This window comes from Clostridioides sp. ZZV14-6387 (genome assembly GCF_020657835.1).
Taxonomy (GTDB): domain Bacteria; phylum Bacillota; class Clostridia; order Peptostreptococcales; family Peptostreptococcaceae; genus Clostridioides; species Clostridioides difficile_A.
Genome location: NZ_JAGWCW010000017.1, coordinates 1 through 55279, shown reverse-complemented (window position 1 = coordinate 55279; position 55279 = coordinate 1). Strand labels below are relative to the sequence as shown.

Annotated in this window: 83 protein-coding genes, 1 CRISPR repeat array and 1 riboswitch (1 of these 85 cut by a window edge); of the genes, 78 read left to right on the top strand and 5 right to left on the bottom strand. The window is 29.2% G+C overall.

The genetic code is table 11. The features are described from left to right. The 8 genes from KGF38_RS12145 to KGF38_RS12110 all read left to right on the top strand — a co-directional run. Positions 1 to 517, top strand: partial view of a copper homeostasis protein CutC gene (locus KGF38_RS12145; protein WP_054275590.1) — the 3' portion only. It extends 158 nt beyond the left edge of the window; only the last 517 of its 675 coding nucleotides appear in the window; its start codon lies off the left edge, out of view; it ends in the stop codon at positions 515 to 517. Positions 518 to 1067: 550 nt separating this feature from the next. Beyond that, positions 1068 to 1619 (top strand): ribosome hibernation-promoting factor, HPF/YfiA family, encoded by a 552-nt coding sequence (gene hpf, locus KGF38_RS12140; protein ID WP_054268719.1) that lies wholly within the window; start codon positions 1068 to 1070, stop codon positions 1617 to 1619. A 131-nt stretch (positions 1620 to 1750) separates the two neighbouring features. After that, positions 1751 to 4426 carry a preprotein translocase subunit SecA gene (secA, locus tag KGF38_RS12135; protein WP_054268720.1) on the top strand — a complete coding sequence of 892 codons (2676 nt, stop codon included), beginning with the start codon at positions 1751 to 1753 and terminating at the stop codon, positions 4424 to 4426. Between the two features lie 14 nt (positions 4427 to 4440). After that, positions 4441 to 5548 (top strand): peptide chain release factor 2 gene (gene prfB, locus KGF38_RS12130; protein WP_187130378.1). Its coding sequence is split into 2 segments (ribosomal slippage): positions 4441 to 4515 and positions 4517 to 5548, totalling 1107 coding nucleotides; the frame shifts between segments, so codons are not numbered across the junction. A gap of 146 nt (positions 5549 to 5694) precedes the next feature. Continuing rightward, positions 5695 to 7836: a Tex family protein gene (locus KGF38_RS12125; protein ID WP_074179937.1), complete on the top strand. Its 2142-nt coding sequence runs from the start codon at positions 5695 to 5697 to the stop codon at positions 7834 to 7836. 144 nt (positions 7837 to 7980) lie between these two features. Continuing rightward, positions 7981 to 9147, top strand: coding sequence for an amidohydrolase (locus tag KGF38_RS12120; protein WP_054268723.1), 1167 nt, complete (start codon positions 7981 to 7983; stop codon positions 9145 to 9147). Positions 9148 to 9206: 59 nt separating this feature from the next. Beyond that, positions 9207 to 9324: riboswitch (FMN riboswitch) on the top strand. A 123-nt stretch (positions 9325 to 9447) separates the two neighbouring features. Next, entirely contained in the window at positions 9448 to 10053 is a 606-nt protein-coding gene (locus tag KGF38_RS12115; RefSeq protein ID WP_054268724.1) for an ECF transporter S component, read from the top strand. A 336-nt stretch (positions 10054 to 10389) separates the two neighbouring features. Beyond that, a complete protein-coding gene (locus KGF38_RS12110) occupies positions 10390 to 11214 on the top strand; it encodes a DUF4116 domain-containing protein (RefSeq protein ID WP_227832420.1) in 825 nt (274 codons plus the stop codon). A gap of 121 nt (positions 11215 to 11335) precedes the next feature. Here the strand turns inward: KGF38_RS12110 and KGF38_RS12105 are convergent, their stop codons facing one another. Further along, complete coding sequence (locus tag KGF38_RS12105; protein WP_074179938.1) at positions 11336 to 12454, bottom strand: site-specific integrase; 1119 nt, start codon at positions 12452 to 12454, stop codon at positions 11336 to 11338. A gap of 286 nt (positions 12455 to 12740) precedes the next feature. Here KGF38_RS12105 and KGF38_RS20605 point away from each other — a divergent pair, with 286 nt between their 5' ends. Further along, positions 12741 to 13454 (top strand): LytR/AlgR family response regulator transcription factor, encoded by a 714-nt coding sequence (locus tag KGF38_RS20605; RefSeq protein ID WP_074179939.1) that lies wholly within the window; start codon positions 12741 to 12743, stop codon positions 13452 to 13454. A 296-nt stretch (positions 13455 to 13750) separates the two neighbouring features. After that, positions 13751 to 13891 (top strand): hypothetical protein, encoded by a 141-nt coding sequence (locus tag KGF38_RS12095; protein ID WP_176702545.1) that lies wholly within the window; start codon positions 13751 to 13753, stop codon positions 13889 to 13891. Positions 13892 to 13905: 14 nt separating this feature from the next. On the opposite strand, the gene KGF38_RS12090 is transcribed toward KGF38_RS12095, so the two are convergent. Next, positions 13906 to 14271 carry a helix-turn-helix domain-containing protein gene (locus KGF38_RS12090; RefSeq protein ID WP_074179940.1) on the bottom strand — a complete coding sequence of 122 codons (366 nt, stop codon included), beginning with the start codon at positions 14269 to 14271 and terminating at the stop codon, positions 13906 to 13908. A gap of 146 nt (positions 14272 to 14417) precedes the next feature. Here KGF38_RS12090 and KGF38_RS12085 point away from each other — a divergent pair, with 146 nt between their 5' ends. The 3 genes from KGF38_RS12085 (at position 14418) to KGF38_RS12075 (ending at position 15637) form a co-directional block, all read left to right on the top strand. After that, positions 14418 to 14654, top strand: coding sequence for a helix-turn-helix transcriptional regulator (locus KGF38_RS12085; RefSeq protein ID WP_074179941.1), 237 nt, complete (start codon positions 14418 to 14420; stop codon positions 14652 to 14654). Further along, positions 14647 to 15438 (top strand): ORF6N domain-containing protein, encoded by a 792-nt coding sequence (locus KGF38_RS12080; RefSeq protein WP_074179942.1) that lies wholly within the window; start codon positions 14647 to 14649, stop codon positions 15436 to 15438. The genes KGF38_RS12085 and KGF38_RS12080 overlap by 8 nt, the downstream gene beginning before the upstream one ends. 61 nt (positions 15439 to 15499) lie before the next feature. After that, a complete protein-coding gene (locus KGF38_RS12075) occupies positions 15500 to 15637 on the top strand; it encodes a hypothetical protein (protein WP_176702546.1) in 138 nt (45 codons plus the stop codon). Between the two features lie 11 nt (positions 15638 to 15648). On the opposite strand, the gene KGF38_RS12070 is transcribed toward KGF38_RS12075, so the two are convergent. Then, positions 15649 to 15816 carry an Arc family DNA-binding protein gene (locus KGF38_RS12070; protein ID WP_074176849.1) on the bottom strand — a complete coding sequence of 56 codons (168 nt, stop codon included), beginning with the start codon at positions 15814 to 15816 and terminating at the stop codon, positions 15649 to 15651. Positions 15817 to 15892: 76 nt separating this feature from the next. On the opposite strand from KGF38_RS12070, the gene KGF38_RS12065 reads away from it, so the two are divergent. Then, positions 15893 to 16039: a ribbon-helix-helix domain-containing protein gene (locus KGF38_RS12065; RefSeq protein ID WP_079770298.1), complete on the top strand. Its 147-nt coding sequence runs from the start codon at positions 15893 to 15895 to the stop codon at positions 16037 to 16039. Here KGF38_RS12065 and KGF38_RS12060 read toward each other — a convergent pair. Beyond that, positions 16013 to 16330 carry a hypothetical protein gene (locus tag KGF38_RS12060; protein ID WP_074179943.1) on the bottom strand — a complete coding sequence of 106 codons (318 nt, stop codon included), beginning with the start codon at positions 16328 to 16330 and terminating at the stop codon, positions 16013 to 16015. The genes KGF38_RS12065 and KGF38_RS12060 overlap by 27 nt on opposite strands. 125 nt (positions 16331 to 16455) lie before the next feature. On the opposite strand from KGF38_RS12060, the gene KGF38_RS12055 reads away from it, so the two are divergent. The 4 genes from KGF38_RS12055 (at position 16456) to KGF38_RS12040 (ending at position 18093) form a co-directional block, all read left to right on the top strand. Then, a complete protein-coding gene (locus KGF38_RS12055; RefSeq protein WP_176702547.1) occupies positions 16456 to 16626 on the top strand; it encodes a hypothetical protein in 171 nt (56 codons plus the stop codon). 2 nt (positions 16627 to 16628) lie between these two features. Then, on the top strand, positions 16629 to 17384 hold the full coding sequence (locus KGF38_RS12050) for a phage antirepressor (RefSeq protein ID WP_074179944.1): 756 nt from the start codon (positions 16629 to 16631) through the stop codon (positions 17382 to 17384). A gap of 63 nt (positions 17385 to 17447) precedes the next feature. Then, the gene (locus tag KGF38_RS12045; protein WP_074179945.1) at positions 17448 to 17777 is read left to right on the top strand and encodes a helix-turn-helix domain-containing protein; all 330 of its coding nucleotides are present in this window, start codon (positions 17448 to 17450) and stop codon (positions 17775 to 17777) included. Positions 17778 to 17904: 127 nt separating this feature from the next. Then, the gene (locus KGF38_RS12040; RefSeq protein WP_021408370.1) at positions 17905 to 18093 is read left to right on the top strand and encodes a hypothetical protein; all 189 of its coding nucleotides are present in this window, start codon (positions 17905 to 17907) and stop codon (positions 18091 to 18093) included. A gap of 140 nt (positions 18094 to 18233) precedes the next feature. Here the strand turns inward: KGF38_RS12040 and KGF38_RS12035 are convergent, their stop codons facing one another. Continuing rightward, the gene (locus KGF38_RS12035; protein ID WP_021401433.1) at positions 18234 to 18404 is read right to left on the bottom strand and encodes a hypothetical protein; all 171 of its coding nucleotides are present in this window, start codon (positions 18402 to 18404) and stop codon (positions 18234 to 18236) included. Between the two features lie 141 nt (positions 18405 to 18545). On the opposite strand from KGF38_RS12035, the gene KGF38_RS12030 reads away from it, so the two are divergent. From KGF38_RS12030 to KGF38_RS11735, 60 genes are all read left to right on the top strand, one after another. Beyond that, positions 18546 to 18698, top strand: coding sequence for an Arc family DNA-binding protein (locus tag KGF38_RS12030; protein ID WP_074179946.1), 153 nt, complete (start codon positions 18546 to 18548; stop codon positions 18696 to 18698). Between the two features lie 10 nt (positions 18699 to 18708). Then, on the top strand, positions 18709 to 18924 hold the full coding sequence (locus KGF38_RS12025) for a hypothetical protein (protein ID WP_074179947.1): 216 nt from the start codon (positions 18709 to 18711) through the stop codon (positions 18922 to 18924). Between the two features lie 12 nt (positions 18925 to 18936). Next, positions 18937 to 19107 (top strand): hypothetical protein, encoded by a 171-nt coding sequence (locus KGF38_RS12020; RefSeq protein WP_176702548.1) that lies wholly within the window; start codon positions 18937 to 18939, stop codon positions 19105 to 19107. Positions 19108 to 19185: 78 nt separating this feature from the next. Continuing rightward, a complete protein-coding gene (locus tag KGF38_RS12015; RefSeq protein ID WP_074179948.1) occupies positions 19186 to 21138 on the top strand; it encodes an AAA family ATPase in 1953 nt (650 codons plus the stop codon). Between the two features lies 1 nt (position 21139). Further along, positions 21140 to 22009, top strand: coding sequence for a recombinase RecT (locus KGF38_RS12010; RefSeq protein WP_074179949.1), 870 nt, complete (start codon positions 21140 to 21142; stop codon positions 22007 to 22009). Next, on the top strand, positions 22009 to 22719 hold the full coding sequence (locus KGF38_RS12005; RefSeq protein WP_074179950.1) for an MBL fold metallo-hydrolase: 711 nt from the start codon (positions 22009 to 22011) through the stop codon (positions 22717 to 22719). The genes KGF38_RS12010 and KGF38_RS12005 overlap by 1 nt, the downstream gene beginning before the upstream one ends. 30 nt (positions 22720 to 22749) lie before the next feature. Further along, positions 22750 to 23553, top strand: a complete 804-nt coding sequence (locus KGF38_RS12000) for a hypothetical protein (RefSeq protein WP_074179951.1) — start codon at positions 22750 to 22752, stop codon at positions 23551 to 23553. A 44-nt stretch (positions 23554 to 23597) separates the two neighbouring features. Beyond that, positions 23598 to 23855, top strand: coding sequence for a hypothetical protein (locus KGF38_RS11995; RefSeq protein ID WP_074179952.1), 258 nt, complete (start codon positions 23598 to 23600; stop codon positions 23853 to 23855). Positions 23856 to 23869: 14 nt separating this feature from the next. Beyond that, entirely contained in the window at positions 23870 to 24208 is a 339-nt protein-coding gene (locus KGF38_RS11990; protein WP_074179953.1) for an NUMOD1 domain-containing DNA-binding protein, read from the top strand. Between the two features lie 10 nt (positions 24209 to 24218). Continuing rightward, positions 24219 to 24371 (top strand): hypothetical protein, encoded by a 153-nt coding sequence (locus tag KGF38_RS11985; protein ID WP_021401441.1) that lies wholly within the window; start codon positions 24219 to 24221, stop codon positions 24369 to 24371. A gap of 22 nt (positions 24372 to 24393) precedes the next feature. Next, a complete protein-coding gene (locus KGF38_RS11980) occupies positions 24394 to 24588 on the top strand; it encodes a hypothetical protein (RefSeq protein ID WP_021360304.1) in 195 nt (64 codons plus the stop codon). A gap of 31 nt (positions 24589 to 24619) precedes the next feature. Beyond that, positions 24620 to 24778 (top strand): hypothetical protein, encoded by a 159-nt coding sequence (locus KGF38_RS11975; RefSeq protein ID WP_021401454.1) that lies wholly within the window; start codon positions 24620 to 24622, stop codon positions 24776 to 24778. Further along, entirely contained in the window at positions 24775 to 24948 is a 174-nt protein-coding gene (locus KGF38_RS11970; protein ID WP_021401503.1) for a DUF3797 domain-containing protein, read from the top strand. Before KGF38_RS11975 ends, KGF38_RS11970 begins: the two co-directional genes overlap by 4 nt. Then, positions 24948 to 25187 (top strand): hypothetical protein, encoded by a 240-nt coding sequence (locus KGF38_RS11965; protein WP_021401483.1) that lies wholly within the window; start codon positions 24948 to 24950, stop codon positions 25185 to 25187. Before KGF38_RS11970 ends, KGF38_RS11965 begins: the two co-directional genes overlap by 1 nt. 115 nt (positions 25188 to 25302) lie before the next feature. Beyond that, positions 25303 to 25470 (top strand): hypothetical protein, encoded by a 168-nt coding sequence (locus KGF38_RS11960; RefSeq protein WP_167813395.1) that lies wholly within the window; start codon positions 25303 to 25305, stop codon positions 25468 to 25470. Between the two features lie 118 nt (positions 25471 to 25588). Beyond that, positions 25589 to 25798, top strand: coding sequence for a hypothetical protein (locus KGF38_RS11955; protein ID WP_011861010.1), 210 nt, complete (start codon positions 25589 to 25591; stop codon positions 25796 to 25798). 11 nt (positions 25799 to 25809) lie between these two features. Continuing rightward, positions 25810 to 26814 (top strand): nucleoid-associated protein, encoded by a 1005-nt coding sequence (locus KGF38_RS11950; RefSeq protein ID WP_227832418.1) that lies wholly within the window; start codon positions 25810 to 25812, stop codon positions 26812 to 26814. Positions 26815 to 26822: 8 nt separating this feature from the next. Beyond that, positions 26823 to 27713: a radical SAM protein gene (locus KGF38_RS11945; protein ID WP_227832416.1), complete on the top strand. Its 891-nt coding sequence runs from the start codon at positions 26823 to 26825 to the stop codon at positions 27711 to 27713. 4 nt (positions 27714 to 27717) lie between these two features. Further along, entirely contained in the window at positions 27718 to 27885 is a 168-nt protein-coding gene (locus tag KGF38_RS11940; RefSeq protein WP_074179348.1) for a hypothetical protein, read from the top strand. Then, positions 27878 to 28249 carry a hypothetical protein gene (locus tag KGF38_RS11935; RefSeq protein ID WP_074179349.1) on the top strand — a complete coding sequence of 124 codons (372 nt, stop codon included), beginning with the start codon at positions 27878 to 27880 and terminating at the stop codon, positions 28247 to 28249. Before KGF38_RS11940 ends, KGF38_RS11935 begins: the two co-directional genes overlap by 8 nt. Before the next feature lie 2 nt (positions 28250 to 28251). After that, entirely contained in the window at positions 28252 to 28440 is a 189-nt protein-coding gene (locus tag KGF38_RS11930; RefSeq protein WP_074179350.1) for a hypothetical protein, read from the top strand. A gap of 11 nt (positions 28441 to 28451) precedes the next feature. Beyond that, positions 28452 to 28760, top strand: a complete 309-nt coding sequence (locus tag KGF38_RS11925; protein WP_074179351.1) for a hypothetical protein — start codon at positions 28452 to 28454, stop codon at positions 28758 to 28760. 81 nt (positions 28761 to 28841) lie between these two features. Beyond that, positions 28842 to 29039, top strand: coding sequence for a DUF6877 family protein (locus KGF38_RS11920; protein WP_074179352.1), 198 nt, complete (start codon positions 28842 to 28844; stop codon positions 29037 to 29039). 11 nt (positions 29040 to 29050) lie between these two features. Then, positions 29051 to 29236 carry a hypothetical protein gene (locus KGF38_RS11915; RefSeq protein ID WP_074179353.1) on the top strand — a complete coding sequence of 62 codons (186 nt, stop codon included), beginning with the start codon at positions 29051 to 29053 and terminating at the stop codon, positions 29234 to 29236. After that, positions 29226 to 29669 (top strand): RusA family crossover junction endodeoxyribonuclease, encoded by a 444-nt coding sequence (locus tag KGF38_RS11910; protein WP_227832415.1) that lies wholly within the window; start codon positions 29226 to 29228, stop codon positions 29667 to 29669. The genes KGF38_RS11915 and KGF38_RS11910 overlap by 11 nt, the downstream gene beginning before the upstream one ends. A gap of 22 nt (positions 29670 to 29691) precedes the next feature. Next, positions 29692 to 29868: a hypothetical protein gene (locus KGF38_RS11905; protein ID WP_227832413.1), complete on the top strand. Its 177-nt coding sequence runs from the start codon at positions 29692 to 29694 to the stop codon at positions 29866 to 29868. 104 nt (positions 29869 to 29972) lie between these two features. Beyond that, positions 29973 to 30479 carry a hypothetical protein gene (locus KGF38_RS11900; RefSeq protein WP_074178000.1) on the top strand — a complete coding sequence of 169 codons (507 nt, stop codon included), beginning with the start codon at positions 29973 to 29975 and terminating at the stop codon, positions 30477 to 30479. Between the two features lie 513 nt (positions 30480 to 30992). Continuing rightward, positions 30993 to 31670 carry a Bro-N domain-containing protein gene (locus KGF38_RS11895; RefSeq protein WP_074178001.1) on the top strand — a complete coding sequence of 226 codons (678 nt, stop codon included), beginning with the start codon at positions 30993 to 30995 and terminating at the stop codon, positions 31668 to 31670. A 60-nt stretch (positions 31671 to 31730) separates the two neighbouring features. Further along, positions 31731 to 32003, top strand: a complete 273-nt coding sequence (locus tag KGF38_RS11890; protein ID WP_074178002.1) for a DUF2829 domain-containing protein — start codon at positions 31731 to 31733, stop codon at positions 32001 to 32003. 111 nt (positions 32004 to 32114) lie between these two features. Beyond that, positions 32115 to 32408 carry a hypothetical protein gene (locus KGF38_RS11885; RefSeq protein WP_074178003.1) on the top strand — a complete coding sequence of 98 codons (294 nt, stop codon included), beginning with the start codon at positions 32115 to 32117 and terminating at the stop codon, positions 32406 to 32408. A 135-nt stretch (positions 32409 to 32543) separates the two neighbouring features. Next, positions 32544 to 32711: a hypothetical protein gene (locus KGF38_RS11880; protein ID WP_176702432.1), complete on the top strand. Its 168-nt coding sequence runs from the start codon at positions 32544 to 32546 to the stop codon at positions 32709 to 32711. Between the two features lie 66 nt (positions 32712 to 32777). Then, a complete protein-coding gene (gene terS, locus KGF38_RS11875) occupies positions 32778 to 33497 on the top strand; it encodes a phage terminase small subunit (RefSeq protein WP_074178004.1) in 720 nt (239 codons plus the stop codon). Beyond that, positions 33475 to 34728, top strand: a complete 1254-nt coding sequence (locus KGF38_RS11870; RefSeq protein ID WP_176702433.1) for a PBSX family phage terminase large subunit — start codon at positions 33475 to 33477, stop codon at positions 34726 to 34728. Before terS ends, KGF38_RS11870 begins: the two co-directional genes overlap by 23 nt. Positions 34729 to 34733: 5 nt before the next feature. Further along, positions 34734 to 36173 (top strand): phage portal protein, encoded by a 1440-nt coding sequence (locus KGF38_RS11865; RefSeq protein ID WP_074178006.1) that lies wholly within the window; start codon positions 34734 to 34736, stop codon positions 36171 to 36173. Then, positions 36163 to 37524 carry a minor capsid protein gene (locus KGF38_RS11860; RefSeq protein ID WP_074178007.1) on the top strand — a complete coding sequence of 454 codons (1362 nt, stop codon included), beginning with the start codon at positions 36163 to 36165 and terminating at the stop codon, positions 37522 to 37524. The genes KGF38_RS11865 and KGF38_RS11860 overlap by 11 nt, the downstream gene beginning before the upstream one ends. 2 nt (positions 37525 to 37526) lie before the next feature. Further along, a complete protein-coding gene (locus tag KGF38_RS11855; RefSeq protein ID WP_021374938.1) occupies positions 37527 to 37688 on the top strand; it encodes a CPCC family cysteine-rich protein in 162 nt (53 codons plus the stop codon). Positions 37689 to 38011: 323 nt separating this feature from the next. Beyond that, on the top strand, positions 38012 to 38644 hold the full coding sequence (locus tag KGF38_RS11850) for a hypothetical protein (protein WP_074178009.1): 633 nt from the start codon (positions 38012 to 38014) through the stop codon (positions 38642 to 38644). A gap of 55 nt (positions 38645 to 38699) precedes the next feature. Next, positions 38700 to 38930: a hypothetical protein gene (locus KGF38_RS11845; RefSeq protein WP_074178010.1), complete on the top strand. Its 231-nt coding sequence runs from the start codon at positions 38700 to 38702 to the stop codon at positions 38928 to 38930. 45 nt (positions 38931 to 38975) lie between these two features. Then, positions 38976 to 39539 (top strand): phage scaffolding protein, encoded by a 564-nt coding sequence (locus KGF38_RS11840; protein WP_074178011.1) that lies wholly within the window; start codon positions 38976 to 38978, stop codon positions 39537 to 39539. Between the two features lie 11 nt (positions 39540 to 39550). After that, a complete protein-coding gene (locus tag KGF38_RS11835; protein ID WP_074178012.1) occupies positions 39551 to 40441 on the top strand; it encodes a capsid protein in 891 nt (296 codons plus the stop codon). Between the two features lie 18 nt (positions 40442 to 40459). Further along, positions 40460 to 40753, top strand: a complete 294-nt coding sequence (locus KGF38_RS11830; RefSeq protein WP_227832412.1) for a hypothetical protein — start codon at positions 40460 to 40462, stop codon at positions 40751 to 40753. Between the two features lie 9 nt (positions 40754 to 40762). Next, positions 40763 to 41173: a hypothetical protein gene (locus KGF38_RS11825; protein ID WP_074178013.1), complete on the top strand. Its 411-nt coding sequence runs from the start codon at positions 40763 to 40765 to the stop codon at positions 41171 to 41173. Then, the gene (locus KGF38_RS11820) at positions 41167 to 41514 is read left to right on the top strand and encodes a hypothetical protein (RefSeq protein WP_074178014.1); all 348 of its coding nucleotides are present in this window, start codon (positions 41167 to 41169) and stop codon (positions 41512 to 41514) included. The genes KGF38_RS11825 and KGF38_RS11820 overlap by 7 nt, the downstream gene beginning before the upstream one ends. After that, entirely contained in the window at positions 41514 to 41939 is a 426-nt protein-coding gene (locus tag KGF38_RS11815; protein WP_074178015.1) for an HK97 gp10 family phage protein, read from the top strand. Before KGF38_RS11820 ends, KGF38_RS11815 begins: the two co-directional genes overlap by 1 nt. Continuing rightward, positions 41932 to 42369, top strand: a complete 438-nt coding sequence (locus KGF38_RS11810; RefSeq protein WP_074178016.1) for a DUF6838 family protein — start codon at positions 41932 to 41934, stop codon at positions 42367 to 42369. Before KGF38_RS11815 ends, KGF38_RS11810 begins: the two co-directional genes overlap by 8 nt. Further along, positions 42353 to 42538, top strand: a complete 186-nt coding sequence (locus KGF38_RS11805; RefSeq protein ID WP_227832411.1) for a hypothetical protein — start codon at positions 42353 to 42355, stop codon at positions 42536 to 42538. Before KGF38_RS11810 ends, KGF38_RS11805 begins: the two co-directional genes overlap by 17 nt. Further along, positions 42539 to 43849 carry a phage tail sheath family protein gene (locus KGF38_RS11800; protein WP_074178017.1) on the top strand — a complete coding sequence of 437 codons (1311 nt, stop codon included), beginning with the start codon at positions 42539 to 42541 and terminating at the stop codon, positions 43847 to 43849. 17 nt (positions 43850 to 43866) lie between these two features. Beyond that, the gene (locus tag KGF38_RS11795) at positions 43867 to 44343 is read left to right on the top strand and encodes a phage tail tube protein (RefSeq protein WP_022620900.1); all 477 of its coding nucleotides are present in this window, start codon (positions 43867 to 43869) and stop codon (positions 44341 to 44343) included. Between the two features lie 52 nt (positions 44344 to 44395). Beyond that, complete coding sequence (locus KGF38_RS11790; RefSeq protein WP_074178018.1) at positions 44396 to 44653, top strand: hypothetical protein; 258 nt, start codon at positions 44396 to 44398, stop codon at positions 44651 to 44653. Between the two features lie 4 nt (positions 44654 to 44657). Next, positions 44658 to 45098 (top strand): phage tail assembly chaperone, encoded by a 441-nt coding sequence (locus KGF38_RS11785; RefSeq protein ID WP_227832408.1) that lies wholly within the window; start codon positions 44658 to 44660, stop codon positions 45096 to 45098. 322 nt (positions 45099 to 45420) lie between these two features. After that, positions 45421 to 45579, top strand: coding sequence for a type I toxin-antitoxin system toxin (locus KGF38_RS11780; protein WP_021369367.1), 159 nt, complete (start codon positions 45421 to 45423; stop codon positions 45577 to 45579). 279 nt (positions 45580 to 45858) lie between these two features. Beyond that, positions 45859 to 46408: direct repeats of the CRISPR family, unit length 29 nt; unit sequence ATTTTATATTAACTATGTGGTATGTAAAG. Positions 46409 to 46601: 193 nt separating this feature from the next. Next, the gene (locus tag KGF38_RS11775) at positions 46602 to 47117 is read left to right on the top strand and encodes a zinc ribbon domain-containing protein (protein WP_021368244.1); all 516 of its coding nucleotides are present in this window, start codon (positions 46602 to 46604) and stop codon (positions 47115 to 47117) included. 65 nt (positions 47118 to 47182) lie between these two features. Beyond that, positions 47183 to 49576 (top strand): tape measure protein, encoded by a 2394-nt coding sequence (locus KGF38_RS11770; protein WP_227832406.1) that lies wholly within the window; start codon positions 47183 to 47185, stop codon positions 49574 to 49576. Between the two features lie 16 nt (positions 49577 to 49592). Beyond that, on the top strand, positions 49593 to 50282 hold the full coding sequence (locus KGF38_RS11765) for a LysM peptidoglycan-binding domain-containing protein (RefSeq protein ID WP_227832405.1): 690 nt from the start codon (positions 49593 to 49595) through the stop codon (positions 50280 to 50282). Next, positions 50275 to 52245: an NlpC/P60 family protein gene (locus KGF38_RS11760; protein WP_227832404.1), complete on the top strand. Its 1971-nt coding sequence runs from the start codon at positions 50275 to 50277 to the stop codon at positions 52243 to 52245. Before KGF38_RS11765 ends, KGF38_RS11760 begins: the two co-directional genes overlap by 8 nt. A 13-nt stretch (positions 52246 to 52258) precedes the next feature. Then, positions 52259 to 52519 (top strand): DUF2577 domain-containing protein, encoded by a 261-nt coding sequence (locus tag KGF38_RS11755; protein ID WP_227832402.1) that lies wholly within the window; start codon positions 52259 to 52261, stop codon positions 52517 to 52519. A 4-nt stretch (positions 52520 to 52523) separates the two neighbouring features. Beyond that, entirely contained in the window at positions 52524 to 52943 is a 420-nt protein-coding gene (locus KGF38_RS11750) for a DUF2634 domain-containing protein (protein ID WP_227832400.1), read from the top strand. Next, positions 52944 to 53993, top strand: coding sequence for a baseplate J/gp47 family protein (locus tag KGF38_RS11745; RefSeq protein ID WP_227832398.1), 1050 nt, complete (start codon positions 52944 to 52946; stop codon positions 53991 to 53993). Continuing rightward, positions 53986 to 54603 carry a YmfQ family protein gene (locus tag KGF38_RS11740; RefSeq protein ID WP_227832396.1) on the top strand — a complete coding sequence of 206 codons (618 nt, stop codon included), beginning with the start codon at positions 53986 to 53988 and terminating at the stop codon, positions 54601 to 54603. The genes KGF38_RS11745 and KGF38_RS11740 overlap by 8 nt, the downstream gene beginning before the upstream one ends. A 26-nt stretch (positions 54604 to 54629) precedes the next feature. Then, positions 54630 to 55279: phage tail protein (locus KGF38_RS11735; RefSeq protein WP_227832393.1), on the top strand; the 650-nt coding region annotated here is incomplete at its 3' end.

The window sequence follows — 55279 nt, the reverse complement described above, 5'->3', positions numbered from 1 at the left end:
TGTAATGATAAGACATCATGCAAAAAGTTTTACTTATAGTGAAGAAGATATAACAATCATGCAAAAAGATATAAGCATAATTAAAGATATTGGTGCTAATGGAGTTGTATTTGGTATGTTAGATAAAAACAATAACATAGATGAAAAAAATTTAAATGTTTTGTTAGAATGTTGTGATAATCTTGATGTTACATTTCATAGAGCTATAGATGAATCAAGTATAATGGATAGTATTAAAATTTTGAAGGATTATAATAAAATTACAAATATATTAACATCAGGTGGAAAGGGCAATATAGTTGATAACATACAAACAATAAATAATATGATACTTAATTCTAATCATATAAAAATTCTTTTAGGTGGAGGACTTAATTTCAGCAATATAGAGAAGATAAAGGAATTAACTAAAGCAAGCAATTTTCATTTTGGTACAGCTATTAGAATAAATAACAGTCCTTTTGAAGATATAGATAAACAAAAACTTAAACAGCTTGTAAATATAATTTCAAAATAATACAAACATTAAATATTTAATCTAAATAATGAGTGTGAGTTAATTATAATTTGGGTATATGCATGATAATAGGTATTAAGTATGAAATTATTGTTGGAGGTGCTTTACTACTTTTATATAGTCTTGAATACTAATAATGAAAGAAAAAATAAAATATGGAGGTTTTAGAGGGTTTATATTTATAAAAGATTTATAAAAGTCGAACGGCATATAATACATATAATTTCCTAAAATTACCAACTTATGACATGAATTCACATATTAATAAACAATTAATGGAGATATTTGTGGATATAAACAGTAGCAAAAATAGCTTTAAATAAACAAATACAAGAGTTATTAACAATTTTATCCACATTATCCACAGGTAGTTGTAATAATATTAATCCACATAAGTTTTTAAATAACTAAAAATGATAAATAATTCTATCAATTGAATATAAAAAATCATAAAAGTTAATAATAAAAAGAGGATTATGAAAGTTCGTGTAGAATATATTATTAAAGTATAAATTTTCTTATACTGGCATAATTGAAGGGAGATGTACTTATGAACATAATTATATCTGGAAAACAAATCGAATTAACTGATGCAATAAAAAGTAAAATCGAAAACAAACTAAGTAAGTTAGATAATTACATTCATCCAGACACTGATGTAAAAGTTACAGTAAGTGCTAAAAAAGCAAGACAAAAAATAGAGGTAACAATAGCTACTGTAAATGGTCCTATAATTAGAGCAGAAGATATGCAGGAAAATTTATACACAGCTATAGATGTTGTATATGATAAATTAAGTAAACAATTAAAAAAATATAAAAAGAGATTACAAGATAAACATAAAGACAACAAGAGCATAAGATTCCAAGATGCAGAAATAAATCTAGCTGATGAGCAAGAAGATTATGGGGATGAAAATCAAGAATTAGTAATTCAAAGACGTAAAAAATTTAGTGTTAAACCAATGAGCGAAGAAGAAGCTGTATTACAAATGGAGTTAATAGGACATGACTTTTATATGTTCAAGAATATAGATTCAGATGAAATAGCAGTAGTTTATAAGCGTCATAATGGTGGATATGGTATAATAGAACATGAATAAAGCAATTTAGATTTAATCATATTAGCTATCGATAAATAAATTATCGATAGCTTTTTAAATTAATATTAAAAGTATAGTTTTTATGGTAAAATGAATAATAGTACAATAAAGAACGAGGAGAGATGTAAAATATGAGCTTTATGGATAATTTATTCAACATGGCAGATAAAAAAGAATTAAAAAAGTTCAATAAAACTGTTGATATAATAGATTCATTAGAACCTAAATTTGAATCTATGGCAGACTCGGAACTTAAAAATATGACAAATATATTTAAAGAAAGATTAGCAAATAATGAAAGTATAGATGATATACTTCCAGAAGCTTTTGCAGTAGTTAGAGAAGTTTCTAAGAGAGTGTTAGGACTTAGACACTATAGAGTCCAAATGGTTGGAGGTATAGTGTTACATCAAGGAAGAATAGCCGAAATGAAAACAGGTGAAGGTAAAACTTTGGTTGCAACTGCTCCTGTTTATTTGAATGCCCTTACAGGAAAAGGTGTACATGTTGTAACAGTAAATGATTACCTTGCAAAACGTGATAGAGACCAAATGGCAAAAATATATGAATTTTTAGGAATGAGTGTAGGTGTTATTATACATGGTCAAAATCCAAAAGTTAGAAAAGAGCAATATGATTGTGATATAACTTATGGTACAAATAATGAGTACGGATTTGACTACTTAAAGGACAATATGGTAATACACAAAGAGCAAAGAGTTCAAAGAGGATTAAATTATGCTATAGTGGATGAGGTTGACTCTATACTAATAGATGAAGCTAGAACACCACTTATCATATCTGGGCCTGGCGACAAATCAACTCACTTATATTCAGATGCAAATACATTTGTGTTAACTCTAAAACCAGATGATTACGAATTAGAAGAAAAAGACAAGGCGGTATCTCTAACAGCATCAGGTATACAAAAGGCAGAAGTATATTTTAATGTTGATAATATAACTGATATATCTCATACAGAGTTATACCATCATATAAATCAGGCTTTAAGAGCACATGTAATAATGAAGAAAGATGTTGACTATGTTGCTAAAGATGGAGAAATAGTAATAGTTGATGAGTTTACTGGTAGACTTATGTTTGGTAGAAGATATTCAGAAGGTTTACACCAAGCAATAGAAGCTAAAGAAGGTCTTAAAATACAAAGAGAATCTAAAACACTAGCTACTGTAACATTCCAAAACTACTTTAGAATGTATAAAAAACTTTCTGGTATGACTGGTACAGCAAAAACAGAAGAAGAAGAGTTTAAAGCAATTTATAAAATGGACGTTTTCCAAGTACCTACCAATAAGCTTATGGTAAGAGAAGATTTACCAGATTCTGTATACAAAAGTGAAATAGGTAAATTTAATGCTGTAGCACAAGAAATAATTGAAAGACATAAAGTTAATCAGCCAATACTTGTAGGTACAGTATCGATAGAAAAATCAGAATTATTATCACAAATATTAAAGAAAAAAGGCATTAAACATGAAGTATTAAATGCTAAGCATCATGATAAAGAGGCAGAGATAATAGCACAGGCTGGTAGATTAGGCGCTGTTACAATAGCTACAAATATGGCTGGTCGTGGTACAGATATAGTTTTAGGTGGAAACCCAGATTTCTTAACTAAGAGAGAAATGAGAAGAAATGGATTTAAAGAGGAAATAGTAAATAGGGTAGATACTCCAATAGAAGGTATACCTGTAAAAGGTAATGAGACTCTATTTGAAGCTAGAGCGGAGTATGAAAGACTATTTGAAAAGTTTAAACAACAAACACAAGAAGAACAAAAACAAGTTGTAGAAGCAGGTGGACTTGCTATAATTGGTACAGAGAGACATGAATCTCGAAGAATAGATAACCAGTTGAGAGGTCGTGCTGGTCGTCAAGGTGATCCAGGTAGTTCAAGATTTTATATAGGTCTTGATGATGACCTTATGAGATTGTTTGGAAGTGATAGGATATCTGGAATTGTAGATAAAATAGGTCTTGAAGAAGATATGCCAATAGAACATAGAATATTATCTAAATCTATTGAAGGAGCACAAAAGAAAGTTGAAGGTAAAAACTTTGGAATAAGAAAGCATGTACTTCAATACGATGATGTTATGAATAAACAAAGAGAAATAATATATGCAGAAAGAAAGCGTGTATTAGAAGGCGAAGATTTACAAGAGCAAATACAGTCAATGACTCATTCTATAATAGAGGAAGCTGTGACTCTTTATACACAAGATAAAGGGTTTGATGAAGATGGATTTAAAGAGCATATGTATAATCTGTTCTTACCAAAAGGTAGCATAGAGATACCAGAAATAGAAAAACTTAATCCAGTTGAAATAACAGAAAAAGTTTATGAAATAGCTATGAAGATATACACTTCAAAAGAAGAACAAGTAGGCTATGAAAGAATGAGAGAGGTTGAGAGAGTAATCTTACTTCAAGCTGTTGATAACCATTGGATAGACCATATAGATGCTATGGACCAATTACGTCAAGGTATCGGTCTTCGTGCTGTAGGTCAACAGGACCCAGTTATTGCTTATAAAATGGAAGGTTTTGACATGTTTGATGAAATGAATAAACATATCAAAGAAGATACTGTAAGATATTTATTTAATATAACAATAGAAACTCCAGTGGAAAGAAAAGCAGTTGTAGATGTTGAAAATCTATCTTCACCATCAGATGGGACACTTCCAACAAGTAAAACAGTTAAAAAAGATGAAAAAGTTGGAAGAAATGACTTATGCCCTTGTGGAAGTGGTAAAAAATATAAAAACTGTTGTGGTAGATAATCTTGGAGGATTAAATGTTAAAGATACAAGAGTATAGACATAGCGTGGAGCAAATAGCTTCAAATTTAGAAGAATTGAGGGTTTCTCTTTGACATAGCTTCATTGATGGAAAAGATGCAGATTAATGAAGAAAAGATGAACAAACAGGATTTTTGGAATGATAATGAGTTTGCTCAAAGAGTACTTCAAGAAAATAAATCTTTAAAAGAGACACTAGAAGAATATGAAAGTTTAAAAAATTTATTAGAAGATATAGAAGTATTAATTGAAATAGGTCTAGAAGAAGAGGATGATTCTGTAGAAAAGGATATAGAAAAGTCCATAGAATCAATAGAAGAAAAATTATCTGAAATTAAAATAAAAACTCTTCTAAGTGGAGAGTACGACAAAAATAATGCCATATTATCTATAAACGCTGGAACAGGTGGATTAGATGCCCAAGATTGGGCTCAGATGCTTTTGAGAATGTATATAAGATGGTCAGAAGGCAAGGGCTATAAAGTTAAGCTTTTAGATATAATATCAGACCCTGAAGCGGGAATAAAGACAGCTACAATTCTTGTAGAGGGAACAAATGCTTATGGATACTTAAAGAGTGAAAAAGGTGTTCATAGGTTGGTAAGAATATCTCCTTTTGACCCATCAGGAAAAAGACATACTTCATTTGCATCTATAGATGTAACACCAGAGCTAGATGAGAACATAGAAGTAGAAATTAATCCATCAGATTTAAAGATAGACACATATAGAGCATCTGGAGCTGGAGGGCAACATGTAAATACAACTGATTCAGCAGTTAGAATAACACATATCCCTACAGGTGTAGTAGTTCAGTGTCAAAATGAGAGGTCTCAACATCTAAATAAAGATAGAGCTATGAGATTTTTGATGGCAAAATTGATAGAATTAAAAGAATTGGAACAAAAAGAAAAAATAGAAGACATACAAGGGAAATATTCACAAATAACATGGGGTAGTCAAATTAGGTCATATGTTTTTCAACCATATAAATTGGTTAAAGACCATAGAACCAATGCTGAGTTTGGAAATGTAGATAGTGTAATGAATGGAAATATAGACCTATTTATTAATGAATACTTAAAAATGAATAAAACAGTTTAATAAATATGCACTGTAATTAAGAGATATGTATAAGAAGGTTAGTGCTTACTATGCACTTACAGCACTTAGGCTGAGGACGACAACCCTCAGCCTTCGTTCTGTTTATTATTATACTTATGAAAAAAATAACATTAGGAGTGAAAAAATTGGATATAAATCAAATCTTAAAAAAAGAATTTAATCTTAGAGATGAGCAAATAAACAATACATTAAAACTTATTGATGAGGGTAATACAATACCATTTATAGCTAGGTACAGAAAAGAAATGACTGGTGAGATGAGTGATGTCACACTAAGAGAATTTCATGAAAAATTGATGTATTTAAGAAACCTTCAAAGTAGAAAAGATGATGTAGTTAGACTAATAGATGAGCAAGGAAAGCTAACAGATGAAATAACAAAAAATATAGAAAAAGCAAAGACATTACAAGAAGTAGAAGATATCTATGCTCCATATAAACAAAAGAAAAGAACTAGAGCAATAATAGCTAAGGAAAAGGGATTAGAAAACTTAGCATTGTCAATACTAGAGAATAGTCTAGATAGTATAGAAATAGAAGCAAAGAATTATATTGATGAGGAGAAAGAAGTTCTCTCTGTTGAAGATGCATTAAAAGGTGCGAGAGATATAATTGCAGAATTAGTTTCAGATGATGCTAAGATTAGAAAATATATAAGAGAATTAGCTTTAAGAGAAGGCATGATAGTTAGCAAAAGTTCTACTGATGAGAAATCAGTTTATGATATGTATTATGATTATAATGAAGCAGTAAAGAGTATGGCTCCACATAGAGTTTTGGCGATAAATCGAGGAGAAAAAGAGAACTTTCTAAAAGTTAAGTTAGAAATAAATAATGATAAAGTTTTAAATTACATAATAAATGAATATGTAAATGATAAAAATTTCAAAAATAAAGAAGAAATCGTAAGCTCAATAGAAGATTCTTATAAAAGATTAATTTTTCCATCAATAGAAAGAGAAATAAGAAATCATTTAACAGAAATAGCTCAAGAAAGAGCTATAAGTGTATTTGGAAAAAATGTTAAAAGTTTATTGCTTCAACCACCAGTTAAAGACAAGGTAGTTATGGGATTTGACCCCGCATTTAGAACTGGATGTAAAATAGCTATAGTAGATAAAAATGGTAAACTATTAGATTATACAACAGTATACCCAACAGACCCTCAAAATGATGTGGAAGGGGCAAAGAAAGTTTTAAAAGGATTGATTGAAAAATATGATATAGATATAATTTCAATCGGTAATGGTACTGCATCTAGAGAATCAGAAACTTTTGTATCAGAAATGATAAAAGAGATAGATAGGGAAGTGCAATATGTTATAGTTAGTGAAGCCGGAGCCTCTGTTTATTCGGCATCTGAACTTGCGAACGAAGAACATCCAGATATAAATGTATCAATAAGGGGAGCTATATCTATAGCTAGAAGATTACAAGACCCATTAGCAGAGCTTGTAAAAATAGACCCTAAAAGTATAGGTGTAGGTCAATATCAGCATGATTTAAATAAAAAGAGACTAGAAGAAGTACTAGATGGTGTTGTTGAAGATTCTGTAAACAGTGTTGGAGTAGATTTAAATACAGCATCATACTCTCTACTAGAGCATATTGCAGGAATAAGTAAGGCCATTGCAAAAAACATAATAGCATATAGAGAAGAAAATGGAGACTTCACATCAAGAGTACAACTTAAAAAAGTAAAAAGACTTGGACCTCAAGCATTTACTCAATGTGCTGGATTTATGAGAATCTTAGATGGTAAAAACCCACTAGATAATACAGGTGTGCATCCTGAAAGTTATGATATATGCAAAAAAATGATTGAGATAATAGGATACTCTTTAAATGATATAAAAAATAAAAATATAGAAGAAATAGATGAGAAAATAAAAGAGATTGGATTGAGAGAATTAAGTGAAAAACTGGAAGTAGGTCAAGTCACTTTAAGAGATATTATATCTGAAATTAAAAAGCCAGGAAGAGACCCAAGAGAAGAAGGAATAAAACCTATTCTTAGAACTGATGTCTTAAAAATTGAAGACATACAAGAAGGAATGTCTTTAAAAGGTACAATAAGAAATGTTGTAGATTTTGGTGCATTTGTAGATATCGGAATAAAAAATGATGGATTAGTCCATAAATCAGAAATGAGTAATAGCTTTGTAAAAGACCCTATGAGTATTGTTACAGTAGGAGATATAGTCGATGTAAAAGTTATTGGAATTGACTTAAATAAAAAGAGAGTAGCTCTATCAATGAAAAAATAAATAAGCTTATGTATGTTTGTTTTTGATACTATATTTGTAAGTATGATTTATAGAATATATAAGTATTAAAAAAGTGTAAAATTATATTGTAAAAAACAATGTTAGAAAGAAGTACGAGAGTCTTGAAAATCAGGAGGAAAATGAATGATTTTTATAAAAAATGGTAAAATAAATACCGTAACAAATGGAATAATTCAAGGAGATATCCTTATAGATGAAGGAAAAATAATAGAAATAGGGGAAAATCTAATAGCACCTTTAGATGTTGATATAATAGATGCAAGTAATAAACTTGTGTTCCCTGGATTTATAGATGCTCATACTCATTTGGGGCTATGGGAAGATGGCATAGGTTTTGAAGGGGCAGATGGAAATGAAGAAACTGACCCAATAACACCACAACTAAATCCTATAGATGGTATTAATCCAATGGATAGAACATTTAAAGAAGCTTTTGAAGGTGGTATAACTTCTGTATGTACAACACCTGGAAGTGCAAATGTTATGGGTGGTCAATGTATAGCCATAAAAACATATGGAAGAAGAATTGACAAAATGGTAATAAAAAATCCAGTTGCATCTAAAATAGCATTTGGAGAAAATCCAAAAAGTTGTTATGGTCAAGATGATAAATCTCCACAGACTAGAATGGCTATAGCGGCTTTGCTTAGAGAGAACTTAAAAAAAGCAGAAGAATATCTAGAGGATATTGATGTATATGAGAGCCATGATGATGAAGACTGTGAAAAGCCTGAATATGATATAAAAATGGAAAGCTTAATACCTGTATTGAGGAGAGAAATTCCATTTAAGGCACATGCTCATAGAGCTGATGATATGTTTACAGCAATAAGAATTGCAAAAGAATTTAACTTAAAACTTACATTAGACCATTGTACAGAAGGTCATCTTGTTGTAGAAGAATTAGTAGAAGAAGGATTTCCTGTAATAGTAGGCCCATCTTTATCAGAAAGGTCTAAGTTTGAACTTAGAAACTTGACATTTAATACAGCTGGAATACTTTCAAATGCAGGTCTTGATGTATGTATAATGACAGACCATCCAGTGATACCAGTTCAATATCTTCCAATATGTGCAGGCATAGCTGTTAAACATGGTATGAAAGAAGAAAAGGCAATAGAATCAATTACAATAAATCCAGCTAAGACTTTAGGAATAGAAGATAAAGTAGGTTCTATAGAAGTTGGTAAAGATGCAGACATAGTAATATGGGATAATTCCCCACTAGAGATTCAAAGTAATGTGCTTTACACTATAATAAATGGAAAAATAGTATATGAGAAAAAATAACTTGACAATTATTAAAAAATTAACTAATATAAGAGTGTAAGGAAAATTAAAAAATCAAAGAAGATCTTCGGGGCAGGGCGAAATTCCCTACCGGCGGTATAGCCCGCGAACTACTTAGGTGGTTGATTTGGTGAGATTCCAAAGCCGACAGTAAAGTCTGGATGAGAGAAGATATTTATGGAATATAAATAAGTTTATTTTAGTTTGTTTAAACTATGTCCATAAAAACTCGAAGATAGGATCTTCGAGTTTTTTGTTTTTCCTAAAAAATATAAACTATTGATTAGGAGGAAAGTAGTTATGCAAAATACAGTAAAAAGAGGAAATATGATTTCAACAAGAACTTTGGTGGTTATGTCAATTTTATCTGCAATATCTTATTTATTGATGTTTATTCAAGCACCAATACCAGGTATTTTTCCAGATTTCTTAAAAATTGACTTATCAGATATCCCAGCAATATTTGGCGGAATGTCTTTAGGACCATTAGTTGGATTTGGTGTAGTTGTAGTAAAAAATATACTACAAATGATAACAGCGACAACAACTGGAGGAGTAGGAGAATTTGCAAATATATTAATTGGTGGCTCTTATGTACTTATACTTTGTTATTCATATAAGAGAAGTAAAGATTTAAAAGGTGTAGTAATTGGATTTGTATTAGGAACAATAACTATGACTATAATTGGTTCATTGGTGAATTATTTTGTAATGTTACCACTTTATGGGCAATTAATGGGACTAGATGCTATAATAGGTCTAGGTTCAGCTATAAACCCTCAAGTTCATGATTTATTTACTTTTGTAATTTGGATGATAGCTCCATTTAATGTATTAAAGGCTGTTGTAATATCCTTAGTAACGTTACCACTTTACAAAAAAATGGGTAATGTAATAAAAAAATAATTAGACAAGAAAATATAAAATTTAAAAATTAAACGCATTGAATAGCCATAATTTATTTGTAACTTCAGTCCTACACTGTGATTGATATATTAAATATATTATGGCTTTATTAATTTATCAAAAATTGTATATAAAATAAGAAATATTTAGACAAGTTTAATTTTTGAAATAAAGGAAGAATTAAAACGATTAACTATTAAAATACTAAAAAGGTATCTATAATACACAAAGCGAATTTATAATAAACAAAAAATAAAGATATTATTAAAAATAAATAAAGATTTATGCTTTATTTATTAATAATATCTAATTTAATAATGATAGGGGTGTATATAGATGAACATATCTAAAAAATTGAAAAATTTATTTTTAGATGATAAAGGGTATTATTTTAATAGTAATTGGGAAAATATTCATATAGGTATTGATAACTCAAAATTGGAAAAGTCTTTAAAGTATATTACAAATGAATATATTGAAAATATGGAAAGTGTAAAGTATGATTATCGTGAATTAAAAAATATAAAAAATCAAACTGATGGGATGTGTATACTAGCAATAAGGCAGAATTATAAAGCACTAGAGTATATAAAAGAACAAACAGAAGAATTATGTTTAGAGGCGATAAGATATAACTATAAAGCACTAGAATATGTAAAAGAACAGACAGAGTATATATGTCTTGAAGCCATAAAAAAGGACTGTAATGCACTTAAATATGTAAGAAATAAAACTGATGAGCTTATTATAAAAGTAATAAGGTGTTCTTCTAATATAGATGTTGTAAGTATTTTAAAAGCTTTAGAAGTTCAAACAAGGAGTATATGTTTAGAAGCAATTAAAAAAGATGGTAGATGTCTTGCATATGTTAGAGAGCAGAGCGAAGAATTATGTATGGAAGCGATTAGGCAAAATTATAAAGCACTACAATATGTAAAAAATCAAACAGATAAAATGTGTATAGAAGCTGTAAATCAAAATGGTATGGCATTGCAATATGTAAATAAGCAAACAGATAATATATGTATGGAAGCTGTCAAACAAGATGGAAGAAGTCTACAGTTCGTTAATAATAAGACAGAAGCAATATGTATAAAAGCCATAAGATATCTAGATAAAAGATATAATATTAAAGATATGTTATGTTTAGCTATTATATAATACTATGTGACACTAGATAGCAGTTAAATACTAGCTTTTACTACTATCTAGTAATAAATATTTGACTGACATTTAACTGACAAATAAAAAAATATGTGATTAACTGACATCTCACTGACCATTATTTAAATAGTATTTTACTCAAGTTTTCAGATGCTTCTCTGTCCATCTCTTCTAAAACATGAGAGTATCTATTCATAGTTATTTTTATATCTGTATGTCCTAATCTTTCTGATATAGTTTTTATATTAGTTCCCGACAATAGCATCAAAGTTGCATTTGTATGTCTAAGCTCATGCAATTTTATATATCTAAGATTGTTATTTTCTAATAATTTTTTAAAAGGTTTAAAGAATGTTTGTTGTTTCCAAAGACGAAAATTTTTATTTAAGCATATTAAATCTAATTCATTTTTTAGTATACCTTGTAATTTTAATTTATTTTGTCTTATTTTTTCTTCTTTTAATAAGTTTATTAATTCAATTGGTGCTGTTAATCTTCTTTTAGATTTCTCTGTTTTAGGTGATTTAAAAGTTACTTCTCCACGAACATAAATCATTGTTTGTTTTATATTTATAATTCCTTCATCAAGTTCAACATCACACCATCTAACCGCTACAGCTTCTCCAAAACGTAATCCAAGTGTTAACATTAAATAAATAGGGATAGCTAAGTTAGTACCAAGACATTTTTCCAATAGAAGTTGGGCTTCTTCTTTAGTATAAAAATTAGTTACAGATGTATTTTTTTTGCTTGGAGTTATTACAAACTTAGAAATATCCTCTTGTATTTCTCTAAGTCTGTAAGCTTCATGCAATAAAGCATTTAAGAAACCAATTGAATTTTTCGCAGAATTTAAAGAATATTTTTTATAGATTTTATTAACATATGTTTGTAGAAGGTTTGGAGTAATATCAATTAATTTTGTATCTTCAAAAAAAGGCTTAATTTGATTTCTAATTATACTTTGTCTATTTCTTAAAGTATATGGAGAAAAATTATCTTTTTTTTCATCTATATACTTATAGCATCTTTCTACAAGTGTTATATCTCTTGGAGCAACAAACTTATTATTGTTTATAGTCGATTTTATTTCAATTAAATGTTTTTCAGCATCTTTTTTCTTTTCATAACTTCCATAACTTTTTTGTTTCTTTTTCCCAGTTTCTTCTTCCACATACTCCACATATACATGAAATTTTTCATTTCTTTTTCTTATAAAAGCTGATTTGATGTTCATATGTACACTCCCTTTAAAATATAAGTATATTTACTTATATTTTATATTAATAATACAAGATGTAAAGTATATTTGTTATGTAAATATTTGGAATAAAATATTTTGTATTTTAAAAATATATAAAATATTTTATGTTATTTTCAAAATAGTATGAAACTGTATAAAACAACATGTTATTACAATTTTTTCCATTTGTATTATGTTGAAAAAGTGTTAAAATTGTTATAACAAATGATAATTTCCGGAAATATTTGTTTGTAAGAAAGAAATATTAGGGGGCGTTATTGTGTTTAAAATAGCAGTTTGTGAAGATGAAGAAGTTCAAAGAGATATAATATTTGAGTATATAGAAATGTTTTTGAAAGAAGACAAATATAAGATTTTTCATTTTAAGAATGGAGAGGAACTATTAAAAGATTATATTAAAGTAGATGTAATTTTCATGGATATAGAGTTTGAAAATTCAGAAGGAAGAAATGGATTAGATACAGCAAAAGAAATAAGAAAAATAGATGAAGATGTTTCTATAATATTTACAACAGCATTTGTAGACTATGCTCTGCAAGGTTATAAAGTTAGAGCTTTTGACTATTTAGTAAAACCAATTTCGTATGACAAATTTGAAAGCATGATGACAAAATATTTTCTTGAAAAAGCTAAAGAAAAAAAGTTAATTGAATTTAAAATAAGAGATGAAATAAAAGTCATAAAAGTAGAGTCAATAGTATGTATTGAAACATCAAGCAAATATATAAAAGTACATACTAAAACTGAAAGTTTTTTCACTACTACAAAAATCAAAGATATCGAAGAAGACCTTCCAAACGAAATTTTTTTCAGATGTCACAAAAGTTTTTTAATAAATTTATTAGAAGTTAGAGACTATAATAACAGAGAAGTGATACTAGGAGAAAGAAAAGATATAAAAGCAACGATTTCTTACAGAAGATATAATTCATTTAAAGAAGGTCTTACTTCTATTCTATGTGGTAAATTTTAAATGAAAATGAATAAAAAAAATCATTTCTAGTCGAAAAATGAATAAATATATGCTTGAAATTGCGTTCAATCCCTTTTTTGCTACGTTCAATCCTAATCGCTTGATTTTTTACTAAAAAGAATTTATTATGTACTTAAAAGATACACATCTTAATTTTAAATAAAAAAATATAAATAAATAAAAAAAGAAAATACTAAAGGGGGTATAATAAAATGAGGGTGATTTTTAACTAAAAATACGAACATATATTCGCGATGTGATAAAGTTTTGAACATATTAATAGGGGATGATGTAAAGTGAAAAAATCAAAAAAAATACTAATTGATACAGGAGATACACTGAATGAATTAAAAAAAAATAATGATGAAAAATTGAAAGAGTACATAAAGTTATTAAAAAAATATTATAAACAAGAAAATAAAAAAGAAAGAGAGTAGTTTTCTCTTCTTTCTTATTTTTTCTCATTAAGTTCTTCTTCAAGAAAAACTTTTGCTATTTTAAGCATTTTTTCTTGACTTGAAGGACTTAATTCGCTAATCATTTTTAAAGCTTCTTTTATGTCATCAGAGAAGTTTAGATTTTCAATTAGTTCTAATTCGCTAATATTGTCTACATTTTTTACATTTACTTTTCCAAGCAAATAATCTGTAGATACATCAAAAAAATCTGATAGTTTTAAAATTATGTCATGAGGAGGGAATCTTTCTTCTTTCTCATAAAAAGAAATCATTTTAGGAGTAAGTCCTAAAAAAGTTGCAAGTTCTTTTTGAGTAATATCCTTTTCTTTTCTTAGTTCTTTTATTCTATATCCAATCATTGTTATTTAGCCACCTTTTATAATTTATATTGAACTATTAGTTCTTAATTAACAATTATAGCTCATTTTTTAAAAAAAAGCTATTGACAATGTACTAATAGTACTGTACTATTAGTACATAAGATAAAATAAAAGAAGGTGAAAAAATGAATAAACTAAAAGATTTCAGAATACAAAAAGGATTGAGCAGAAACCAGCTAGGTGCTGAGTTAGGTCTTACAAGTAGGTATATAGCTTTCTTAGAGAATGGCGAGAGAGTACCATCTTTAAATACAGCTATAAAAATAGCAAATTATTTCAATACTTCAATAGAATATATTTTTTTGAAAAATAAATGTACTAAAAGTACATTAGAGAAAAAGGGAGTTGAAAGATATGAATAACTTACAAGTAATAGAAAGAAACAACGAAAGAGTTTTAACTACACAACAACTAGCAGATGTATATGAAACAGATGTAAGAAATATAAGTAACAACTTTAATAATAATAAAGAGAGATTTATTGAAGGTAAACATTATTTTTTATTACAGGGTGATGATTTAAAAACTTTTAAAGGTATTCATACAAAATATGAAAGCCTAAAATTTACTTCTAAAATGTATCTTTGGACTGAAAGAGGAGCAAATAGACATTGTAAAATCCTAGATACAGATAAGGCTTGGGAGCAATTTGATAATTTAGAAGAAACACATTTCAAGGTTAAGCAACAGAAGTTAACTTGTATAGAAGATGTATTAATAGAAAGTTTAAAAGAAATGAAAGATTTAAGACTACAAGTTAATCAAGCTAACAATATAGCATTAGAAGCAAAAACAGAAGTTAAAACAATAAAAGAAGTTGTTTCATTAAATGCTACAGACTGGAGAAAGGATACACAACAACTAATTGCAAGAATAGCAAAACAACAAGGTAGTTTTGAACATATAAACATGCTTAGAAGAGAAAGTTATGATTTACTAAACAATAGGTTTGGAGTTGATTTAAATCGAAGATTAATCAATAAAAAAAGAAAGATGGCAGAAGAAGGTGTATCTGAATCTAAAAGAGAGAAAATCAACAATTTAGATGTAATACAAGATGATAAAAAGCTTATAGAGGGTTATGTGGCTATTGTAAAAGATATGGCTTTAAAATACGGAATATCAAGCGATTTAAATAAGAATTAGTTTAAATCGAACTAGCACTTTGAAAATTAAATACAGAATATTCAAAAAGAGGTGAGATAGATTGAGCAGTAAAAAGAAATATACTCTAAGTATTACAGAAGAATTATATGTTAAATGCAAAGAAAAAGCTAATCAAAGAGGTATGTCAGTAAATGAGTACATACTATCAGTGATTAGCAAAAACTTAAAAAATATTTAATTTTTATTAACTTAAACATTAATTTTACCATTTACTTTTTCATAACTTTCAACATGTTTTTTAATTAATTGTTCTATTTCTTTATTGGCAGAACGACCTTCACTTTCAGCTATATACTTGATTTTTTCAAGTAGATTGTTATCTATTCTAAGTGTGTATCTAGGCAATTTTGATGGCATAAATATAGCATCCTCCTTGAGTCTAAATGATGTCACTATTATATCATAAAAATAATTAAAGAAAGAGGGAGATAAAATGAAACATGAGCAAACAACGCTTCGTATACCAGAGGACTTGTACAAAGCGTTGATAGATTTAAGTAGCGAAACTGGAATACCTGTTACATATATTATAATTTATGCGATATGGCAATATTTATCGAATGTAAGAAGACCAATGTAAAACATAAAAAAGATATATACAATGATTAACTAGAGTATTAACAGAAATCTTATTGTCTTTTGCAATTTTTTCTAATAATGATTTTAAGTGTTCAGGCATTCTCAATGTAAAGCGTATATTTTCTTCAGTTTTATCTGAAACACATTCAAGTCCCTCAACTGTTTCATCTTTTCTTAATATGTCATTGAGAGCATATAGAATAAGCGAAGATTTTGGGATACCAGTTTGAAAGGAGATTTTATCCAAACTTTCATTTAATGGTATGAATATTCTTGCGGTAATAGTAGTCATTTTGACACCTCCTTAATGACATTATACAAAAAAAGTTTGAAAAAGTCTTGACACCTAATAGGTGCGAGAATATAATGGACATATAGACACCTAATAGGTGTCAAAAAGATAGGAGGTAAAACACAATGGAAAAAATAAGAATGACAATAAGACTAGTGCCAAAATTAAATCAAGATGTACAAAATATAGCTAAACTATGTGGGAAAAGTAAAAATTCTATTATTATAGATGCTTGTTGGGATTTTGTTGAGAAAATTAAAAAAGAAAATAAATTTAATATAGGAAGCGAGGAATAAAAATGAATAATTTACAAATATTTGAAAAAATGGAATTTGGACAAATAAGAATGGTTGAAGTTGATAAGAAACCATATTTTGTTGCAACAGACATAGCTAAATGTTTAGGATATGCAAACACAAGTAAAGCAATAAATGACCATTGTAGGTGGGTAACAAAAAGTTACATACCCCATCCGCAAAATGAAAATAAGGTACTAGAAGTAAATGCAATACCCGAAAGTGATATGTATAGATTGATTGTGAATAGTAAACTACCAAATGCAGAAAAATTTGAAAGCTGGGTATTTGATGAAGTTTTACCAACAATACGTGAAACTGGAGGATATATACAAACAACAAATGATATGTCAGATGATGAAATCATGGCAAGAGCATTACAAGTAGCTCAAAGGAAAATAGAAAGTAAAAATAGAGAATTGGAAGAAAAGAATAGATTTATCAATCAGATAGCATCTTCAAAAAATAGTTTACTTGTGAGGGAGGTAGCAAAAGTAATCTCTAAAAGTAACGGAATAATAATTGGTGAGAAAAGGCTATATGAAAAATTGAGACTATGGGGTTTGGTATTTAAAAATTCAACTGAGCCAAAGCAACTTGCAGTAGATAAAGGATATTTAGAAACTGTAGAAGGTACTAGAGAGACATCGACTGGTGTATTTACTTATAGAACAACAAGAGTTACAGGAAAAGGTCAAGAGTACATTCTAAAAAGATTATTAAAGGAAGATGAAGAACAAATATCAATGTTAAGTTAAATCATAACAACACCTTGAAAATTAAATACAGAATATTCAATTAATATAAAGGGAGGTTTGAGAATGAATGTAGCATTACAATTTATAGATACAAAAGACTTAGTTCAAGAATTAATGAATAGAGACGATACAACAGACATCATTAAGATGTTTTTAGATAGACAAGGAATTAAGCAAATGAAGTTAGTCACATTAAAAGAGTTTAAAGAGTATTTGAAAGTGTCAGATGTAACAGCGAGAAATATGGTAAAGGAAGCAGAAACACAAAATCTATATACAGTTATCAAAATCGCAGGATGTTATAGAATAGATTTGATTTCTTTTGAAGAATATGTAATGAAAAATGCAATAAAGGATAAAGATGTAATGAAAAAGAGAAAGGGGGTGATTTAGTTGGAACTAGTGACATACAGAAATGTGCTTTTTTTACTCAAAAATGGAGAAAAGATTGCAACTATAGAGTTAAAAAAGAAGTTTTTAAGAAATAGATTTAAATTAAAAATAAGATAGGAGAGATAATTTGAAAACAATCTATAAAAACAAAGTTTACAAGGTAGAGAGAAACAAAGAGTTATATAAGATTACATACTATGACGAGCAGAGAAGTAACAAGAAGTTTAATAAAGATAAGAAAGTTAAAAGAAGTGCATTAACAAGAGATATAAATGTAGTTAACACATATTTACCAGCTAATTTAAAAATAAAATGAGTTTAATCTATAAATAATTAAAGAAAAGGGTGATTGGATGCAAATGGAGCAAACAACAATACGCCTGTCTAGAGAACTTAAAGACAAGCTTCTAAAACAGGCAAAAGTTAAAGGATATACATTAAAAGATATGGTAGTTTTTATTCTAAAGGATTATCTTCAAAATATTTCTCAAGAATAAATTCAATTTCTCTACCCACAGAACGCTTATCTTTTTGAGCAAGTTGTTCGATTTTCTCAAAAAGAAGTTTATTAATTCTTAGTGTAAATCTCTTATCTTCTTCACGAGTATAAATATCTTTATTGGACATATTTTATCATTCCTTAATACAAAAATTTGACGTCTTTATGACACTTTAATAATAAAATAATTAATAAAGAAAGTCAATAAAAATGCTTGACGTCAAATGTATGACATGGTATTATTGAAACAAGGAAGGAGTTGACGTCAAATGTATGACAAAGACGAGAGAGTAAGGTTTACTTTTAGATTACCAGCAACACTACTTGAAAAAATGAAAATCATAGCATCGACAGAAGGCAGTTCAATGAACTCGCTAATATTGCACATACTTTGGGATTACATAAAAGAAATAGAAAAATAAGGAGGTAATTATGAATAAATTCGATTTAAAGAAAGTTGAAGTAGGAAATGCAGTAAAGGTAAATTGCAAAAGACTTGGTTTTGAAATTGATTGTATCGTAGTAGTGGCAACAGAAAATGAGCTAAATTTAGCTTACTACGACAAAGAAAGAGGATGTATGGAGTATCAAGCTTTAATAACAGAGGATACTCAAGATGGTGATTACGAGATTAAAGTTTTATCTTAGGGGGTGTATTTAATGGAATTAGCTATATCAGTTGCAACAAGTCAAATTAAACAAGCAAAGAAAAGCATAAAAGAATTAAAAGCAAAAGAGGATTATGACAAAGACACTCTAAGCTGGTGGGAAGGTGTTAAACAAGCTAGTGAGAATATACTAGAGTTTTTAGAAATAGAAAATAGGGCATAAGAAAAGAGCCTAATGCGAGGCTCGATTCAAGAACATAATATAAAATATAAGCTAATTATAGCACAAGGGGGAACTAAAATGAAAGCAATTTTATTAAAAAGTTTAGATATAGAGAATTTTAAAGGAGTAAAAGAACTTCATATAGATTTTGAAAATAGAACTAATGTGTCTGGAGAAAATGCAACTGGGAAAACAAGCATATTTGATGCCTTCACGTGGGTAATGTTTGATAAAGATAGCAAGAATAGAAGTGTGTTTGAGATAAAACCTTTAGACCAACAAAATAAGGTCATTAGAGGACTTGTAACAACCGTTACAGCAGTATTAGAAGTTAATAATAAAGAGATAAAGTTAACTAAAAAATATGAAGAAAAGTGGACTAGAAAAAGAGGAGAATCAGAAGCAACTTTTACTAAAAATGAAACAACTTACATGATAAATGATACTCCAATAAAAAAGAGTGAATATGTAAAAGAGATAGCAGAAATAGCAGACGAGGACCAGTTTAAATTACTTACTAATCCATACTTTTTTTCAAATGAACTTAACTGGAAAAAAGCTAGGGAAGTGATTTTAGAGATATGTGGAGACATAACAACAGAACAGATTATAGAAGCTAAACAGGAGTTAACTCCACTAGTTGTAGAGTTTGAAAAGGAAAATAACATAGACAAGATTATTAAAAATAGAAAAGCTAGTAAAAACAATCTATCTAAAGAAAAAGAAGAAATACCAGTAAGAATAAATGAATGTGACAGAGGAATGTATGATGTAGATTTTAAAGAAATTGAAGCTCAACTTAACGCTAAAAAAGCTGATTTAGAAGCTATTGAGGATGAGTTACTAAGTGGCACAAAGGCAAATGAACAGATTTTAAAAGATAAAGAAAAAGTATTTGAACTAAAACAAGAGATACAAAGTATTAAACAATCAGCGAGTGAAAAAGGAAACAAGAAAAGAAATGAGTTAATAAGTGAAAAGGATGAGTTGCAATATAATATTAAAAATTTAAGAAATAATCTTGTTTACTTAGAAAGGGATAACGAGTTAAAAGAAACTTTGAAAAAAAGAGCGATTGAAGAAACAACAAATTTAAGGGACAAATGGACTAAAAAGAGTCAGGAAACATTAGACTTAAGTACTATTCAGACTGAGTGTCCAACTTGCAAAAGAGCTTTAGAAACTAGTGATATAGAAGAAAAGAAAAAGGAAATGTTAGATAATTTTAATCTAAATAAATCTAAAGAATTAAAAGAAATAGCAGCACTAGGCAAGTCTAAAAATGATGATATGGAATTATTTAATACAGAAATTGAAAGATTGAGACTGGATGTAAATAAGACTTTAGAAGAGATACAAGAAAAAGCAGTATTAATAGATAAAATAAAAAAAGAATTAGAAAATACAAAATCTACAGAGATATATCTAGTAGAAGAAGAAAATAGATTAACAGAAATTAGTGTAGAAATAAAAGAGCTAGAAGAAAAAATAAACAATAAAGATGATGAAAAAAACATTGATGAACTAAAAGAAAATAAGAAAAAATTGGCGATTGAAATTGAGTCACTTAATAAAGAACTAGCTAAAAGAGATATTAACAAAGAGCTATTAGATAGAAAAGAGCAGTTGTTAGAAAAAGAAAAAGAATTAGGTATAGAACTAGCTCATCAAGAAAAAATACTCAACTTATGTGAGTTATTTATAAAAACTAAAGTTAGTTTATTAGAAAGTAATATAAGTAGTAAATTTAAGAATGTAACATTTAAGTTATTCAAAGAACAAATAAATGGAGTCATTGAAGAAACTTGTGAAGCTTTAATAAATGGTGTGCCTTTCAGCAATGTCAATACGGCAGGACAGATAAATGGAGGGCTAGATATAATAAACACTCTATCTAATCATTTTGGAGTTAAAATGCCAATATTCATTGATAACAGGGAAAGCGTGAATACTTTGATTGATATTGATAGCCAAGTGATAAATTTAGTTGTAAGTAATGATAATCCATTAAAAATAGAAGGGGTGAGTTAATATGACAAATGAAATACAAGTTCAAAGTACAGTTAAAAATTTACTTTCAAGGGAGAATTATCAGAAACGTTTTAAAGATGTGCTAGGTAAAAAAGCACAGACCTTTATGGCTTCGGTTGTAAATGTATCGAATTTAGCATCTTTAAAGGATGCAGAACCTAATTCAATTTTAAAATCCGCTATGGTTGCGGCAACATTAGACCTACCAATAGACCCGAACCTAGGTTTTTCTTACTTAGTACCTTTTACAAATAAAGGAGTTAAAGAAGCGCAATTTCAAATTGGATATAAAGGGTTTATACAACTAGCTATGAGGACTGGACAGTATAAAACAATCAATGCAATAGAAATCTATGAGAATGAGATTAAAAGCGTTAACAGATTGACTGGAGAAATAGAATTTAATGAAAATAAAGACGAGATAGACAATGAGATAGTTGTTGGATATATAGCATATTTTAAACTGTTAAATGGATTTGAAAAAACTCTATACATGAGTAAAGAGGACATGGAGAAGTATGCTAAAAGATATAGTCAAACATACAAAAGTAATAAGGATTATGTTGTAAAATCAAGTCTTTGGACAACGGATTTTGACGCTATGGCAGTTAAAACAGTACTTAAAAGATTACTTTCTAAATACGGAATATTAAGTATAGAAATGCAGAAAGCTTTAGAAACTGACCAAGCAGTCATAAAAGATGATGACTCAGTTGAATACGTAGATAGACAAGTAGAAGAAGAAATAGAAGAAAATGCTAATAAAAAGACTATAGATATGACAATAGAAGAAAAGGAAAAAGCTATTGAAATTAAAGAATCTAAGCCCGAAGAAGTAAAGCAACAGGAATTTGAAGCACCACCATTTTAATGAAAATTAAAGTATTAGGGAGCGGTAGCAAGGGCAATTGTTACTTGCTCCAACTAGAAAAAGAAACTTTGATACTTGAATGTGGGATTAACTACAAAAAGATATTAAAAGGCTTAGATTTCAATTTAGAAAGTGTTATTGGGTGTTTGGTCACACATGAACATAAAGACCATTCTAAGGCTATCACAGAGCTTACAAATAATGGAATAGATGTATATTCTAGCAAGGGTACATTGGAAGCTTTAAAAATAGAAAATCATAGAACTAAGATTATAGGAAGTGAGAAATTATTCAAGATAGGTAACTTTAAGATAATGCCTTTCTCAACTAAACATGATGCAGTAGAGCCACTTGGATTTTTAATAAATCATAAAGAAATTGGAAATTTATTATTTATAACTGATACTTACTATTGTGAATACAACTTTAATAATCTAAATCACATCATGATTGAATGTAACTATAGTAAAGATTTATTAGATAGTAATAAAAATAAGATTTATCTTAGAAATAGAATTGTTAAAAGTCATTTTGAATTGAGTAATGTAATTAATTTTTTAAGAGCTAATGATTTAAGTGATATAAAAACAATTACATTGCTTCATCTAAGTGAAGATAATAGTGATAAGAATTTATTTATAAAAGAGATAGAAAAGAATGTAGGAATACCAGTAATGGTAGCTGAAAAAGGAATAGAAATTTATTTATAGAGGATAGAAGTTGATTAAGTAGGTGAAACCTTGAAATATACAATATTAGGATTCAGTCAGAAAAAGGCAGTAGAGCTAGGATTAAATACAAAAGATTTACTTATATTAAGATGGTTTGTAGATTTTCTAGGTAGTGGTAGGATGGCAAGGAAACTTGTTAATGGAATTGAATACTATTGGGTTGATTATTCAGGAGTCATTAAAGAACTACCAATTCTTTATACAGAGAAACACGACACTATTTATAGAGTACTCAAGAAACTAGATAAAATAGGGATATTAGAACATGCTACCTTAAAACAAGGTGGTACATGGAGTTATTACAAATTAGGATATAGATACATAGAATTGATTAGTGATAGTTATCAACAGGCCGGAAATAAATCCGACTGCTCGGAAATAAATCCGTACCCTTCGGATATAAATCCGACCCAAACGGATATAAATCCGGAACGAAAAACTAATCTACTATATCCTTCTACTATACCCTGTAACTATACTACGCAGTCGAGTGCTGTAGTGAATAAAAATAAAGAAATTATCGAAGAAAAAACACATTTAAAGTTAAGTAATAATATGCAAAAAAAAGTATCTGCTTGGGATGAAAATAGACTATTAAAAGCAGTAGACATATTCATAGAGAAAAAGGGTGAAGCATTCAGTTTCCTAGAGAAAATTTATAGAGACAATAGAAATTTTATAGAGAAGGATATCGAGCAAGTTAATAAGACCAAGTTTCATAACTTTGATGAAACATTCACTCAGTATACTACTGATGAACTAGACGAGATTATTAAAAAGAGTCAAAAAGAGAAGTTTGGAGTAGGGGGTTAATATAACTATTAACTTCCTAGAAGTTAAAAATTGGAGGGATTGAAATGATAATAATTAGAAGTCAAGATAGATTAGAACTAGTAAAAACTGAATGGGTAAGTGTTGATAGAGAATATGTCTATGTAAGGTTTAGAGACAAAGAAAAATTTCAAGAAATAGGAATATATAAATCAGAAGAAAGAGCTCTTGAAGTATTAAATGAGATACAGGATGCTATCATCGCAGGAACTAAGCTTGATGTTATAAATAGGGATAGAGTTAAGTATTACAAAGAGAAAGTGTTTGAAATGCCAGTTGAATAAAGGGGGCTAAGGATATGGCTAAAGTTTGGATGGATGCAGGAGAGTATTTAAGTAAAGTTATAGATTTGGAAGACCTATTTGAGCTTAATTTAAGAAAAATAAGAGAATCAAATGAAAGTAAGAAAATAAAGCTGAAAATTAATGAATCGCAATTCAAAAAAATAAGAAAAAAACCAACTAATGATACAAAAAGTAAACCTATAAAAGTTTTTAATATAGAAACTGGAGAAATTATGATATTCAAAAATGCAAAGGCTGCAAGTAAATACTTAAAGATTAGTGGAGATTATGCTAGTTGTTTAGCTAGAGAAAATAGAGTAACTAGAGAAGGTTGGAAAGCTGAATATATTTAAGAGGTGACAGATGGTACTAGCAAATGTGGAGCAAGTAATTAAGTTAGCTGAAAAGATATTAAATAAGAAAAAGTGTTCTGTTAATAAAGCTATTGATATAGCTATAAAAATATTGAGTAGGAATGAATATGAGGGGATATTGAAGATTAAATTAGGAAAATAATTTTAATTAAGGAGGCTTGATTATGTTGTATTTAGCAAGAATACAGTTTAAAAGAGAAGAAAATTCAAAGGTTGAAAGTGGATATATGATTGGGGATGGTTTTACTAATTCATGCTTCTTAGATGAAGATTTTAATCCATTATCAAAAGATAAAGATGGTTTTTCACTTTATGACTATAGATTAGATTTTAAGAATCCGTTAGAACTTAAATTATAAAATTTTTTAGAGTATAAGGAGAAAATTGAAAATGAAAATACAAATGCAGTTAACTAAAGATAAAGAGAGTTTCGAATTTTGTGTAAATTCAGAAGAAGAAGAGATGGAGAAATTGTTTGATGAATTTGTATCACAAATGTTAGCTTGTAGAAGAAAAAATAAGAAAGTTCAAGGAGATATTGAGAAATGAAATTAAAAGACATTATAAAACTTGGAGAAAAGTATTGTTATTGTCCTCGTTGTGGTAATGACAAGATTGGAAATAACGAAGGCAAATTAATAGTTGAAGAACACACATACTATAGGGAATGTTCTTGTGGTTTTAATATATTAATTGATGATAGAAAGGATGAGATATAATGCATATTTCAACGATTATTTTGCTATTAATAGGAAGTTTTATAGCTGGTAGAGTTTATGAGAACCATTTGAGAACTGAAAACTGTGAAGAATGTGAAAGTATTAGAGAATTTATACAATCTAATGAGCTGTGTGAGTATTGTTCAAAAGAAATTGATACATGTGATAAAAAATGTTACAAAAACATTTTGAAGAGAAGAAGAAAGTATTATATAGATGGAGAGGATATTGAAAAATGAATATCTTAGGAGGGTTAATGTTGTTAGGAATAGGCATTGTAGTTGGTAGGGTTTATGAGTATAGATTGAATCTAAAAGAGTGTGAAAATTGTGATAATAAAAGAGGTGTATAAGAATGGATGATAGATTAGAAATGATAAATGCTTCTGTAAATTATATACAGATGATATGTGAAAGTTCAAATATAGCCATTATAGCAGAGCAAGGAAGAGTTAGAATATTAGATTTAGAAACTAAAGAAAAATATGATTTATTAAAAAATAAACTCGAGGAAATGTTATAAGAAATATAAGTGAAAATATCTAATTAAAACAGTTTAGAGAGTTGCAAAATGTCTTTTAGTATAAATTATTGTTGAAGTGTTTTGTGACTCTCAAAAATGAAAATAAGGGGTGGGATAAATGTATGAATATATATTAAGATGGCAAATAGGATTATCGTTAGAAAATAGAAAAATACATTATACATATGGAAGTAAAGAAGCTTTAAGAAAGAAAGCAAAGGCATTGGCTAAAGATGAAAATATAGTACTAATAACTATAGATAAGGTAGATGAAGTTATAAAAAATACTATAAGCGAGAAGATTATAGAACGCTTTAAAAATTTATAAGGGGTGAAATTATGATAATACACAAATTTATAATACATGTTTTAGATAAGAATAGCGATACACCAATACTAAATGACTTTGAGGGTAGAGTCAGTCAAGATATTGAAGCTTTCTTTCAAAAGAAGATAAGCAAAGTATCAAGAGATAATGACATCAGAACAGCTATATTTAATGACTATAGTAACAATCTAATTAAGAAGTGTTGTGAACAAATTATTTATGATGAAAGTTCATTTTTAAATAACTCTAAAGAGATTGCAGCTTATTTATTTGATGTTATGAAGCTTAATGCTACATTAGAATCTTGTGATTTGGCAATTTGCTTATACTCTCAAAAAGATGAAAAGAAAGTTGCTATATTAAAGCTTGATTACAATAATTCGTATACTCATTCAATAGAGTTTAAAGATGATAAATTTAATATACAGATGTCTAAAAATGAAATTAATATACAAGAAACTAAGACAGTCAAAATTGCTGCTTTGGTTGGATTGAGTGGAATGAATGATGAATACCATTTAAGAGTTTTAGACAAGGATGCAGAGAAGGAAGAAGGTAATTCTAAGTTTGTTACAGAGTTTCTAAATGCTACTAAAGTTAAAGATGATAAATATAAAACTAAGAAGTTCAAAAATATAGCTGAGAATTGGATAACTAATGCTCTTAGTAATGATATAAAACAAGCAGAGGATATAAGAAGTATATTAAATTATACTTTGAAAGAAAAACATGAAATTGATATAAAAGATTTTGCTGATAAATCAATTAAAGATGATGGATTAAAAAATAGCTTCAAAGAACATATGGAGGAAAAAGGCCTTGACGAAGGCTTTAGTATAGATAAGAAATGGGTTGAGAAAAAGCTTAAAAAAAGAAGTATAAAAACAGATAATGGGTTTGATATAAAAGGAAATTTAACTGATTTTGAGGACCCAATGAAATATACAGTAAGACAAAATCAAAATGGGTCTATAGATATAATTATTAAGAATGTAACATTTTATGAAGAAAAGTAGGTGCTCATATGAGAATAGGATTAATTGATGTTGATAGTCATAACTTTCCTAATTTGCCATTGATGAAAATCTCAGCATGGCATAAACAACAAGGAGATAGTGTTGAGTGGTATGAGCCTTTACTATCAAGCTATATGGATAAAGTTTATATGAGTAAAGTATTTACAGACTCTAAAGACTACCAATGGAATATAAACGCTAATGAAATTGAAAAAGGAGGAACAGGGTACTTTTATCCGAATGGAGGGAATGTGTTAAGTTATGAAATAGAACATCAATATCCTGATTATGATTTGTATAATATTAAAAATGTGGCGTATGGTTTTTTAACTAGGGGTTGTCCACGTTCCTGTTCATTTTGTATAGTTTCTGAAAAAGAAGGTATTAAATCTAAGAAGGTTGCGGATATAGAAGAATTTTGGAAAGGTCAAAAAGAAATTAAGTTATTAGACCCTAACCTGCTTGCATCAAAAGAACATTTAGAATTACTTGGACAACTAATAAAAACTAAATCGTATGTAGATTTTACACAGGGGCTTGATGCAAGGCTTTTGACTAAAGAAAATATAGAATTGTTGAAACAAATTAAAATAAAAACTATTCACTTCGCTTGGGATTTTATGAGCGAAACAGACAAAATAATTCCAAAACTTGAAGAATTTAAAAAAGAAATGAATTTAGGCTATCAAAAGTTGAAAGTATATGTCTTAACCAACTATGACACGACAATGGAAGAAAACTTGTATAGAATTTATAAATTGAAAGAGCTAGGATATGACCCTTATGTGATGATATACAATAAATCAAATGCAAGTAAAACAATTAGAAGATTGCAAAGATGGGTTAATAATAAAATTATTTTCAGAAGTGTAGATAAATTTGAAGATTATAAGGGGTGAGCATATGACTAATAAAGAAATGTGCAAGTCAAATAATCTTGATGAAAGAGAAGTGTATAAGAGTTTTGGGAAAGAGATTTGTGCTAGTTGTATAAATGATAGAGTAGATTGTGAAAGTAAAGATTGTGATGTAGCATTTAAAAATTGGCTGGAGGAAATTTACTATGTATAGTATTTATAAAGTAAAACTTAAAACTAAAAGAACATTGGAACAGGTAAGAAATCAAAGTGCAGACTTTGAGTATTCAGAACAAGGATTAAAAGATGCACTTAGATACTATAACTTAATTGATGGTTTAGAAATAATTGTAGTTACATTTGGAGATGAATATTGTCTAATTAATTTTAATGAAGAAGATAAAAAGACGATAATGGAAGCATATTATCTTTTAGAACAAGATGAATATACTGGATGTTATATAAATGAATATGAACGATTTAAAAAAGATTGGGAAAATAGTAATTATGATGGGGAAGCTGGTATGGTATTTTCAGATGATGAATTTGAGATAATCGAGAAATTAAGGGAGGGTTAAATATGAATAAAAGAGTCAAAATGAAAAAAGGATTAATTCATGAAGAATGTAATGAAAGATGTGATAATTATAGATTTGTAATTAGAAATAATCTTATAACTTGTAATGTGTGTGCAGGATGCAAATATAAAGAAAACATGGATAAAGTATGTGAAGAGAACTATAAGAAATTAAGATGTAACAAGGGCTAAGGAGTTTGATAATGAGTGACGAAATAAAATTTATAGATAAAGTAACTTTTGACAATGTCATAAAAGATAACACCAGAGGATTATTTCTATATAAAAATGAAGGAGCACAGGTTTTTATAGGTATTGATAATTCAATTGGAGAATGTTGGATTGAAACTAAAGGTACAAGAGAAGAATGTATTGCATGGCTGATGGATGAAGAAGAAGGAAAATACGATAAATTGAATGTAGGGATTATGTCAATTAGAAGGGCTAGTGATAAACCTCCGCCATCTAAAATGATAAAAGTAATGATGAAATGTTTTGATGAAATGTTCTAAAAAATACATGAGTCAAGGTAAGTTTGTGAATGAAACCAAAAGTTTATAGACTTACTTTGACTTATAAAGGATGATTTGAAGATGAAAAATAAAGTTCAGATAACTAATATACAAGAACTAAATTATGCCCTAAATAAATACAATATTCCATTTAACATATTAAGTGATGTTGATAGAAGGATATGTGACTGGATGGCTAATGGTGGGAATGAAGAAGATACTTATATCAAACAACAATATAGATATGTAGAGAATTTTATAAATAGGTTTTGTGACTAGGAAGTGAGTTTATGAAACGAAGAAGATGCAGTTGGTGTGGCAAGTTATTTTACATTAAGGAAGACTCTAAGGCAGTTTGTTGTTGCAAGAAATGTGAGAGAAAAGCGAGCAAAACAAGAGAAAATATTCGCGGTACGAATAAAAATGATGGAAAAGGTTGCAATGACTTGATAAAAGGAGATAAATTTGAAAGTTAATTTTACGATAGATGGAGAGCCAAAAGCAAAAGCACGTCCTAGAATGAGTACAGCAACTGGTAAAGCATACACAGCCGAACAAACTGTACTTTATGAAAATTGGATTAGACTTATGTACAATTCTACAGTAAAACATTTCTTTGAAGGCAATGTGAAAATGACAGTTATTTGTTACTTTGACATTACTAAAAAAGATAGAGAAGCACTACAGAAAAATAAGGTAAATACTAAAGCGTATAAGAATGCTATAGACAAGGTAGAAGGGTTAATAAGACCAAACAAAAAACCCGACTTAGACAATATAATTAAGTCTGTAGCTGACAGTTTAAATGGTATCGCATACAAAGATGATTCTCAAATAGTAGAAGTAGTGAGTAAGAAATATTATAGTGATAGACCAAGAGTTGAGGTTGAACTGGAAGATGTTAGTTGAGGAGAATATTAAGGTTAATAATATGAAAAAATTTATTTATATAAATGAATATAGAGTATATATAAGAGATTTATTTAAAATATCAGCTATATACAAAGAAAATCATTATATTAGAGAGTTTAAAAGTGAATGTTTATCTAATAATACTTTAAATGCAGTAATAGAATCTTCTGTAAGAATAGGATTTGGTAGTAAGTAAAAAGAAAAAAAGGAGCATTACTTCACGCTCCTACTTGTCAAAAATATAAAACTTTTATATACAAATATTATTATAACATAAATAATTGATAGGAGTGTGTGAGTATGTCTAAAACTAAAAAAGAGTTTTTTAATGCAACTAAGAAACAACTTTCTAATTATAAACAATTAAGTACAAATATAATAAAACTAAAAAATGAAATACAAATGTTGAAAGATAATTCGGTTGGGGATTTAATAAAAGGTATAAGTTATGATAGTGTCAAAACAGGTAAAACAAACAAAACTAGTAATATGATTGAGGATGCTATTGTTAATATATCAGACTTAATAACAGAAAAAGAAATAGAGCTATATGAAGCAGAAATAATTAAATCCACAATAGATTTAGCTATAAGGAATTTAAAACCTATACACAGACAAATTATTGAACTTAAATATATAGATGGTTTAATGTGGCAGGAAATAGTTGATATAGTACATTTAGAAGAAAGACAATTAAGTATAAGAGCTGGTCAAGCAATAAGTTCAATATCAATAGCATTATTTGGAAAGAAAGCATTAATAGAGCAGGAACCACTTTTTGAATTGTTAGATTACAAACTAAATTAAAACTATAGCTACTTTTGAGTGCTGGAAATGTGCAGGTTTTTTTGTTTTAGACATGAGATAATAGTATTGTGGAAATGAAAGATTTCCCTCTCAAAACTTAATAACTGGCTAGGGTTAAGGGATTGCCCTAGTCACTACGAACAGACTAGGCAGGGCATGAGGATGCCGTTAGTTCAATTCTAACTATGTTCAAAATCTATTGATACACTATATTAAGTATTTGAATTGAGATTAAAATCTCATACAATTTTGTATCTTAATTCAGAGGTCTAAAAATTGGGTGGGGCTTGGTAACCTCACTCACCATGCAAGGACTGGTGTTTAATCTAGGTTCGATTCCTAGAACTTGCTCCCTTATAATATATATCCCCAACTAAAAAGGCTTAGATTAACTTCTAGGTCTTTTTTATGCAAAAATTTAATAAGTTTTAGATATCAGTAATTCTGATAACAGAAAATAAGGGTGTTCAATTTGAGCACCCTTTATTAATAACTAATTTAGGAGGTAGTAGTATGTTGAAAATTTTACAAGAGAAAAATGTAAAGATGATATGGTCAAAAGATGGAGAAGAAGTTTGGTTTCATGCTGGAGATGTAGGAGAGGAATTAGGCATAGTAAATATTCATGATACATTAAGAAATATAGATAGGGAATATAAAAAGAAATTTAAGGATTCAGATGTCGGAGTTTCCTATAACCGAAATTTTAAAATTAAGTTGAATAATCGTGGAGAAGTATTTGTTACAGAAGAAGCTGTGTACAATATGTCATTTAGAAGTAATAAAGCAGAAGCAAAATTATTTACAAAATGGGTTACAAAAACGCTTAAACAAATTAGAATACATGGTTATTATATTGCTACAGAAAAAGACCAAGAATGGCTAGATATAAGAACAGAAGGTAAAAAGGTAAGAAAAGATTTTACAGATGAAATACAAGAGTTTGTATATTATGCTACTGGTCAAGGAAGTAATAAACCTCAGATGTATTATAAACATTTTACTGAACTTGTGAGAAAGAAATTAGGTATGCCAAAAGGTGTGAAAAGAGATGAGTTAAATCAAAGCGAATTGTTTGATATACAAGCACTTGAAAGAATTATATCTATGAAGTTACCTAAGTTAATAGACAAAGATATGAATTATAAAGAGGTATATAAAAAGATTAAGGAATTAATAGAAATGATTTAAATGACTATCTTGATGGATGGTCTTTTTTTAATACAAAAAAATAAAAAGGAGAATAAAATTATGAAATTTGAAGAAGTATTACCATTATTAAAAAACGGAGAAAAAGCGTTTAGATTAGGTTGGAATGGAAAAGGAATGTTTGTAGTTAGACAAAAAGGGTACCCACAAGGTATTCCATGCAATCTACAAACAGCTGAAGTATGGAATTTAAAAGAAGGGGATTTATTTAAATGCAATCCATATTTACAGATAAAAAATGCTGATAATTCGCATTCTATGTGGGTTCCTAGTACTGGAGATATATTTGCAGAGGATTGGGAAGTAATAAGATAAAAGCATTATTTAGAATTATTTTGTAGTTGTCGAACGATTATTGAAGGAATAAGAAGGATAATGTTAAAAATTATAGAAATATATCTTTAAACTCAAAAAAGGAGAAAACATATGGGATTAAAAATAATTAATAATCGTGAGGCGACTATGCACACAGAGGAAGCAGTATATAGATACCTAGAAAGCTTTGGGAAAGTTACATCAGCTAAAATGACTAGTAATCCTTATAAATTAGTTCTAAAAAACAATAAAGGTGATGAAATGGAAATAACAGAATCATTTTCTGCTGGTTATATGGGTGAAGGTTCTAAGGCTACATGTAAATTATTAAAGAAATGTGGTTTTGATTTTGGAGATGAACTTGTTTTTACTAAGGAAAGTTTCGAATTAAGAAATAGAAGATAATTAAGATAAAGGACACTAACAAGTGTTCTTTTTATTTTAAGTAAATATATTGAATTATTTTGTAGTTGTCGAATACTTTTTGAAGGATATTGACCTTTGAAGTTGAATTTTATACTTTATAAGGAGGTGACTATTATGTCTGATGGAAAAATATGTGTTTCTTGTCAAAGAACAATTGCAGATGTAGCTACAGAACTTACAATAGCATACATGGAAAATGCTTCTTTAACTCCAGAAAAAATTGCTGAAATATATAAGTTATTTTATAAAAATGCAGTTGAGGCATTTAATGGAGAATTCTAAAGGATTAAGGACTCTAACCAGAGTTCTTTTTTTATTCCCAAAACGACAAACAAACGAGGTGGTGATGTGCAAGATGTCAAAGAAAAGGTAAAACAAGATTACCTAAAAGGTATGAAACAAAAGGAAATATCAGCAAAGTATGACATTAGTTTAAACACTTTAAAGTCATGGATTAAAAGATACAATTGGTCTAGTGAAAAAAAGAAAGGTGCACCTAAAAATAAAAGGGGTGCACCCATAGGTAATAAGAATGCTACTGGACCTCCCGGAAATAAGAATGCTGAAAAGTTTGGTTTCTTCTCAAAATATCTACCCGAAGAAACTCAAGAGCTAATTAATGAGATAAAGAATAAAGATAAATTTGATATTCTTTGGGAACAGATAACAATACAATATGCAGCAATAATAAGAGCACAGAAGATAATGTATGTTAAAGATAAGGAAGAAATGATTAAGGAAGTTAAAAAGTCTAAGATTAAAACTAGTGATAGAAAAACAGAAAAGACATCTACTAATTCACGGGAAGAAGAGTATGAATGGGAATTTCAATTTGCATGGGATAGGCAAGCATCTTTTCTTAATGCACAGAGTAGAGCTATGAGTGAACTTAGGAGTTTAATTAAACAGTATGATGAAATGATTCATAAGGATTGGAATTTAGCTACAGAAGAGCAGAAAAATAGAGTTGAAAAGTTAAAATGTGAAGTAAGAGAACTCAATAGAACTGATGATGAAGATGATGAATTAAAAATAGTAATAGATTATGGTGATTCTAATGATAACTAGAGTACAATTTAATCCATCTTTTAGAGAAGCTAACTTTACTAAAAAAAGATACAGAGCAATGAAAGGTTCAGCAGGTAGCGGAAAGTCTGTTAATGTAGCACAAGACTATATACTGAAGCTAGGTGATAAAAAGTACCAAGGAGCTAACTTATTAGTAGTTAGAAAATCAGAAGCTACACATAAATATTCAACATATGCAGAGCTTACAGGAGCTATAAATCGTATTTATGGTAAACAAGCTGATAAGTATTGGAAAACTACTTTAAATCCTTTGGAAATTAAAAGTAAGGTTACTGGTAATTCTATAATTTTCAGAGGGGTTAATGATGCAAAACAAAGAGAAAAATTAAAATCAATTAACTTCTCAAAAGGTAAATTAACATGGGTATGGTGTGAAGAAGCTACAGAACTTATGGAAAGTGACATAGACATACTAGACGACCGTTTAAGAGGTATTTTAACTAATCCTAACTTGTATTATCAAATGACCTTTACATTTAACCCAGTATCAGCTACTCATTGGATAAAAAGAAAATATTTTGACTATAAAAATGATGATATATTTACTCATCATAGTACTTATCTACAAAATAGATTTATAGATGAAGCTTACTATAGAAGAATGCAAATGAGAAAAGAGCAAGACCCCGAAGGATACAAAGTCTATGGGCTTGGAGAATGGGGAGAAACTGGTGGAGCAATACTTAAAAATTATGTCATACATGAATTTCCTACAGAATTTGAATACTTTGATAATATGAGACTGTCACAAGACTTTGGCTTTAATCATGCAAATGCAATACTTAGAATTGGTTTTAAGGATGGTGAACTATATATATGCAATGAAATATATGTACATGAAATGGATACATCAGAAATAATAAGAATTGCAAATAGTAAAGGGTTAGAAAAGAATTTATTTATGTATTGTGATAGTGCTGAACCTGACAGAATTAAAATGTGGAAAAGTGCAGGATATAAAGCTAAAGGAGTCAAAAAAGGACCTGGAAGTGTTAAAGCTCAAATAGATTATTTAAAACAGTTAAGAATACATGTACATCCTAGTTGCACTAATACAATAAAAGAAATACAACAATGGAAATGGAAACAAGACGAAAGAACTGGATTATATCTTGATGAACCAGTTGAGTTTATGGATGATGCAATGGCTGCTCTTAGATATTCTATAGATAATAAGCTTAAAAATAATGGAATAAGCTTCTTAAAGTAAAGGAGGTGTTAAATATTTATATAAGTGAAACAGATTTAATAAAAGCTCAGTTAAAAAAAGAGAGTACCTTTAACCTAATAAAAGTCATAGAACACTACATCTTAAAGCATAGACCAGAGAAATACAAACAAGGAGAAGAATACTATTATGGTAATACTGATGTAAACAATAAGAGAAGATATTATCTCTTAGATGGAGCTAAGGTTGATGATTTTACTAAGGTTAATAATAAAGCAATTAACAACTACCATAAGCTTTTAGTTGACCAAAAGGTGGGCTATAGTGTTGGAAATCCTATTGTATTTAATGCAGATGATAACAGCTTTACTAAGCTTTTAAATGATTTACTAGGAGAAGAATTTGACGATACAATAACAGAACTCTATCTCAATGCTAGTAATAAAGGGATTGAATGGTTACATCCATATATTAATAGAAAAGGAGAGTTTAAATATGTAATAATACCAGCTGAAGAAGCTATTCCTGTTTGGGATAATAAGAGGCAGAATGAATTAGTTGCCTTTATTAGATTTTACTTTATTGAAGATGTGGATGGAAATAAGATAAAAAGAGTTGAATACTATACAGAAAATGACGTAACTTACTTTATTGAAAGAGGAAATAGTTTTGTCCAAGAACTTTTGTATAATGAATATGGAAAATTAACAGAGATACAAGAAGGTCATTTTAGAGTAAATAATAAAGAGCAAGGATGGGGTAAAGTTCCATTTATACCTTTTAAAAATAATGAAAAATGCGTATCAGATTTAACTTTCTATAAATCATTGATAGATATATATGACAATAATATTTCTACACTAGCAGATAATTTAGATGAGATACAAGAGTTTATTTATGTATTAAAAGAATATCCAGGTACAAGTCTACAAGAGTTTATAGATAATATAAGATACTATAAATCGGTTAAAGTAGATGATGGAGGTGGAGTTGATAAATTAGAAATAAGCATACCGATTGAAGCTAAAAAGGAGCTTCTTGATAGATTAGAAAAGAATATAATTATCTTTGGTCAAGGAGTTAATCCAGAATCTCAAAACACAGGTGACAAATCAGGTGTAGCACTTAAATTTTTATATTCACTACTTGATTTAAAATGTTCTAAGACTGAAAAGAAGTTTAAAAAAGCAATTAGAGAGCTTTTATGGTTTGTGTGTGAGTATTTAAAGATAAGTGGTAGTAAGAGCTATGATTATAAAACAGTTCAAATTACTTTTAATCACTCTATGATAATAAATGAAGCTGAAAAGATAGATATGGCAGCTAAATCAACTGGAATTATATCAGATGAAACTATTGTTTCTAACCATCCTTGGGTCGAGGATGTTAATGACGAACTTGAGAGACTTAAAAAACAGGAAGATACTCAAAAAGAGTATGATGATTTAATTCCTAATAATCAAGATGGTGTTATAGATGAAACATAAAGATTATTGGAGGAAGAGATTTGAACAATTAGAAGAAGCTCAAAATAACAAAAGTGTAAAATATTATCTTGAATTAGAAAAGCAATATAAACTAGCTATGAATAGTATAGAAAAAGATATATTAGCATGGTACAACAGATTTGCCAAAAATGAAAGAATATCTTTATTAGAAGCTAAGAAACTACTAAATACAAGAGAACTAGAAGAGTTTAAATGGAGTGTAGAAGAATATATTAAATATGGTAAAAAAAATGCTATAAATCAAAAGTGGATGAAAGAGTTAGAAAATGCTAGTGCAAGAGTTCATATAACAAGGCTTGAAGCTTTAAAGTTACAAATACAGCAACAAGTAGAAGTTTTATATGGGAATGAACTTGATGGTATTGATAAGTTGATGAGGGATATTTATACAAGTGGATATTATCATACAGCCTTTAATATTCAACAAGGAGTAAATATTGGTTGGAGCTTAATGAGTCTTGATACTAATAGAATAAATAAAATTATTTCAAAACCTTGGACTAGTGATGGGTTAAATTTTAGTGAAAGAATTTGGGGTAAGCATAGACCTGCTTTAATCAATGAGTTATATACTAAACTGACACAATCAATTATTAGAGGTGAGAATCCAAAAAATCTAGTAAATGACTTTGCTAAGATGTTTAATGTATCTAAATCACAAGCTAAGAACCTAATAATGACTGAATCAGCTTTCTTTGCATCAGCAAGTAGAAAAGATTGTTTTAACGATTTAGATGTAGAGAAATATGAGATAGTTGCTACACTAGATTTAAAAACATCAAATATATGTAGAGAATTAGATGGAAAAGTATTTGATATGAAAGATTATCAAGTTGGAATAACAGCTCCACCATTTCATTGTCGTTGTAGGACAACAACAGCTCCTTGGTTTGAAGATGAAGAAGGTTACAGAGCAGCGAAAGGAGAAGATGGAAAAACATATTATGTACCATCTAGTATGAAATATAAAGAATGGTATGAAAAGACATTCATAACTGATAAAAAAGATGATATACTAAGTAATAAGAATTGGTTAAAAGCAGATTTCCCAACTGAAAAGAAATTTAAAAAGCATGTAGAAAAACACTTAAATGAATATGGAAATATAACTGCTGAAGAATATCTATCTACTGCAAGAAATTTGTTATCAGAGCAATTAAGTAATGATGTAGAAGGGTTTTTAAGTAAAGATAACTTTTTATTTAAGTATAGAAAGAGTACTAATGATTTTGCTGTTGGAAGAGCTGATGGTAAAATATCAACCTTATTTAAACCAAAGGAAGGATATAATTACTGGTTAGAACAAATGAAAGAATATAAGGAGGTTTAGATATGAATTGTCCAGTATGTGGCAAAGATGTAGATGTATTTGATATTTGTGATAATTGTAATTGGCAAAATAGTGGACCTAAAGAGAATAATTCTAAAGGACCAAATAAAATGTCATTAAAAGAAGCTAAAGAAGCTTATGAAAAAGGTAAAAAAGTAATATAAAAGCACTTGCTAAATGATAAATTAGTAGGTGCTTTTATTATGTAAAAATTTATTGAGAGGGTGATTTGAAATGCTTAAATTATATGTTTTATCAATAATTGTGTTTTGCACAGGGCTTTATTTATTTAAAATGAAGATTGATAGTAATGAGGAATTGATTGAATTACTTAAAAGTGTGAATATCAGAAAAAGAAAAAAATATAATTTTATTTTTCTAGCTTTATTTCCACTACTTAATTTTATTCTTGGTGTGATACTCATACTCTATTCTTTGCTAGTTAGCAATGAAGATATTATTAAATATTTAAGGAGGAATAAATAAGATGGCTAAGTTTAAAAAGAAAGCAGTTGAAGTGGAAGCATTTAGATTAGGTTATGATGTAGAACCAAAATGGTTTATTGAGAATGATAGAGTTTGTAATTTTATGGAAGAAAAATGTATTAATGGACATGTAAGTTGTGATTTAAAGACATTAGAAGGTATTATGAGAGCCAATAAAGGGGATTACATTATACAAGGAATAAAAGGAGAAATATATCCCTGCAAAGCCGATATATTTGAAATGACTTATGAGAAAGTTGAATATACTGCAACTATTGAAAACTTAACAAATTATGCTGAAAATTTAGAACAAGCACATAGATATGTTGATGAAGGGAGTAGCAAGAAAAATAGCTTAGAATTTTCAGCTAAATTGGAACTAGATACAACAGATTTTGAGGAAAATATAAAAAATGCTACAAAAGAAATTGAAACATTCAATGAAGGAGTAAATAGATTAGAAGAAAATTTAAATAGAGTATTTGGAAAAGAAAAACTTAATGAAATAAAAATAAAAATAGAAAGTTCTAAAAAACAACTTTCTGATGAGGATTTGGAGTATATAAGAGAGATAGCATATAAAGATATAAAAGCACGTTTTGCTAAAGAAGGAAAAATTAAGATAGATTATTAGATAAAAGTCTATAAGAAGTTTTTTATTAAATAAAAATTTAAGGAGGCTTATTTTATTGAAAGAGTATATAATTTGGTTTAAAAGTGGCAATAGCATATCTGGAATAGTAGATGAAGATGTTGCTGATAAGTTAATGCAAGATTTTATTGAAGTTGACTCAGATTGTAGGTATTTGAAAGGGTATTTAGATGAAGATGGAACAATCGTAATAGATTTATCACAAATAGAAGCTATATCAATAAATAATTGCAATGAGAATAATAATATTGGTTTTAGTAAGTCCTAGATAGGGCTTTTTTATTTTGTAAAAAAAGGAAAGGAGATATTTAAAATGGATTGGTTAAAAGAATTGCTAGAAGGAATAAAAATAGAAGATAACAAGATTGATGTAGTTTCTCTTCAAAAATCTATAGAAAAGAAAATAAAAGAGACTACAGTTACTCAAGAAGAGTATACAAATATTGAAACACAACTTAATACAGCTAATGAAACTATTAAAAAGTTTGAAGGAGGTATGACAAAAGAAGATGTAGAGAATCTAAAAACAACTTATGAAACTGATAAGAAAACTTTGGAAGAAACCTACAAAAAAGAAATTGAAGAAAAAGACTTTAATTACTGGTTAAATGATGCTTTTAAGTCTGTTAAATGTAGGGATGAAATAGCATTAAAAGCTCATTTAGACATGGAAGCACTAAGAAATAGTAAAGACAGACAAAAGGCTTTTGAAGAGCAAATAAACCCTCTAAAACAAGATAAAGACTATTTGTTTAATGCAACATTAGAAGGTGGAGAGCCTAAAATAGATACTATAACACCAGGGCAAGAGCCTAAGATAAATGATTTTGGTTTTAATTTTACTGGGGTAAGACCTCATGAAAATAATAATAAATAGGAGGAAATAAAATGGCAGCACTAAATTATGCAAAAGAATATTCAAATGTTTTAGCACAAGCATATCCTTATACCTTAAACTTTGGGGATTTATATGCTACAGAAAATAATGGAAGATATAGATGGACTGGTTCTAAAACAATAGAAATACCAACTATATCTACAACTGGAAGGGTAGATTCAAACAGAGATACAATAGCAGTAGCTCAAAGAAACTATGATAATGCTTGGGAACCTAAGGTATTAACTAATCAAAGGAAATGGTCAACATTAGTTCATCCAGCTGATATTGACCAAACTAACCATGTAGCTTCAATAGGAAATATAACTCAAGTATACAATGAAGAACAAAAGTTTCCAGAGATGGATGCTTACTGTATATCTAAAATATATGCTGACTGGACAGCACTAGGTAACACAGCAGACACAACAGTTATTACAACTGCAAATGTTTTAGAAATATTTGATATGATGATGGAAAAAATGACAGAAGCTAGAGTACCGGAAAATGGAAGAATATTGTATGTTACACCAGTAATTAATACACTTATTAAAAATGCTAAAGAAATACAAAGAACAGTAAATATAAAAGATGGAGGAACTTCTTTAAATAGACAAACCACAGATATTGATTCAGTCAAAATAGTTAAAGTACCATCTGACCTTATGAAAACATTATATGATTTTACAACTGGATGGAAAGCAGGTGCAGGAGCTAAACAAATATTTATGTCTTTAGTTCATCCATCAGCAGTAATTACACCAGTTTCTTATCAATTCGCTACTCTAGACGAGCCAAGAGCAGTTACAGAGGGAAAATACTTATACTTTGAAGAAAGTTTTGAGGATGTATTTATACTAAATAAAAAAGCTGATGCTGTACAATTTGTTGTTGAAGCGTAGAAAAGGGAGTGATATATAATGCCACAAGTAAAGAAACTAAATAGAATATTAACAATAGAAGAATGTAGAATAGATGATTTTTTAGAAATGGGATATGATTTGATAGATGAAACTGGTAAAGCAGTAAAGTATGGGAAGTCATTAAATGTAAAAGATTTAGTTGCTGAAAATAATATTTTAAGAAATAAAGTTGAATCCTTAGAAGAAGAAAATAAGCAACTTAAAGAAAAGATAAAAATTTTAGAGGAAGAAAACAGCCAATCTATAGAAAAAGCAGAACCTACAGAAAAAAATAAGTCTAACAAAAAGTAGGTGGATGTCATGAAAAAAGAAGCTGATAACATGATTGACAATATAGAAAAAAGACTTCAAGGGTTTGGATATACTCTAAAGGATGGAGATAAATGGTTAATAGATTTTGTAAGAGAAAAGATAGAAAATATTATTAAATTAGATTGTAATATAAAAACTGTGCCAATTGAATTAAAAGAAATTGAAGTAGATATGATAGTTGGTGAGTTTTTATTTACGAAAAAAAATATGGGTCAATTAGATATAGAGAGTCTTAATTTTGAAGCTGTAGAAAAGTCTATATCAGAAGGTGATACAAAGGTAGATTTTGCTATAGGGAGTGGCTCACAAACTCCCGAGCAACGTTTTGATAGTCTTATAACCTACCTTACTACTTATGGTAAGAATAAAATATTAACCTTTAGGTGTTTAAGATGGTAAACAGAACTAGAAAAGCAATAGAAATGATGTATAGAGATAAATGTACTATAGTTGAGTATCAGCCAATTAAAGACCCTGTGACAAAACGAACTAACAATAAAGAAGTAGTTGTATTAGAAAATCAACCATGTAAGCTTTCATATAAAAATATTACATCAGCTACAGATGGAAAAGTAGCTAAACTAGAGCAAACTATTAAACTCTTTATATCTCCAAATATAAATATTAAGGCAGGTTCAAAACTTATTATAAATAATAAAGAATATGCAAGAAGTGGAGAACCTGCTATATATCCAAATCATCAAGAACTATTATTAGAATTACTAGAGGATAAAGCATAATGGCTAGATGGGGTAGTGTTGATTTTAGAGAGTTTAAAAGAGTTTGTAAAAGGATGGAGAAATTTACAAAGATTGATTTAGATAAGTTTTGCAAAGATGCAGCAAGAGAATTGGCAGCACGATTACTTGGAAAAGTAATTAGAAGAACACCAGTCGACACTGGATTTCTAAGAGAAGGCTGGAGCGGAGTAGCTTACGCTAGGTCGCTTCCTGTTTACAAACAAGGTAATAATTATATTATAGAAGTCGTTAATCCAACTGAATATGCAAGTTATGTAAATTTCGGGCATAGAACTAAAGATGGCAAGGGATGGGTTAAAGGACAACATTTCTTAACTATTTCAGAAATGGAACTACAAAGTCAAGTTGATAAGATTATAGAGAAAAAGTTATTAATCTTGTTGAAAGGAGTGTTTGATGCTTAATAATATTATAGATGGAATATCTATTAAATTAGATAAATCATTTGGAAATGAATATACAATTTATAGTGAAGATGTGGAGCAAGGTATAAATGAACCTTGTTTTTTTATTGTTCCTTTAAATCCAAGCAAAGTATCATATCCAAGTGGTAGAGAATTAAAGAAAAATTCTTTTGATGTACATTATTTTCCCAAAAGTGATAATAAGTCATTTGAAATAAATGAGGTAGCTGAGATGCTACTGGAGGAATTAGAGTATATAGAAATTGGTGGAGATTTGGTCAGAGGTACAAATATGAACTTTGAAATTATAGATAATGTACTCCATTTCTTTGTTGATTATAACTACTTTACTATAAAAAGTAATAATACAGAAAAAATGAATGATGTTGAATTATTTGGTGGGTTAAAGAGAGGTGATAATTTTGAGTAAAACATTAAGTAAAGAAGATGACTATAAGTTTACTAAAGAGCAGATAGTTAATTCTAAGAAGTATGTAAATAGAAAAGATTTATTAAATGCAATTTTAAAAGATGATGAATTATATTCTTTTTCAGAAGTAGAAGATATGATAAATAAATTTATGAAAGGAGTGAGTTAGATGGCTTTAGGTGGAGGAACATTTGTAACACAGAATAAAATACTTCCAGGTGCTTATATAAATTTTATCTCAGCTAAGAGGGCAACTAGTTCATTATCTGATAGAGGTATTGTAGCAATGCCAATTGAGCTTGATTGGGGTATTAATGAAGAAGTATTTCAAGTAACCAGTGATGATTTTGAGAAGTATTCAGTAAAGTATTTTGGATATGATTACACTCATGAAAAATTGAAAGGTTTGAGAGATTTATTCAAAAATATAAGATTAGGATATTTCTATAAGCTAAATAAAGGTGTTAAAGCTAGTTGCACTATTGCTACTGCTAAATATAGTGGAATAAGAGGTAATGATTTGAAGATAGTAGTTACAACAAACATTGATGATAACACTAAGTTTGATGTTGTAACACTTTTGGATAATAAGAAAGTAGATACCCAAATAGCAAAAGTTATTACAGACTTACAGGACAATGACTATATTACTTGGAAGAAGGATACAACACTAGAAGCAAGTGCAGGACTTGTATTTACTGGTGGAACTAATGGCGAAGCTGTGACAGGAGCAGAGTATCAAGCTTTCTTGGATAAAATAGAAAGTTACTCATTTAATGCTTTAGGATGTTTGGCTACAACAGCAGAAATTAAAAGTTTATTTGTAGAGTTTACAAAAAGAATGCGTGATAGAGTTGGAGCAAAGTTTCAAACTGTATTATATAAGAAAAGTGATGCAGATTATGAAGGTGTAGTGTCTGTAGAAAATAAGATTAAAGATAAAGATTTAATTGAATCTAGTTTAGTTTATTGGACTACTGGAGCTATAGCAGGATGCGATATAAATAAATCTAATACTAATAAGCGATATGATGGCGAGTTTGATGTTGATGTTAACTATACTCAAATACAACTTGAAGAAGCTTTAAAAACTGGTAAATTTATATTCCATAAAGTTGGTGATGAAGTCCATGTATTAGAGGATATAAACACTTTTGTATCATTTACAGATGATAAGAATGATGATTTTTCAAGCAATCAATCTGTTAGAGTACTTGACCAAATTGCTAATGATATTGCAACACTATTCAATGATAAATATCAAGGTGCAGTGCCAAACGATAAATCTGGACGTATTTCATTTTGGAATGATGTAGTAAAGCACCATGAACAACTACAAAACATGAGAGCAATAGAAGATTTTAAAGCTGATGATGTTTTGGTGGAACTTGGAAACGATAAGAAAACTGTTATAGTGAGTGATGCGGTTAAGATTATTAACGCTATGAGCAAGCTTTACATGACTGTTTCAGTAAGTTAGAGAGGAGAGTGATATAGATGTCTAAAAATATTACTATGAATGTTAGAGATGCTTTAAGTGGTTCAAAAGCTGAATGTTTTGTAACAATAAAAGGTAAAAGATATAATTTTATGCAAGCTATTAATTTGGAAGCAAAAATGGAAAAAAATAAAAGTGAGATGCCGATTTTAGGTAGCATTACAAAAGGAAACAAAAGTACAGGAAGTAAATTTTCAGGGAGTGCAACATTTTATTATAATACTTCTATTTTTAGAGAGTTGTTATATGAATATAAAGAGACAGGTGAGGACATTTACTTTGATATGCAAATTACTAATGAAGACCCTACATCAAGTGTCGGAAGACAAACTATAATACTTGAAGATTGCAATCTAGATAGTGGAATAATTGCCAAATTTGATGCTGATGGTGAGTATTTGGATGAGGATGTAGATTTTACCTTTGAGAATTGGAAAATAGTTGAGAAGTTTAATATAGCGAATGGTATGGAATAAGATACACATTTATAATTTATAGATGTGTATTTTTTATTTATAAGAATAGGAGATGGTTAAAATTAAGGATAAATATGAGATAAAAGATTCAATTTCTTTTGATTATAGCAAGAAAAGACCTATAGAAGAATGTGTAGGGGAAATGTATAGAAAAGCTGGGTTATTTTTAGTAGATATTGCTGATAAACTAGCACTTGATACAATTGAAGGTTCATCATTGAAACCAATTACAATAAAAATTCAAATAAATGAAGATGGTATTGCAACAATAGAAAAAGAAACAAAATATTTAGTTATGGAGGTAGAATAAGAATATGGGAGATTTAAACGCTTTTTTAAGTCAAAATGCAATAAAAGTAGAGAATAGAAAGTATGTGGCAAGTGAAAGGTTTATAGGTGAAGATGGAAAACCAATCGGGTGGGAATTAAAAGCAATAGATTCAGACAGAGATAGACAGTTGAGAAAAAATTCTGCTGTTAGAGTTCCTGTTATAGGGAAAAAAGGAAAAGCAACAGGACAATACACTAGTGAAACAGATTTTAATACTTATACTTTGAAACTGTGCGTAGAAACTATAGTATTTCCAGATTTACATGATGCAGAACTTCAAAATAGTTATGGCGTAATGGGGGCAGAGGAACTATTAACAACAATGTTAACTCCTGGCGAATACACAGACCTTTCAAGTGAAGTAGGAGAGGTAAATGGTTTTGATAGAACTTTTGAGGATAAAGTAGAAGAAGCAAAAAACTAATTGAAGGAGGCGATTATGATGCTAGTGCAGCTCATTATTGCCTTCATAAATTCAAATGGAAACCACATGAATATACAGATTTACCAGACTACGAGAGGGCATTTGTTGCTGCTTCTATAGATATTAAAGTAGAAGAAGAAATAAAAGAAGAAAAAAAGACTGCTAAAGAAGCTAGAAGAAGTAGAAGGAGATAAAATATAGGTAAAATATGTAAGAATTATATGTTATAATATTTTTAGCAAGAAGATGTAATCTACAATTTATAGAGTGGAGTTCATACAAAAGATTATCCTCCCAACGTATAGAAGGGAGGTGAGTATGTATGGATAATTTTTTACAAGGTGTACTAGCAAGTTTAGTTGCCAGTTTAATAGTTTACTTAACTAGTAAGTTATTTAAAAAAGTAAAAAGCCACTCAAACACGACTAAGAGTGACTTTGATTTTAAACTTACAATCAAGTTTAAAAGAAATAAACATTAATTTTTAGAACTTCACTCTAGTTTCAAATAGATTGTAGTTCTTCTTGCTTTTATTATACCACAAATTGGTACAGATATTCAAAAATAATATTTTTATGATATAATAAAAATGTAGAGATTTTGCAGTGAGCGATATTTGTTACAAAATATGGCTTAACACTTGAAATCTAAGATGTTGAGGGTGCGTGATAAATGTTATCAATTGCACTACTCATGGTTCACTGCAAATTTGAGAGAGATGTGTATGTGTAGGTATTGGAAATGCTAAGTTTATTTTGGGGTTTTAGATTAACTATGTGGTATGTAAAGACTATAGCTCCTGCTTCTCCAAATAAGATTCCTCCCGCATTTTATATTAACTATGTGGTATGTAAAGTCAGAAAGTTGACCATCATTTATCATGTTTAAAATTTTATATTAACTATGTGGTATGTAAAGTTTATCTAGTGCGTCCAACTCTTTTTTTATACTTGCATTTTATATTAACTATGTGGTATGTAAAGAATGTAATTCCTTGAACAAAGTCTGAAAAGAAATCAATTTTATATTAACTATGTGGTATGTAAAGATAGTACTTGGAGTTGCAGCTGCGATGTTAGTGTATAATTTTATATTAACTATGTGGTATGTAAAGATACTAGGTCGACATTTCTTTTTTCTATATTATCTTTATTTTATATTAACTATGTGGTATGTAAAGTTTAATACATCATTATTACCTTTTTTAACTTTATACTATTTTATATTAACTATGTGGTATGTAAAGTGCGTTAACTGCAATAATGCTGAACTCATTTCTTGATTTTATATTAACTATGTGGTATGTGAATTCAAAAATACGTATTGATGTTTGTATTGTAGCCATTTCGTTTTATATTAACTACGTGGACTTAAAATTAAAAATAATTAAAAAACACTTACTCAGGTAGGTGTTTTTTATTGAAAGGATGTGATAATAATGTAAAAATTTTACGTATATAGTATAATAGTGCTATAAAATAAGTATTATGTGAGGTGATTGTTGTGTTTTGTTCAAATTGTGGTTATGAGATAACTGGTGCAGGCAAATTTTGCTCAAATTGTGGAACAGCTACATTAGCAGATAAAGTTAACAATGATGATTTATTTATAAATGTTCATGGAAAAGAATTAAATCTGACTAATATTTATAAAGAAACTAAAGGAGATAAAATCTTAGCAATTGATATTGCAATGAAGTTACTAGGGCTGGACATAAAAGAGTGTAAAAATATTATATATCCAGCTTTTAAAGAATTAAGTGAAAAAATAAATATCGAAGAGGAAAAAGAGATATTGAGGGAAGATGAGTATAAACAAACTAATGTACTTGAAGATGATGTTGCTCGTTGCCCTAGGTGTGGCTCTGTTTCATTGTCTGCTCATAAGAAAGGTTTTGGCATAGGAAAAGCTGTAGCAGGGGCTACTATAGCAGGAGGCATTGGTTTAGTAGCTGGAAATTTAGGAGCAAAGAAAGTTAGAGTTACATGTTTGAGCTGTGGTAAACAGTTTTGGGCATAAATAATAAACACTTACTAATGTAGGTGTTTTTTTTATATGGAAATTTATGAAAGGAGAGTGAGAAAATGGCAACGATACAAACTTCAATAAAGATTTTCGACGGAATGACACCTGCATTTCGCAATATGACTACATCTATTAACACCACGATTAATAGCTTGGAGAGGTTACAACAAAGGTTGCACAATCCCTTGAATACAGGTGGTATACAAGCATCTCAACAAAGTTTGAATAACATAGAAAGTATTCTCACAAGGATAGAACAGAAAATTGGAAGAAATACAAATGAACAAGAAAACTTTAATAATAAGATAAAGCAAGGAAGTGAAGCAAGTTCTATATTAGTATCTAAACTCAAAAGTTTAGCTGGTATATATATTGGAATAAAAGGAATAGAAAGCATTACAAAAGCGGCAGATACAATTGCAAGTACAAAAGCACGTTTAAATTTAATGAACGACGGATTACAGACAACAGAACAATTAAACAAGATGATTTATTTGTCTGCTCAAAGTGCTAGAGCTAGTTATGCAGATACAGCAGCACAAGTATCTAAGTTGGGAATACTTGCAGGAGAAGCTTTTGGAAGTAGTGCAGAAGTTGTAAAATTTGCAGAGTTAATGAATAAGAGTTTCGTAATTGGAGGAACATCAGCATCAGAAGCTAGTGCAGCAATGTATCAGTTAACGCAAGCTATGGCAGCAGGAAAATTGCAAGGTGATGAATTTAGGTCTATCATGGAAAATGCACCACTTCTAGCTACTAAAATAGCTGAATCTATGGGTAAGGGTAAAGAAGCACTAAAAGATTTGTCTCGAACAGGTGCTATTACGGCAGATGTAGTGAGAAATGCTTTGTTTAAAGCAAGTGCTGAAATAGAAAAGAAATTCGAGAGCATGCCAATTACTTTTAGTCAAGCCCTCACAATGATGAAAAATGACGTTTATATGATATTTGGTCAGACATTAGGAAAGATAAGTGGAGCATTGCAAAGCGTTAGATTTAGTGAGATTGTTGTATCTATGCGGAATGTTATGATTGCAATATCTTCAAACATTTATGACACACTGAATATTATAAAAAACATTTTAAATAGTGAGTTTTTCTCAAGTTTTATACAAGGAGTTACATTAGGAGCTGTATTAATAATTAAAGGTCTTGGAGGAATTACTAATGCTGCACTAAATGTTGCTAATGTTTTTGCTCAAAATTGGTCAATTATTGCACCTGCTGTTTATGGAGTTGTCGCAGCTATTGCAACATATAAAGGAATTTTACTTGCAAGTGCAATTGCAACTGGAGTATCGTCATTTGTAAATGCCCTATATGCTTTAGGGGCATATAAAGCTTGTGCAGCATTGGCAGCACAAGAGTTAGCTTTATTTGGTAAAATATCTGCACAAACTATAGAAGCAATGGTAACAGCCCAGGCTACAGCAGCACAATATGGATTAAATGCAGCTTTATACGCTTGTCCACTTACATGGATAGTGCTTGGATTTATAGCAGTAATAGCTGTGGTTTTTGTTGCAGTAGCTGCAATAAATAAATTCGCAGGAACAAGTTTGACTGTATTAGGAGTAATTGTAGGTGCAGTATTTGCAGCAGTAGCAACAATACAAAATATAATGATTGGGCTTCTAAATGGATGTATAACTGTAAACGAAGCTATTGCTAATGGTTGGAATCAGTGTGTTTTTCTCATGAAACAAGCTATTGCAAAAGGTGTAATTTTTATAATCGAGAAAATGGCATCTCTAAATGATTCTGTAAATAATGCAGGAAACGCACTTGGTAAGGCTTTTGTGGCTGGGGCGAATATAGCAATCAGAGGAGTAAATAAGCTTATTGATTTACTAAACAAAATTCCTGGAGTAAATATTGGGAAAGTTGGAGAAGCAACATTCACACCAGTTAAGGCAGATAATAGCGCAATTAAAAAACAAATTGCAGACTTAAACAGATGGGTAGGAGATGCACCCGAAAAAGTGACATTAGAGAGAATGGGCTATAAGGATATTGGAGCAGCATTTGAGAAAGGAAATGCACTTGGAACTAAATGGCAAAATGCTATATCTAATAAATTAAAAGATACTTTTGACATTAACAAGATGCTAGAAGATGCAAAAGATAAATTGGGATTAAAAGACTTATGGGATAAAAATAAGTATGGGTTAGATAATGGCATAGGTTCAAGTGATTTAGGGAAAAGTGCAAAAGACACGGCAGGAAACACTGCAAAAATGGCAAAAACAATGGATAAAAGCCAAGAAGACTTAAAATATCTTAGAGATATTGCAGAACAGGAGACAATAAATAAATTCACAGGAGTCAACATTAAAATTGATATGAACAACACTAATAACATAAGTAAAGATGCAGATGTGGATGGAATAGTTAATGTCTTAACTGAAAAACTGAACGATGCCATGGTTGTATCTGCTGAGGGAATAGTTTAGAAAGGAGAGTGAGAAAATGGCTTATGACTTTTATTTAGATGGAGTACAACTACCAATCGCACCACCCAAGCTTGAAGTCAAAGTGACAAATAAAAATAAGACAGTTGATTTAATAAATGTTGGAGAAGTAAACATATTAAAAAAAGAAGGATTATCTGAAATAAGTTTTGAAGCAGAATTTACACATAATAAATTACCTTTTTGTAGAGGTCAATTTAGAGATGTTCAATTCTTTTTAAGTAAACTAGAATTACTAAAAACTGATTGTAAGCCATTTCAATTTATTGTATCGAGGGAAATGGGTGGAAAAGTACTATTTAATACTAATATGAAAGTATCCCTTGAAGAATATACAATCTTAGAAGACGCCGACAATGGCTCAGATACAAAAGTTTCAATAAAATTAAAACAATATAGAGATTATTCAACTAAAAAGTTAGTTCCTGCTGCACCTAAAAACGAGACAGGTAGACCTAATGTAAAAATAGAGCCAAAACGAGTTGATTCAGTCAATGCACCAAATGCTAAAACATACACAGTCAAGGCAGGTGATAGTTTATGGTCAATCTGTCAAAAACAACTTGGAAATGGGTCACTATATAAGAAAGTATATGAGTTAAATAAAACTATGATGGATAAAGCTAATAAGAATAAAAACTTAAGTAAATATACTATTTACAAAGGGCAGGTGTTAAAACTTGGCTGATGAATTAGTTCTAGCAAATGATAGAGATATAAGATTAGTTATTGCACATTGGGAAGACTTTTATGAACCAGTTGTTTTAGATGGTATCACATGGGAGATAGAAAGAAGAGGAACACCTTCTAAGTTAGAGTTTACTATAGTAATGGATGATATACTACAGTTTTGTGAAGGTAATTCAGTTCGTTTATATTTTAAAGGAACAGGCGTATTTTATGGATATATATTTCAAAAGAAAAGAGATAAGGAAAATCACATCAAGATAGTTGCATATGACCAGTTAAGATACTTTAAGAATAAAGATACTTATGTATATAGTAATAAAACTGCAAGTGAACTTATAAAAATGTTGTCAAAAGATTTTAATTTAAAATACAATGTAATAGAAGATACAAAATATAAAATATCTAGGATAGAAGAAAATAAAACGCTATTTGATATGATACTAACTGCTCTTGATGATACACTAAGAGAGAAAAAGGAAATGTATGTACTCTATGATGATTTTGGAAGATTAACATTAAAGAATATTGCATCAATGAAATTAGATATAGTTATGGACAATGATGTAATTGAGGACTTTGACTATAATTCATCAATAGATAGTGATACCTACACAAAGATTAAACTTGTGAGAGATAATGAGGATACAAGTAAAAGAGATGTGTATATTGCCCAAGATTCAGCACATATAAGGAGTTGGGGTATTCTGCAACTATTTGAAACAGTAGATAAGAACATGAGTGAAGCAGAGATAAAACAAAAATGTGATATACTTTTAAAATTATATAATAGAAAAACTAAAACACTAAGTTTAAAAAATGTGCTTGGTGATATTAAAGTGAGAGCTGGTTGTTTACTTTTTATAACATTAAATCTAGGAGATATTGAGTTACAAAATTATATGCTAGTTGAGAAAGTTAAACATACTTTTGAAAATAACAGTCATTTCATGGATTTGACATTGGTTGATGGAGACGAATTTGCTTCTTATTCTTCAAGTTCCTACTCAAGCGGAAATAGTAATAATAAAAATGAGAAACAAAATGGTCCTGTACAAAGTACTACAAGTAAAGAAGATACTGAAATGGCTAATAAAATTAATAAATTATTTAAAGGTAAATTATCAGGAACAGGAAATATATTTGTTAAATATTCAAATGCTTATAAAGTTAATCCAGCATTAATGGCTGCTATCTCTATGCACGAATCAGCCAGAGGAACTTCAAATATTGCAAATACTAAAAATAATTTCTTTGGAATGAGAATAGATGGAAAGTATTTAAGTTTTTCAAGTACTGATGAAGGAATAAAAAGAGGTATAAGTAATTTATCAAGAAACTATATCCATACAGGAAGAAAAACTTTAGAAAGCATCAGAAATAAATACTCTTCAAGTTCAGACAAAGAATGGGTAAAATGTGTAAGTTCATTTTATAAACAAATAACAGGTAATAGTTATGATAATTCAAGTGGTACAGGAGTTGGAAGTAATGAAGAAGCGGAAAAGAATTTAAAAGATACAACTTATCAAGTTCAAAATAATAACAATGAGAATACATCAACAAATAATAGTAGTAAAGTAAGTAAAGTTATTCAAGAAGCAAAAAATCAACTTGGTAAGCCATATGCTTGGGGAGGTAATGGTCCAAAGAGTTTTGATTGTAGCGGTCTTATGGTATGGGCGTTTAAGAGAGGTGCAGGTATAAATCTCAAAAGAGTTTCAGCAGACCAATCAAATGATAGTAGAGGAAAATTATTATGTAATATAAATGATGTAAAGGCTGGTGATTTAGTATTCTTTGCATACAATCAAGGAAAAGGAAATGTACATCATGTTGGACTATGTATAGGAAATGACCAGTTCATACATTCGCCAAATACTGGTGATGTAGTTAAAATAAGCAGTTTAAGTGGTAGACAAAAACAAAAACATGATTTTGCAAGAGCTAGAAGATTCTTTTAAGTGAGGTGGTAATATGAGTCAAGATTTATTGCAAGTAATTAAGAAAGCTGCAATGGATGCAGTAGAAACAAGCAATCCAATGACACTTGCATTTGGAACTATAGAAAGCCTTAATCCTCTAAAAGTTAAAATAGAGCAAAAAGCATCTTTTGAAGAATTTTTTTTAATACAAACAGAGACATTCAAAAGATATACAGATAAAAAAATAGGAGATAAATTAGCCTTAATTCGTATGCAAGGAGGGCAACAATACTTGATTTTAGATAGGATGTGATGAAATGTTACCAACAGATAACACTGACTATGATATTGAAGATGTCTCAATAATTAATTTTGACGTAAGACAAGAGCCTAGTAAGACTTTTAAACTGAATATGGAGAGAAATAAAGTAGATGGTATTTGTGATGATGTTGAAGCATTAAAACAGACCATTTTTTTAATTTTAAATACTGAAAGGTATGAGCACCTTATTTATTCTTGGAATTATGGTGTTGAACTAAATAATTTAATTGGAGAACCTATATCTTTTGTAATACCCGAACTTGAAAGACGAATCAAAGAAGCATTAGTGCAGGATGATAGGATTGAAAATGTAGATAATTTTCAGTTTGAGAATGTGAAAGGAAAAGTACATTGTAAATTCACAGTTTACAGTAAATATGGAAATATCAAAGCAGAGAAGGTGGTGAGTGTATAATTGTTTGAATTGATGACTTTAGAAAATATAATTAAAAGAATGTTAGATAGTGTTCCAGATACTTTTGATAAAAGGGAAGGTTCTATAATATACAATGCCTTGGCACCAGTTGCTATCGAGTTGACAGAAACGTATATCGCTATGGATGAATTACTAGACCAAACATTCGTAGACACTGCTAGTTACTATTATTTAGAGAAAAGATGTAAAGAACGAGGAATTACACCTTTACCAGCCACTAATACAATTGCTAAAGGCGTTTTCAATATAGATATTCCACTTGATTCACGTTTTAATTTAGGAGAATACAATTATATTGCAACTGAGAGAATAGCTGAAAAAACATATAAGATGAAATGTGAGACTGCTGGACCTATTTTTGAGTTAGGGCAACTAATACCTATCGAATATATAGATGGTCTTGAAACTGCTGAGTTAACTGAAATATTAATTAATGGAGAAGATGAAGAAAGTGAAGATAGTTTGAGACAAAGATATTATGATAGCCTAAATTCACAGAGTTTTGGTGGAAATATGCAAAACTATAGGGATGAAGTTAATAAACTGCCTGATGTTGGGGGAGTTAAAGTTTATCCAACTTGGGATGGAGGAGGGACTGTTAAGTTAGTAATAATTAACTCTAACTTCAAAGTTCCATCTAGTGATTTAGTTAATTTAGTACAAGAAGAAATTGACCCTATACAAAATCAAGGACAAGGCATTGGATTAGCACCAATAGGTCATAGAGTCACAGTTGAAGGAGTAACAAGTACAACTATAAAAATATCAGCAGAAATAACATACAAGAGTGGCTATACTTGGGAGAATATAAAGACTATAGCAGAGGAAGCCATTGACGACTATTTAAATGAACTTAACATGAGCTGGGAAGATGAAGAGAACTTAATAGTTCGTATATCTCAGATAGAGACTCGCCTGTTAAATATAGATGGAGTATTAGACATTGCAAATACTATGATAAATAGCATTGCATCCAATTTTAGTGTTGATAAAGATTCTATAGTAGTAAGAGGTGAAGTAGTTGGATAAAGAGATTAATTTGATAAATTACTTACCACAAATTTTACAGGACAAAGAAGAATATATAAAAGTATTTAATGTAGATAACAAAGAAATAAAAACATTACATGAAAAACTAAAGGACCTATCAAGTGACCAGTTTTTAGAGGATTTAACACCTTTTGGTATAAAAAGATGGGAAAAGATAATGTCTATAACTCCAAAGTCAAATGAAACTTTAGAGGATAGAAGGTTTAGGATTTTTAGTAAATATATAAGTAAATTACCTTATTCAGAGAGATTTTTAAGGAACTGGCTAGATAGTATAGTTGGAGAAGGCAATTATGAATTAACTATTAATAATGCTACTTATAACATACACCTTGAGAGTGATGCAAGAAATCAAGATTGGTTCAATGAAGTTCACACATTTGTAAGTAGTATTAAACCATGCAACATGACGCTAGATTATACTAGAGTTTTAGTCAGTAAAGATAATTATATGAATTTTGGAGCGACTACTATTACAGGACATGAGATTACAATTTACCCTTGGTCACCTAGCGACATTGAAACACAGGGAGAAATAAGTATACTAAGTGGTAATGGATTTGGATACCAAGAAATAACGATTTATTAGAGATTTATTAGATAGGAGGTGGTAGTTTGGCTACAGAAAAAAGTTACTATACAATATTAACAAATATAGGTAAAGCTAAGATAGCAAATGCAAGTATAGTAGGAGGAAAAGTTGATTTTGTTAAGATTCAACTTGGAGATGGTGGAGGAAATGAGTATAATCCAACAGAAGAACAAACTGTATTAAAAAATGTAGTTTGGGAAGGTAAAGTAGGAAATGTCACAACTGATAAAGCTATGTCTAATTGTTTACTTTTAGAAAGTCTTATTCCTGCGAGTGTTGGAGGCTTTGTAGTTAGAGAAATAGGTTATTTAGATACCGAAGGTAATTTACTCGCTATATCAAAGTATAGGTCAGCATATAAACCTAAAGTGGAAGATGGAGCAGTAATTGACATGAAAGTAAAAACTATCTTTGTTGTATCTAATGTAAATAATATAGAGCTTAAAATTGACCCTACGATAATTTTTGCTACATTAAAAGATTTGCAAGATTTAGAGGCTAAAATAAGCAATGTTAACACTAAAATTGATACAACTAAAATAGAGTTAACAAGCAACATAGAAATTGCTAAGACGGAGATTAACACTAAGATAGGTGATACAACATTACTTGAAACAACAGAGAAAACAAATATAGTTAGTGCATTAAATGAGGTAAAAACTAGTGTAGATAG

Bases quoted from the DNA above. Each gene is read 5' to 3' on its own strand.
- hpf (WP_054268719.1), top strand. From the start codon at position 1,068: ATGAACATAATTATATCTGGAAAACAAATCGAATTAACTGATGCAATA.
- secA (WP_054268720.1), top strand. From the start codon at position 1,751: ATGAGCTTTATGGATAATTTATTCAACATGGCAGATAAAAAAGAATTA.
- KGF38_RS12120 (WP_054268723.1), top strand. From the start codon at position 7,981: ATGATTTTTATAAAAAATGGTAAAATAAATACCGTAACAAATGGAATA.
- KGF38_RS12115 (WP_054268724.1), top strand. From the start codon at position 9,448: ATGCAAAATACAGTAAAAAGAGGAAATATGATTTCAACAAGAACTTTG.
- KGF38_RS12110 (WP_227832420.1), top strand. From the start codon at position 10,390: ATGAACATATCTAAAAAATTGAAAAATTTATTTTTAGATGATAAAGGG.
- KGF38_RS12105 (WP_074179938.1), bottom strand. From the start codon at position 12,454: ATGAACATCAAATCAGCTTTTATAAGAAAAAGAAATGAAAAATTTCAT.
- KGF38_RS12090 (WP_074179940.1), bottom strand. From the start codon at position 14,271: ATGATTGGATATAGAATAAAAGAACTAAGAAAAGAAAAGGATATTACT.
- KGF38_RS12085 (WP_074179941.1), top strand. From the start codon at position 14,418: ATGAATAAACTAAAAGATTTCAGAATACAAAAAGGATTGAGCAGAAAC.
- KGF38_RS12080 (WP_074179942.1), top strand. From the start codon at position 14,647: ATGAATAACTTACAAGTAATAGAAAGAAACAACGAAAGAGTTTTAACT.
- KGF38_RS12070 (WP_074176849.1), bottom strand. From the start codon at position 15,816: ATGCCATCAAAATTGCCTAGATACACACTTAGAATAGATAACAATCTA.
- KGF38_RS12065 (WP_079770298.1), top strand. From the start codon at position 15,893: ATGAAACATGAGCAAACAACGCTTCGTATACCAGAGGACTTGTACAAA.
- KGF38_RS12060 (WP_074179943.1), bottom strand. From the start codon at position 16,330: ATGACTACTATTACCGCAAGAATATTCATACCATTAAATGAAAGTTTG.
- KGF38_RS12055 (WP_176702547.1), top strand. From the start codon at position 16,456: ATGGAAAAAATAAGAATGACAATAAGACTAGTGCCAAAATTAAATCAA.
- KGF38_RS12050 (WP_074179944.1), top strand. From the start codon at position 16,629: ATGAATAATTTACAAATATTTGAAAAAATGGAATTTGGACAAATAAGA.
- KGF38_RS12045 (WP_074179945.1), top strand. From the start codon at position 17,448: ATGAATGTAGCATTACAATTTATAGATACAAAAGACTTAGTTCAAGAA.
- KGF38_RS12035 (WP_021401433.1), bottom strand. From the start codon at position 18,404: ATGTCCAATAAAGATATTTATACTCGTGAAGAAGATAAGAGATTTACA.
- KGF38_RS12030 (WP_074179946.1), top strand. From the start codon at position 18,546: ATGTATGACAAAGACGAGAGAGTAAGGTTTACTTTTAGATTACCAGCA.
- KGF38_RS12025 (WP_074179947.1), top strand. From the start codon at position 18,709: ATGAATAAATTCGATTTAAAGAAAGTTGAAGTAGGAAATGCAGTAAAG.
- KGF38_RS12020 (WP_176702548.1), top strand. From the start codon at position 18,937: ATGGAATTAGCTATATCAGTTGCAACAAGTCAAATTAAACAAGCAAAG.
- KGF38_RS12015 (WP_074179948.1), top strand. From the start codon at position 19,186: ATGAAAGCAATTTTATTAAAAAGTTTAGATATAGAGAATTTTAAAGGA.
- KGF38_RS12010 (WP_074179949.1), top strand. From the start codon at position 21,140: ATGACAAATGAAATACAAGTTCAAAGTACAGTTAAAAATTTACTTTCA.
- KGF38_RS12005 (WP_074179950.1), top strand. From the start codon at position 22,009: ATGAAAATTAAAGTATTAGGGAGCGGTAGCAAGGGCAATTGTTACTTG.
- KGF38_RS11995 (WP_074179952.1), top strand. From the start codon at position 23,598: ATGATAATAATTAGAAGTCAAGATAGATTAGAACTAGTAAAAACTGAA.
- KGF38_RS11990 (WP_074179953.1), top strand. From the start codon at position 23,870: ATGGCTAAAGTTTGGATGGATGCAGGAGAGTATTTAAGTAAAGTTATA.
- KGF38_RS11985 (WP_021401441.1), top strand. From the start codon at position 24,219: ATGGTACTAGCAAATGTGGAGCAAGTAATTAAGTTAGCTGAAAAGATA.
- KGF38_RS11980 (WP_021360304.1), top strand. From the start codon at position 24,394: ATGTTGTATTTAGCAAGAATACAGTTTAAAAGAGAAGAAAATTCAAAG.
- KGF38_RS11975 (WP_021401454.1), top strand. From the start codon at position 24,620: ATGAAAATACAAATGCAGTTAACTAAAGATAAAGAGAGTTTCGAATTT.
- KGF38_RS11970 (WP_021401503.1), top strand. From the start codon at position 24,775: ATGAAATTAAAAGACATTATAAAACTTGGAGAAAAGTATTGTTATTGT.
- KGF38_RS11965 (WP_021401483.1), top strand. From the start codon at position 24,948: ATGCATATTTCAACGATTATTTTGCTATTAATAGGAAGTTTTATAGCT.
- KGF38_RS11960 (WP_167813395.1), top strand. From the start codon at position 25,303: ATGGATGATAGATTAGAAATGATAAATGCTTCTGTAAATTATATACAG.
- KGF38_RS11955 (WP_011861010.1), top strand. From the start codon at position 25,589: ATGTATGAATATATATTAAGATGGCAAATAGGATTATCGTTAGAAAAT.
- KGF38_RS11950 (WP_227832418.1), top strand. From the start codon at position 25,810: ATGATAATACACAAATTTATAATACATGTTTTAGATAAGAATAGCGAT.
- KGF38_RS11945 (WP_227832416.1), top strand. From the start codon at position 26,823: ATGAGAATAGGATTAATTGATGTTGATAGTCATAACTTTCCTAATTTG.
- KGF38_RS11940 (WP_074179348.1), top strand. From the start codon at position 27,718: ATGACTAATAAAGAAATGTGCAAGTCAAATAATCTTGATGAAAGAGAA.
- KGF38_RS11935 (WP_074179349.1), top strand. From the start codon at position 27,878: ATGTATAGTATTTATAAAGTAAAACTTAAAACTAAAAGAACATTGGAA.
- KGF38_RS11930 (WP_074179350.1), top strand. From the start codon at position 28,252: ATGAATAAAAGAGTCAAAATGAAAAAAGGATTAATTCATGAAGAATGT.
- KGF38_RS11925 (WP_074179351.1), top strand. From the start codon at position 28,452: ATGAGTGACGAAATAAAATTTATAGATAAAGTAACTTTTGACAATGTC.
- KGF38_RS11920 (WP_074179352.1), top strand. From the start codon at position 28,842: ATGAAAAATAAAGTTCAGATAACTAATATACAAGAACTAAATTATGCC.
- KGF38_RS11915 (WP_074179353.1), top strand. From the start codon at position 29,051: ATGAAACGAAGAAGATGCAGTTGGTGTGGCAAGTTATTTTACATTAAG.
- KGF38_RS11905 (WP_227832413.1), top strand. From the start codon at position 29,692: ATGAAAAAATTTATTTATATAAATGAATATAGAGTATATATAAGAGAT.
- KGF38_RS11900 (WP_074178000.1), top strand. From the start codon at position 29,973: ATGTCTAAAACTAAAAAAGAGTTTTTTAATGCAACTAAGAAACAACTT.
- KGF38_RS11895 (WP_074178001.1), top strand. From the start codon at position 30,993: ATGTTGAAAATTTTACAAGAGAAAAATGTAAAGATGATATGGTCAAAA.
- KGF38_RS11890 (WP_074178002.1), top strand. From the start codon at position 31,731: ATGAAATTTGAAGAAGTATTACCATTATTAAAAAACGGAGAAAAAGCG.
- KGF38_RS11885 (WP_074178003.1), top strand. From the start codon at position 32,115: ATGGGATTAAAAATAATTAATAATCGTGAGGCGACTATGCACACAGAG.
- KGF38_RS11880 (WP_176702432.1), top strand. From the start codon at position 32,544: ATGTCTGATGGAAAAATATGTGTTTCTTGTCAAAGAACAATTGCAGAT.
- KGF38_RS11870 (WP_176702433.1), top strand. From the start codon at position 33,475: ATGGTGATTCTAATGATAACTAGAGTACAATTTAATCCATCTTTTAGA.
- KGF38_RS11860 (WP_074178007.1), top strand. From the start codon at position 36,163: ATGAAACATAAAGATTATTGGAGGAAGAGATTTGAACAATTAGAAGAA.
- KGF38_RS11855 (WP_021374938.1), top strand. From the start codon at position 37,527: ATGAATTGTCCAGTATGTGGCAAAGATGTAGATGTATTTGATATTTGT.
- KGF38_RS11850 (WP_074178009.1), top strand. From the start codon at position 38,012: ATGGCTAAGTTTAAAAAGAAAGCAGTTGAAGTGGAAGCATTTAGATTA.
- KGF38_RS11840 (WP_074178011.1), top strand. From the start codon at position 38,976: ATGGATTGGTTAAAAGAATTGCTAGAAGGAATAAAAATAGAAGATAAC.
- KGF38_RS11835 (WP_074178012.1), top strand. From the start codon at position 39,551: ATGGCAGCACTAAATTATGCAAAAGAATATTCAAATGTTTTAGCACAA.
- KGF38_RS11830 (WP_227832412.1), top strand. From the start codon at position 40,460: ATGCCACAAGTAAAGAAACTAAATAGAATATTAACAATAGAAGAATGT.
- KGF38_RS11825 (WP_074178013.1), top strand. From the start codon at position 40,763: ATGAAAAAAGAAGCTGATAACATGATTGACAATATAGAAAAAAGACTT.
- KGF38_RS11820 (WP_074178014.1), top strand. From the start codon at position 41,167: ATGGTAAACAGAACTAGAAAAGCAATAGAAATGATGTATAGAGATAAA.
- KGF38_RS11815 (WP_074178015.1), top strand. From the start codon at position 41,514: ATGGCTAGATGGGGTAGTGTTGATTTTAGAGAGTTTAAAAGAGTTTGT.
- KGF38_RS11810 (WP_074178016.1), top strand. From the start codon at position 41,932: ATGCTTAATAATATTATAGATGGAATATCTATTAAATTAGATAAATCA.
- KGF38_RS11800 (WP_074178017.1), top strand. From the start codon at position 42,539: ATGGCTTTAGGTGGAGGAACATTTGTAACACAGAATAAAATACTTCCA.
- KGF38_RS11795 (WP_022620900.1), top strand. From the start codon at position 43,867: ATGTCTAAAAATATTACTATGAATGTTAGAGATGCTTTAAGTGGTTCA.
- KGF38_RS11790 (WP_074178018.1), top strand. From the start codon at position 44,396: ATGGTTAAAATTAAGGATAAATATGAGATAAAAGATTCAATTTCTTTT.
- KGF38_RS11785 (WP_227832408.1), top strand. From the start codon at position 44,658: ATGGGAGATTTAAACGCTTTTTTAAGTCAAAATGCAATAAAAGTAGAG.
- KGF38_RS11780 (WP_021369367.1), top strand. From the start codon at position 45,421: ATGGATAATTTTTTACAAGGTGTACTAGCAAGTTTAGTTGCCAGTTTA.
- KGF38_RS11770 (WP_227832406.1), top strand. From the start codon at position 47,183: ATGGCAACGATACAAACTTCAATAAAGATTTTCGACGGAATGACACCT.
- KGF38_RS11765 (WP_227832405.1), top strand. From the start codon at position 49,593: ATGGCTTATGACTTTTATTTAGATGGAGTACAACTACCAATCGCACCA.
- KGF38_RS11755 (WP_227832402.1), top strand. From the start codon at position 52,259: ATGAGTCAAGATTTATTGCAAGTAATTAAGAAAGCTGCAATGGATGCA.
- KGF38_RS11750 (WP_227832400.1), top strand. From the start codon at position 52,524: ATGTTACCAACAGATAACACTGACTATGATATTGAAGATGTCTCAATA.